The sequence below is a fragment of the Paenibacillus rhizolycopersici genome, assembly GCF_014947195.2.
Classification (GTDB): domain Bacteria; phylum Bacillota; class Bacilli; order Paenibacillales; family Paenibacillaceae; genus Fontibacillus; species Fontibacillus rhizolycopersici.
This window is the reverse complement of the sequence record NZ_JADCNN020000004.1, coordinates 113,695-171,365: the sequence shown is the minus strand read 5'-3', so window position 1 is coordinate 171,365 and position 57,671 is coordinate 113,695. Positions and strand designations below refer to the sequence as shown.

Below are 57,671 nucleotides of genomic sequence, written 5' to 3'. Positions count from 1 at the left end.
CAGAGGGGTTTCCGGAAACAAGGGAAACGGTTGCCGCGGTCGCCCAAGCGCTTATTGGCGCCAGGGTACCGAAATTCGTAGCGTTGTCGTCCGTCGGAGCACATCGCCCGAACGGGCTCGGCATTATCGAATCGCTGCATATTCTGGAGCAGGAGTTGTCCGGCTTGCCGATGCCTTCGGCTTTCCTTCGGGCCGCTTGGTTCCAGGACAACTCCATCTGGGATGTCGAGTCCGCTAGAGATAAAGGGCAGGTTGTTGGATTCCTTCAGCCACTTGATCGCAAAATCCCGATGATTGCCACGGTGGATATTGGGCAAATTGCTGCGAAAACGCTGCGGCAGAGCTGGGAAGGGGTCCGTTACTTGGAGCTGCAAGGACCGGAGCCTTATTCTCCGAATGACATTGCTGAAATTTGGGGGAAATTACTGAATCGTGAGGTTCAAGCTATTGCGCTGCCGCGTGACGAATGGGCAGAAGTTTTCGTCCACCAAGGTGGCCCTGCCGATCGTGTGCATGGCCGGATGGCTATGCTGGACGGTTTCAATACGGGATGGATTGATTTCGAGCGTGAAGGCACTGAGCACATTACTGCGAATATGACGTTGGAAGACACGTTGGAGCAATGGATTAAACAACGCAATGCTTAATGGTTACTAAAATGAAAGCCCCGCCAACTTATCCGCAGATTGCGGAGTTGGCGGGGTTTTTATGATGTGGGGTGATTGATTAACGCCAAAAAACATGCTATATTTATATAGCATGTGTCGAAGGTAACCATTATGAGTATAGCTTTCCTAATTTTATTGTACACAAAAAATCAATTCGCGTCAACCCCCATTTTTATGAAAAGGAGTGCTGATTATGGATCAGGAGCTGAAGCGGGAACAGGAACGGTTGGACCGTGTGATGGAGGTCCTCGCGGAGAGCGTCGGCGAACTGGAGGAGGACACCTCGCGGCGAAGAAATGAAGTCGTCGAGTTCCGCAAGCATTTCTGGGAAGATGTTACGGTCAATCTGGATAACTTCGACGACTTTCTGGAAACGGTCATCAGCCTGCGGCAGCAGGCCGAGGTGTTGTCGTTAAGCCAAAGCAGCCATCGCCAAGCTGCTAAACGCCGGGCCGCGCTGTTACGGATGCAGGAGAATCCTTACTTCGGGCGAATCGATTTCGCCGAAGAAGGCGAGCCGGGGATGGAGCGGGTCTATATCGGTGTCTCGTCCTTGATGGATCCCAGCGGGGAGAGGTTCCTGATTTACGATTGGCGGGCTCCAATCTCCAGCGTCTACTACGATTACGCCCCGGGGCCTGCCGAGTACTCCACGCCAAGCGGGACGATTCATGGGGAGTTGAAGCGGAAATGGCAATATCTGATTCGCCGGGGGCAGATCGAATCGATGTTCGATACTTCACTGACGATCGGGGACGAGGTGCTGCAGGAGGTGCTTGGTCAAACGGCCAATTCGCAGATGCGCAGCATTGTGGCGACGATCCAGCAGGAGCAGAACCGGATCATTCGGCACGACCGCGCCCGGCTGCTCATCGTCCAAGGCGCTGCCGGCAGCGGAAAGACATCGGCTGCTTTACAGCGGATCGCCTATTTGCTGTACAAATACCGCGAACGGATGACGGCGGATCAGATCATCTTATTTTCGCCTAATGTGATGTTTCAGACTTATGTATCAGGCGTGCTCCCCGAGCTTGGAGAGGAGAACATGCAACAGGTGACGTTCCAGGAATACCTCGATCATCGACTTAGCGGTCTTTTCGAGATCGAGGATGCCTACGCGCAGTTGGAATATGCACTGACGGCGAACGATAATCCGGATTATCCGGCGCGTATGGCCGCGATTCGATTAAAGGCGTCTGTGCCATTTTTGGAGGCGATCCAAGCTTATCGTTCTTCCTTGGAGCAAGGCGGCATGCGGTTCCTGCCTTTGCAGTTTCGCGGGGGCACGTTGATTACGGCTGAAGAAATGGCGGAGCAATTTTACGGTGGAGACGAACACTTACGTTTGTCCGGGCGAATCGATCGCCTGACGACATGGTTGAAGGAGCGGATTGGCGAAATCGAGAAGCTGGAACGCCGCAAGCCGTGGGTGCAGGAGGCAATTGAGTTACTGAGCAACGAGCAATATGAACGGGCTTATGAACAGATTCGCAAAAAGCATGGCCTAAACGAAGATTCGGACGAGGAGATCGAGGGCGAACGCTTGGCGAGAGAGCTAGCACGAATGGTAGTGCGCAGGAAGCTGAAGCCGGTGCGGGAACAGATCCGCGAGCTGCGGTTTATCGATCTTGCCGGTATCTATAAACAGCTCTTTGAGACGCCAACCCTCGGTACCGGCTCCTGGTTGGAAGTAGAGGCGCCAGAATTACGGGAAGCTTGGCCGGATATTTGCCGCATCACGATTCAGAACCTGAAGGATGGCAAGTTGTACTATGAGGATGCAACGCCATTTCTGCTGCTGAACGAGCTGATTCTGGGGTTCCAGGCGAACGTGTCCATCCGTCATGTTTTGATCGATGAGGCGCAGGATTACTCTCCGCTTCAGTTCGAGTTTATCAAAAGACTGTTTCCCGCAGCGAAACTGACGGTACTAGGCGACTTCCATCAGGCGATCTTCGCTCACGCTGCCGGTACGGCGGATTTCCAGGGGCTGACTCGCCTTTATGGGCCAGAGGCTACCGAAACGATTTTACTACGCCGCAGTTATCGGTCGACCCGACCGATCGTTGAGTTTACGCGGAGTCTGATCCCTGGCGGCGAAAATATCGAACCGTTCGAGCGTAAAGGGGAGAAGCCAAAGTTAACGCAGGTGGCCGATCTTTCGGAGCTGCACCGCTGCCTTGAACGCAGGGTCGCCGAATTGAAAGCGCGTGGGGCGGATACGATCGCCATCGTATGTCGGTCGGCGGCAGAAAGCGCAGCCGCTTATGCCGCTTTGGGGGGAGAACGAATCCGCGAGCTTAAGCTGGTGACCCGCGATTCGATTGAATACAAGCAGGGCGTGGTGGTCATTCCGGCTTATTTGGCCAAAGGTATCGAGTTTGACGCGGTGATCATTTACGATGCCTCGGTGCGGTCTTATGGAGAAGAGAGCTTGCGACGGTTGTTCTACACGGCCTGCACGCGCGCGATGCATCATTTACAGCTGTTTAGCGTTGGGACGGCGAGTCCGTTTATGGAGCCGGCAATCTCCAAAGGGCTGGTGCTGGTCGAGGTGTAAGGGGGCTAGATCCCGATTTCGAGCAAGTGCGGAATCCCAATTGACAAAACATCCCAAAAGGAATATGGTGTAAATAGTAAGTGGTAAGTAGTAAGTAGTAAGTAATTTTTGACGAAGAAGAAGGTCACTCGATTCCAGACCGATGGGGGAGTTTGGCGATGGCAGAGATAACGGAGTTTACCTTGGCCCAGCGTTTTTCGATGATCGCGCTGAATGCGCAGCGAAGTAACATGATAACGACCGTCAAGAAGATATCGCTTCGCGCGATGGCGGCTGCCGTTGTTCTGGAGGTCTATCTGGACGGCGGGTTAACCGGAACAAATGGCAAGATCCAGCCTGTAACGAGGACGGGGGAGAATGCACCAATCAAGGTATCGGCATACCGAGAGCTGATTCTGAACGGGGTTAGTTCGAAAGCTCGCGGCCGTCAACATGACTTGTCCTGGTGGTTGAAGCATGCTTCTTCGTTGTCCAAAAGGAAGCTGGCCCGTTTTGAGCTCGTTATGGCGAAGACGCTGTCGGATCTCGGGGGCTTGGAGGAGATCCCGAATTTACTCGGGTGCGATATGTATTACGAATCGGCTGGCGTATCGATCAAAGAGTACCGCTGCCCCATCGATGAATATACGCGGATAACGGAGGGATTCCGGGCGGAGATTCTAGAGGATGGACCGGTCAGCGACGATACGGTTTGTCTCTTGTGGTTGCTGCGGGAAAGCGGCTGTTTGCCGGATCTCTTTTCACGAAATGAACTGGACCTTGTGGCGGCTCGCATGATCGGGCTGGACTCCAGCAATCCATTGGCTCATACGATCTTTACTATTGAAATCTATCGGGGATGGGAATTCGCGATCAAGCATGTTTTACGGATGAAAAAAACGTTCGTGCGCACTTCGGTCGGCACCGGTATGCTCTTCCTGTTTCCCTTGCTGGATCGCACGCAGGCGGTTTTTATTGAGACGGAGGCTTGGTTCTCTAACTCCAAGCAACGTCTGGAGGCCGTCAAAGAGCGGCTTGAGGCCCAAGGCCATGTATTTACCGTGTTGAAGGACGGGGAGATCCCCACGATCAAAATCGACAATCAAGTTTATGAAGCGGTTCCTCATTTTGTCACGGTGCGCATCCCGATCCAAGGGGTACGGCTGCTTCCGAAACGCCCGATCTAAAGGAGTCCTGCCCCTATGTCCAGACAACGTACCATGGAAGCCATTCTGGCCTCGGAGTTCGTGACGATCGGCGAACTGGCGCGGCTGACGGCGACCCGCTACAGCACCTTGAAGTTCTACACGGAGGAAGGCATGCTGCCGTTCGAGCAGGCTGAAGAGAATCTGACGCGCCGGTACCGACGGGAAGAAACGGTGGAAAGAATCTCGCGGATCAAGCAACTGCGTTCCGAGGGGATGTCGGTCCCGGAGATCAAATCGAAGCTGATGGAAGAATAATAGACTCCTTAGGATAAGACCTCTGCGTTGACGGGGGTCTTCTTTTTTTATAACAGAATCGTAGCTTCCGCCCCCTAATGATCAGAAGTATAATTATGGAAGGGTACAACCTAAACATGAAAGTGGGTTCGAGGATGAATAGGATTACCGTTTATCATTACGATGCGTTTTCAACCAAACCGAACTACGGAAATCCGGCCGGCGTCGTTCTCCATGCGGATTCCTTAAGTGATGCGGACATGCAGCTGATCGCTGACGTCGTGGGATTTAACGAGACCGTATTTGTGCTCAGGTCCAGCGTAGCCGATCTGCGATTGAGGTATTTTACTCCCGGGCACGAGATCAATTTATGCGGCCATGCCACCATAGCCTCGATCCATTGTTTGAAGGAAAAAGGGGTTTTGCAGAATAAAACCTCCCTTACGATTGAAACCCGTGCCGGTCTTTTGCCGGTTTCTTTGAAGACTTCGGATCCTACGCTGGAGATTGAAATGAGGCAAGATCGCCCACAATTCATCTCATATCACGGAGACGTTGATCAGTTAGCGGGATCCCTGGGTTTGACTGGCAGCGAAATCGACATCTCCCTCCCCATCGTCTATGGAAGTACAGGAACCTGGACCTTGTTAGTTCCCATTCGAAGGTTATCCTCATTTATGAAAATGGCCCCCAAGAATCGCATATTTCCTGACATCTTGAAAGAAAACCCAAGAGCTTCTATCCATCCTTTTTGTATGGAAACGCACGACCCGGGTGCATTTATGCATGCACGACATTTCTCGTCTCCGTATTCAGGAACCCTAGAGGATCCGGTTACCGGAACGGCCTCAGGTGTTATGGGAGCGTATTATTTAACCTATATGAATCAAGTAGTGAGGAAGGTTGAATTTCTAGTAGAGCAAGGGATGGAAATCGGGAGAAATGGAAGAGTGTTCGTGCAAGCCACAAGAGGAGAACAAGATCAGGATTTGGAGATATCCATTAGAGGAACCGCGGTATTCGTAAAGGAAATGAAGATCGAATACGAATAAAAGATAGGTAAGCGTAAAAACCAAGGAGGGAAGTCCCATGCTTAGATTATGTACGGATCAAGATAGGGAGGACATTTATCTGATCATTAACGATGCGGCGCAAGCTTATAAGGGGATCATCCCTGAGGACAGGTATCATGAACCGTATATGACATGGGATGAATTATTAGATGAAATCAACCAAGGCGTCGTATTTTGGGGATATGAAGAAGATAACCAATCGCTAGGAGTTATGGGGATTCAGGATAAAAGGGAGGTTTCTTTAATTCGTCATGCTTATGTTCGTACTCTGCAACGGAAGAGCGGAATTGGCTCGAAGCTTCTCACGCATCTCATGGCTTTGACCAATAAACCGATCTTGATCGGAACGTGGGCATCGGCGGATTGGGCCATCCGCTTCTATGTCAAGAATGGCTTTCATTTGGTGTCGCCCGAAGAGAAGAATCAATTGCTTCGTACCTATTGGAATGTGCCTGCAAGGCAGATCGAGACCTCGGTCGTGTTGAGTAGCGGAGGTGTTGGAATTTGAAACAAGGTCTTCGGGTGAACGTTTTGTAAGTGGATTCGTGGGAGGTTTGTTCTTTGCGGAGAAGAATAGACGAATAAGGTGGTCTATGGGCTGCTAAAAGAGGATTGGGAAACAAGCGTATGATTAGCTAGTTAAGCGTAATTCGAGGAATGAGGAAGTGTTAGCGGAATGAATGTTTTTGAGCGTGTGTATGAAATCATGTCGGCATCCTTTCCCGAGATCGAATACCGAACCCAATTCGGGCAAAAAGAGCTGTTGCGGCATCCTGAATATCGGCTGATCACCGAGTCGGATGAGAAGGGACAGATTATCGCTTTTTTGGCGGTTTGGGAATTTCCGATATTCCGTTTTATTGAGCATTTTGCTGTAGATGCATCTATGAGAGGAGGCGGAATCGGGAATCGGTTGATGAGTCATTATTTGGGCGAGTCGGACCAATTGACTGTTCTCGAGGTGGAACTGCCGGAAGAACTCATCTCATGTCGCCGAATTCGGTTTTACGAGAGACTTGGATTCCACCTTAATGAGTATCCCTATGTTCAACCGCCGTTGAGGGTCGGGGGACAAGATCTACCACTGAAAATCATGAGCTACCCCAAGCCACTCACAGAGCAGGAGTTCCTGGCATGTAAGTCGCTTCTATACGATAAAGTGTATCGCATACCTAATATTTGACAAGAGAGCGAGGAAGATTTTTGAGGCATAAATTTACGATATGGAGTATGGTCACGATGCTACTCTTAGGATCTTGTTCCTTGATTAAGCAAGGAGATGAAGATGAACTCTACCTAATCCAAGAAACTATCCATGGGAAATTCTACTCACCGAGTCAAGATGATGATGTTCAACAAGTTATTCAAGAGCTTGCCCTAAATTACGAATCCAATTATGAGCGATTAACGACCATGTTCCAATTTAGTCCATCTAAGAAAACGAGGGTTCATGTGTATACGGATCGCGAGCAATTTTACAAAATCATAGGTCGTCAAACCGAAGGTACATACGATGCCAAAGATAACATTATTAAGGTATTTACCCCGCCGCAAATACGATTTGTTCCTTCTTTACATTCCGAATATACGGATCAATTAGTTCATGAGTTTATTCATGCCATAATCCAACAAATCCATCCGGCGGTTGGAAGTGTGAAGTGGCTGGATGAAGGCACGGCATTTTACGCTGCATTGCAGCTTGAGGACGCACTGAATCAGAAACATCATTTTCGCGAGATTCCAACACTAGAACAGCTAAATAGTCCCACCTTCTTTGATGATTACGGAAGTTCAGCTTATTTCTATAGCGGCTTAATGATCCAGTTCATTGTCGATGAATATGGACTTGAATCGTTAAATGAAATCATTAGAGAACCTCTAGCCTTGGAGACAATCCTGGATACGACCATGGATCAACTATATTTACACTGGAAAGCATACCTGCAATAAAGAGATTCTCTCATTGTAGAATGAAATGAAACAGGAGAAATGTTATCCTTACCAATCCAATCCTAAGTAAGGGGGGATATCTTTGAAGCGGATATATCTAATCAGACATTGTAAGGCTAATGGTCAAGAAGCCTCGGCGAAGTTAACGCAGGAAGGAGAAGTTCAGGCGGGGCAACTGGCGGATTTTTTACATGATAGATTCATAGATTGGATGGTGAGCAGCCCCTATCAAAGAGCGGTCTCAACGGTCCAACCGTTATCCCAACGTTTAGGTTTACCTATACATATGGATCATCGTCTTCGTGAGAGAGTCCTGTCGTCAGAGGGGATGCCAGATTGGATGGACAAACTGAGGAAGTCGTTTGATGATCTCGATTTGAAGTTACCGGGTGGTGAATCCTCACGTGAGGCGATGACCCGGGGAGTTGCTGCCATCCAAGACCTCATCCAACGGCCGGAAAGGAATATCGCTGTGGTGACGCACGGAAATCTAATGGCTCTTATCTTGAAACACTTTGATGATTCATTTGGGTTTGAGGCATGGAGTCGGCTTACGAATCCGGATGTGTATGAGCTGGCGGTTACTAGGGATAAGACAATTGATGTAAAGTGTCTTTGGAAGTAGTTTGGTTTGGTTTTTCTAATCAGACTTGTAGGAGGGCGTACGGTGAGACGCTTGATACTCTTTGTTCTATTCCTCATGATTTATACTCTTGTACCGCTATCGATCATTCATTTGATTGAGTTCCTGAATCCAAGAATTGATGAGTTCCTTCAGGTAGATACCTACACCCTGGGCAGTAAAATGACATGGCTTATTAGTTATTACGTTGTGGGGATGTTAAATTTAATTTATTTTAGTTCCCAAACAAAGATACTAGGATTTATTTTCATTTGGATCCTCGGATTAGAAGGGATTGGAGTAGCTTTGGTTTTAAGTGCATTTAATAGTTCAAATCATGAAATAGTGGGTTTCCCTATTTTTTCATGGGATTTCGGTATTTGGCTGTATGCGGTGTCGTTTAGTTTGCTCTATAATCTCATTTTATTTCTAGTTACCCATGGACATATCTATAAAAGAAATCTGAAGCAGCGGCAAAAGCTGTAGATGCGATGAACGTGAATGTGGCGGAGGCTGTGAAAACGGCGGATGAGGTGAGCAACACGGTGGCGAGGTGGCCTTCCTTGTATCGCTTTTTCCTTGAACCACTCGTTTTTTTTGGTGTGGATGCGCCCCCTTCCCCTCTTCCGCGCCAAATGTATGCGAAAAATCGAATACAGTTATGCGTTTTCGTCGGTTTTATCGCAATGTATATGAAAATTCATATAGATATGCACACTTTCAAGTGTTTTGGCCTAAATCTATATGAAAAACCGAATACAATTCGGATTTTTCGTTGCCAGCGCCAATTTAGATATGAAATTTCGAATACAATTCCAAGAAACCATGAACCGAATTAGAACCATCGACGGGAGGTTTACATTTTGTCCGAACACGAAGAAATCCTGCATGGCGGTAATATCAATCAGGTCGTGAGAGTCGGGGGAACTGTACGAAGGAAGGCGAAGCCCAATCCTTATGTGTATGATTTGCTTAAGCATCTTGAAAGCCAGGGATTCGCCTACTCTCCGCGATATTTAGGGCAAGATGAACAGGGGAGAGAAATCCTAACTTATCTTGAAGGCGACGTACCGGGGAACAACTATCCCGAAATTGATCAATATATGTGGTCGGACAGCGCGCTTACCGAGTTGGCTAAGCTCTTGAGAAGTTATCATGATGCCACTGTAGGATTTGTAACCACCCAGGAATCGATTAATAGTTATCCCGATGAAGCATTGCATGAAGTGGTCTGTCATAACGACGCAGCTTTATATAATGTTGTGTTTGATCACAATCGGCCAGTAGGGATCATTGACTTCGATATGGCCGGCCCCGGTCCGCGGTTGTGGGATATCGCTTACACCTTGTATACTTCCGTTCCGCTTGCTGCTTTTTCACCGGGAGAAGTGGATCACGAGGTTGTTCCTTATGACCGGGAGAAGCATGCTTTTCGGCGAAAAAATAGGATTGAGCTGTTCTTCCAATCTTATGGGATGGAGGTCCCGGGTGACCTCAAGAATTGGGTCATTTCTCGAATCCAAACCATGTGCACTACCTTATCCGAGCGTGCCGCATCCGGAGACCCGGCATTTATCAAGCTTGTTGACGAAGGCCATTTAGCTCACTACGAGAAGGAAATTAGATTTCTTGAGGAGCATTTTGAGGATTGGACAGAACAACTTTTTCGAAGGCGGTATAACATGAATTATCCGAACATGGAAACTGAAAGACTATTCATGAGAGAATTGACTTTGGCAGATGCAGCCGCCGTATTGAGGCATTTTTCGGTACCGGAGGTCACGAAATTTATGGATATTGAGGTTTGTAAAGATCTTCAGGAGGCCGAAGAGATCATCGCCTTCCATATCCAGGACACGGGATGCCGATACGGATTATTCAGCAAAGAAACCCAGGAGCTCATCGGGACCTGCGGTTACCATTGCTGGTACACCGAAGGGAATCCGGGAACTAAAGCAGAAATCGGGTTTGATTTAGCACCAGGTTATTGGGGTAAGGGACTCATGCAGGAGGCCATGAAACCATTAATCCGTATCGGGTTTGAGCTTATGGGGCTGGACTATATTGAGGCGACGACGGAAGTCGATAACCTCCAATCTCAGAGACTGCTTCAGAAGTTGGGGTTTCACCAAGAAAGTGAGTTAAAAGAAGGACTACTCTATTTTACGTTGAGGAGAAAATAAGTTGAGCGCAAAATACACCGTAATTCATAGAGTACCTACGTTGGAGGAATATACTAAACTTTGCACCGTCGTAGGTTGGAAAGAGTTTATGAACTTTGAGGTCGCCGACCTATCCTTAAGCCAATCGATATTCAGCGTTGTTGTGGAGCAGAAGGGTGAAGTGGTCGGGATGGGGCGGATCGTAGGGGATGGTCAGATTTATTTTTACATACAGGATGTTGCTGTGGATCCCGATCATCAAGGACAGGGCGTGGGACGACAGATCATGGAGGCTTTGGTGAATTACCTAAAAGAAAATGCACCGGAAAAAGCTTTCGTAGGCTTGTTTGCGTCCCAGGGAAAGGAAGCGTTCTATCGTCAATATGGGCTTAACGATCACGAAGGAATGACTGGGATGTTTGGGGTTGTGATGGGACGAAAAATTCTTTGAGTACGCTTAGAGGGAGAACGAATGATGATTGAACATGCCAATCCAACCAATCTGGATGATGTAACTCGTTTGGCGTTGAAGCTTTGGCCGGATCATGAATGGTCGGAACTACGAGGTGAGTTCGAAGATTTACTAGCATCCGAGAAAGATAAGGTTTTTCTGGCTGCCATTGATAGTAACTATATCGGATTCTTGCATATGTCCCTTCGATTTGACTATGTAGAAGGCTCCAGTTCAAGTCCGGTCGGGTATGTAGAAGGAATTTACGTAGACGAAAATCATCGAAATCAAGGAATCTCGAGGCAATTGGTGGCGGCGGGGGAAGTTTGGGCGAAATCTCTGGGATGTAAAGAGTTGGGGTCGGATACAGGATGGGATAACCATGTAAGCCAAGCGTTTCACCAAAAGATTGGATTTAGGGAAGCCGGTAGAATCGTAGCGTTTATGAAGGAGATTGGCTAAATGGAAGATATGCCAAGGGGCCGCTTTGTAATTATGACGGTAGGAATGACACATAGCGGAAAAACGACATTTGCCACAGAGCTGGAAAAAGTCTTGCAGCAAGATGCGGTGGTCATTGATCAGGACAATCATGCTGCGTTCATTAACGCGCATTATATGAAATTGCGCCCCTCGGAAGGGCCAAATACGTTAAAGTTCTCCATCACCAATACCATTGTGGCGTATGCGGTAGAACACAGTCACATGCACATCATTCTGAGTAATTCAAATTTGCATGAACCCTCGCGAAGGAATGTGCTTCGCTATTTTCAGGAGAAGGGATTTAAGCGAATTCTGGTTTACTTTGATTTGCCCTTCCATTTGCTAGAGGAACGCGTGGAAAAGACGCAGAGAAAAAATAAGATCTTTCGAAATGCGTCTAGTTTTTCGGAAGTTTTGGATCGACAAAGAGATTCGAAACAGGATCAACCGGGACTAGAAGAAGCGGACTATTTATTTGTCATTAAGGATCCGCGCGACTTCCCTGTAATCCTTGGGCAGATCCGGGATCTCTGCATGGATAACGAACGGGGGGAGCAATAGTGAACATTGAGTTCGCCACCGAAGCAGACATCGATTATATCAGCGAAAGGGACAAACATCTCGCAAGGACGCTAATTCCAACCAAGATTATGGCGGGGGAAATCTACATCCTTCGGGATTCCAACCAAGCCATCGGCTGGATGAGGTTCAATTATTTTTGGGACAACACGCCGTTTATGAATCTCATATGGATTGACGAACCTTATCGGGGGCAGGGACTTGGCAAGGATGTTGTCCTTCACTGGGAAGAGCAAATGAAAGAGCGGGGCTTTCAAGTCGTAATGACCTCGACGCAATCCAACGAGGAGGCGCAGCATTTCTACCGGAAGCTTGGATATGTCGACGTCGGGTGTTTGCTGCAGGAGAAGGATCCTCTTGAAATTCTCTTGTCCAAAAAGTTATAGCATAGATTTATAGGAGGGAATCGGCGGCGGCCGGTTCCCTCCTGCTTTGTTTTTAGGACGATATAAGGTCGTTGTCTGGAATTCCTGACGCTTCTACCATAAAGGGGAAAACCAGATGAGGTGATGAGAGATGAAAACGATTCTTGAGCTGGAACAGCGTTTGAGCGAGCCCTCAGACCGGCTGGTTCGGGATCTTGCAGGGCTGGACGGCGATGTTCTGATTCTGGGTGTCGGCGGGAAAATGGGCCCCAGCTTGGCCAAACTGCTTGCCCGGGGCTTGGCCGCCGCAGGGAAGAACGCCAGGGTCACCGGCGTCTCCCGGTTCTCCTCGGGGACGCTGAGGGAGGAGCTGGAGGCAGCGGGCATCCGCACCGTTTCGGCGGATTTACTGGAAGAAGCCGCGTTGTCGCGTCTGCCGGAGGCACGGAATGTCATCTACATGGCCGGCCACAAATTCGGGACGACCGGACGCGAGTATTATACCTGGGCAATGAATGCCTATCTCCCGGGGCGGGTGGCGGAGAAATTTAAAGCCTCGCGGATCGTGGCTTTCTCGTCTGGCAATATTTACCCGCTGACGGCGGTTACCCAGGGCGGGGCTTCGGAGGAAACCGCCCCCGCGCCAATCGGCGAATATGCACAATCTTGCTTGGGGCGGGAGCGGGTATTTGAATATTTTTCCTGTAAAAACGGTACCCCGCTTGTCAACTTTCGACTGAATTATGCGATTGATCTGCGGTATGGTATTTTGCTGGAGGTAGCCAAGGCGGTGAAGGAACGGGAGCCCATCGACCTGAACATGGGCCTGGTAAACGTCATTTGGCAGGGGGACGCCAATGAGATGGCAATCCGTTCGCTGTTGCATTGCGATTCGCCGCCGAAGACGTTCAATATCACTGGGCCGGAGACGGTATCGATCCGTTGGCTGGCCGAACGGTTTGGCGAAGCCTTCGGAATCCGGCCGGTATTCACCGGGGAGGAACAGGCGACGGCGTTATTAAGCAATGCTTCCGCATCGCATGCTTTATTGGGGTATCCACGGGTTTCACTCCGAGAAATGATGTGTTGGACCGCGGATTGGGTCGAGATTGGCGGAAATACGTTAGGGAAACCTACCCATTTTCAGGAAAGGGGAGGGGTGTTCTGATGGGCAATCAACCGCAGTTGAAACCCGAGCTGCACAAGCTGCTGCACCGGGGAACGGTGATCCCCGCGCACCCGCTGGCGCTGGACGCGACGCGCCGGTTGGATGAGCGCAGACAACGCGCGTTAACGCGTTATTATATCGCCGCTGGGAGCGGCGGGATCGCGGTAGGGGTTCACTCAACGCAATTTCAGATCCGCGACCCTGAAATTGGTTTGTTTGAGCCGGTACTCCGCCTGGCCGCCGAGGAGGTGGAAGCCGCCGGGCTACAGCGCCCGTTCCTGAAGGTGGCAGGCATCTGCGGCCCAACCGAGCAGGCGGTTCGCGAAGCCGAGCTGGCCGCCGGGCTCGGGTATGACCTGGGCCTGGTCAGCAACGGCGGGCTGGCGGATGACAGCGAGGCGGAGCTGATCCGCCGCACGGAAGCGATCGCCGCGGTGATCCCCGTCTGCGGGTTTTATTTGCAGCCGGCGGTGGGCGGGAAGCGGCTTAGCTACGCGTTTTGGCGGGATCTGGCCGAGCTGCCGGGGGTCAAGGCGATCAAAATTGCCCCCTTTAACCGCTATCAGACGCTGGACGTGGTGCGGGCCGTATGCGAATCCAGTCGCCGGGACGAGATTGCGCTTTATACCGGAAACGACGATAACATCGTCGCGGATTTGCTCACCGTATTCAGCTACCGCACAACCTCGAGGGAAACGGTGGAGAAGCGGATCGTCGGCGGACTGCTGGGCCACTGGGCGGTATGGACGTCCCAAGCGGTGGAGCTGCTGGAGGAGATCATTGCTCTCCGCGAGAGCGGCGCCCCCATCCCTGCGGAGTTGCTAACGCGCGGCATGCGAATCACCGATGCGAACGCAGCCCTTTTTGATGCGGCTAACGGGTTTCAAGGTTGTCTTCCGGGCATCCATGAAGTGTTGCGCCGCCAAGGCTTGTTGGCCGGACGTTGGTGCCTCGATCCCGAAGAAGAGCTGTCGCCCGGACAAATTGCAGAAATTGAACGCGTTTATCGCGCATATCCTGATCTTAACGATGATCGGTTTGTCCAAGAAGGGTTGGAAGAGTGGCTGGGGCTTTAACTGAAGACGACATGGGAAATCAAATGCCTTGTGGACCGATGGATGAGTCATGAAGGAGGCTAGCAAAGCAAATGGCGTTAGGAGAGGATGATAACCCGGTAACCCGGCGTTTTTACTGGATTGAGGAGGAACGACCCTTTATTGTGGATGCCTGCCGCAAGCATTGGCCCGAAGAAGTGAAGCAGGTGCTCCACCGGGCTGATTTGGCCGCGCGAAACACGTTTATTTTCACCCATCGTTGGGATATGGAGCGCTGCGAAGAGGAGGTGGCTTTCCCGAACGGCATTGATTGGTATTACCGGCATAACGGGGATCTGGAATGGCTCGTCATGCTGAACCGGGCGAGATACATGGGCGAGTTGGGGCAAGCCTATTGGTTAACCGGCCAAGAATCGTATGCGCTGGCGTATATCCGGCTGCTGAAGGATTGGATGAGACAAAACCCGCTGACCGAAGCGGAAGTGTTGGGGAGCGCTGATCGCAGCTTCAATGTCAAGGATACTTGGCGCAAGCTGGACAGCGGCATCCGAATCACCCATTGGCTTAAAGGCTATTATTGCGTGCGCGGCTCGAAGCATTGGGGGACGGAGGAAGAGACGGTATTCCTCGAAGCGGTCCGACGGCATGGGATGTACCTGAGCGTCGCCTATACGTCGCATGACCGGCAAAGCAACTGGGGATTTCTCGAAACGAATGGCCTGTTTCAATTGGCACTGCTATTTCCCGATCTGGAGGAAGCGGAAAAATGGCGGCAAACCGCGGTCCAGCGCTTGGTGGAGATGTGCCCGTTACAGGTTTTTGAGGACGGCTTGCAAAATGAACAAAGCAGCATGTACCACCATGAGGTGCTGCATTGCCTGTTCGAATCGGTTTGGCTTGCGGAGCTTAACGGCATCGCGTTGCCGCCCACCCTCCATGATACTCTAAACCGAATGTACACCGCCTCGCTGGCGATCATCCAACCGGACGGACGCCAGCCGAATTTTAGCGACAGCGACAGTACGGATATCCGGGACGTGCTCGCGAGAGGGGCCGTGCTGTATCGGAGAGGCGATCTGAAATCGCAAGCCTGTGGATCGCTGGATTACGAAGGAATCTGGTATTACGGACAAAGAGGGTTCGAACTCTACGAGAAACTCGAAGCAACGGTGCCGGAGTTCGTCTCCAAGGAGCTGGCGCAAGGCGGGTATGCCTTTATGCGCAGCGATTGGGAGCCTACGGCTCGTTATCTCTGGTTCGATAACGGGCATATGGACGTGATTCGGGCCCACGGACATGACGATGCCCTGCATATCAGTTTGTTTGCTTACGGCCGCGAGTTTCTGGTCGATCCGGGACGGTGCACCTACATGGAAACCCGTGATCGCCAGTATTTCAAGGAATCACTCCAACACAATACGATTTCCGTCGACGGACAGACGATATCGGACTACGTGGATTCCTGGAAGTGGAGGAACGTGGCTCGTTCGTTCGGTCGCGTGTGGCAGACCGCCCCGGGCTACGACTATGCCCAAGGGGGACATGACGGCTATTGGCGGTTGCACCATCCGGTTCAGGTGATGCGCCAAATCCTGTTCGTGAAGCCGGATTATTGGGTTGTCGTCGATACCTGTCGGTCCCACGGCGACGAGGAACACGCCTACGCGCTGCCGTTTCATCTAGCCGAGGGGCTGGAGGTGCGGTTTCAGGCCGAGAATCGCCTCGTGATCGGAGACGCCGGTAACAGCGGGAGCGGAGGGCCGGTGCTTCGGGTCCTTCCGCTTCATCCTGTGAAAATCGACGTCGAACCGAGCTGGGTCTCGCGCAACTATAACGAGAAGACGCCCGCCTGCAAAGTCGTCCTTCGGCAATCCGGGCAAGGGTTTACGAAGTTTGTCACGGTGTTGGTTCCAGCCCGGCGGCAGAGCGAGGCGCCGCCGGCCATCCGCCAACTGGACGTGCTGGACAGCTACGGCCGCCCGGTTCCAAGGGAGCTGGCGACGGCACTGTCGGTCACACATGAGAGCGGGGAGGATGCGGTGTTATTTTCACACCAAGGGCCTCGGGGGTACCAGTTTGCCAACGTGCACCTTAGCGGGGATGTGCTGCTGGTTCGCCGAGCTCACGCCGCAGCGCCTTTCGCTCAAACGTATATTGTGAATGTTTAGCGTGCGCGCGATTTTGGGGCGATTTAAGGACGTTGAACTCTAATTCGGGGTCCTTTACTTTGAAGATAATCACAGCACCACTCCCATCGACCTTCTTGAAATAGCTTACATGGGGTGGGGAATAAGCAAGGGGGATGGAAATGGGACGTCAGGGCATGAAACGGAAAGGGATCGGAGCAATCGTCATTTTGACGTTTGTGTTGTTGATTTCGGCATGTTCCGGGGGAGAGAACGGGACTCCGTCCACGAATGGCGGCGGGACCGGAGGGAACGGAGGTACGGCGGAAGGGCAGCAGCAAAATCAACCGCAAGAAACGGCCGACAAGCCGGTGGAGTTGAGACTAGGCTATTATTCCTCGGCACAAACCGATGCGAAGATGCAGGAGCTGATCGCCAAGTTTCAGGAGAAGCATCCGAATATCACGATCAAGACGGAATCCTCGCCTTACAATCAGTTCTTCCAAAAGCTCGACACGCAGATTGCCGCGGAAAGCGCGCCTGACCTCTGGCTGTCCGACGGCGTGCTTGTCCCCAAATACGCGGAACGCGGCGTCTTAAAGGATTTGACTGAATGGATCGATCGGGACTTGAAGAAGGACGACTATTACGGCCTCGATTTCAACAAAGACGCGAACGGGAAATACTGGGGCGTCCCGCAGGGGATTCAAATCGCCGTCCTCTACTATAACAAGGACATGTTCGACGAGGCTAAGGTCGCGTATCCGACAGAAGAATGGACCTGGGACGATCTCAAGGCAGCGGCGGAGAAGCTGACCAAGGACTCGAACGGAGCGTATGCGACGGATGCCGCTTTTGATAAAAACAAAGTCGCGCAATACGGCCTGACGTTCTTTAGCATTACCGAAGGCTGGATGACGGTGCTGAAATCGTACGGCGGCGGCGTCCTGGACGAAACGCTGACGAAGTCGATCATCCATACGCCAGAGAACAAGCAAGCGATGGAATGGATCGTAGACGGTATGCAGCGCGAACTGTTAACAACCCCTTCTGATTTGAAAAGCTTCCAAAGCAACATGGCGCCATTTCCTAGCAAAGCCGCAGCCATGCGCATCGGGATCTATGCCCGCACAATCGATGCGAATGCAGCGGGGTTGAATTATGACGTGACCCTGCTGCCCAAGGGGCCGGACGGCAAACGGTTCTCCCCGGTCATCGCGAACTCCTGGGTCATCAACAAGAAGGCGGAAGGGGCGAAAGGCGACGCGGCTTGGGAATGGGTGAAATACTGGGCGACCGAAGACGAAGCGCAAAATGAATGGGCGGCCCTGGGAGAAGCGGTGCCGGTCAAAAAATCGGTGGCGAACTCCGAGCAATTCTTAAGCGGCAACCCGGAGAACAAGAAGGCATTCCTTGATAGTTTTGAATTCGCCGGCACGCTAGACGTCAACGCGGTTTGGAGCGAATGGGTCGGGAAGTTTGGGGACAACATCAACCGGGCTTTTGAAGGCGAGATTAGCGTCGACGAGGCCTTAACCCAAGCAGATAAAGAGGTACAGCAGGTGCTGGATGAATTTTATAAGAAATAGAGGCGGATGACCAAATCGATAAGAAAGCGTGATGAACATGGTGGGGAAAACGGCAGATCTACGGACAGGAGACCTGGCTCATACCGGGTCTTCCCCGATCCGCAAAAAACGAAGTCGGTTGCATCACGATGGCAAATGGGGGCTCCTGATGGTGACCCCTTATCTCGTTCATTTTCTCGTATTTGTACTCGGGTCGCTCTTGGCCTCCTTATATTTCAGCTTCTCTGAATATGATATCTTGAACCCGCCTAAATGGACCGGTATGGACAATTACGTCAAGCTGCTGAGCGAGCCGGTCTTCTGGAAGGCGCTGGGGAACACCGTTTATTTCACGATCTTGTTCGTGCCGCTGCAGACCTTCTTTGCCCTCGTACTCGCGGTGGCGCTAAACCAGAAGCTGCGGGCGCTGAAAATGTTCCGTCTCGCGCATTTCTTGCCGGTCATCTCCTCCTGGACGGTCATCATGTACGTGTCGGACGCGGTGTTTAACCCGAGGTTTGGCTTTGCCAACTCGCTCTTGCAGGCGTTAGGCCTGGATCCTCAGAAGTGGCTGCAGGATGAGCATCTCGTCATCCCGTTGCTCGTGCTGATTGCAGTATGGAAGGGCATCGGGTACATTATGGTGATTTATTTGGCTGGACTGCAAAATGTCCCGTCCGAGGTGTACGAAGCGGCCGAAATCGACGGCGCGGGCACGCTTCAGAAGTTCCGCCGCATCACCGTGCCGCTGATCTCGGGCACCACGTTCCTCGTGCTGATCATGAGCACGATATCGACGTTCCAGGCGTTTGAGCAAATCTACGTCATGACCGGCGGGGCGATGGACGCTTCGTCCGCAGGAGGGCCAAACAAAGCAAGCCTTGTGCTGATGATTTACTTGTATCAGGAGGGATTTTCGTTCTTGCGTATGGGGTATGCCTCCGCGATCGCCTGGGTGCTGTTCGTGATCCTGTTCTTGCTGACGGTCGTCCAAATGACGTTGCAGAAGAAGTGGGTGCATTACGAATGAGAAAGAAAAAAATCGCCGGTTATACGGTCATTATTTGCAGCTCGCTGATCATGCTGCTGCCTTTTCTTACGACGGTGTTTAATTCCTTGAAAAGCTACGCTCAATACACCAAAGTTCCTCCAGAGTGGTTTCCTTCTCCCGTGCAGTGGAGCAATTACGTTGAGGTCTGGAAGCTTGGGGCGTTTGGCCAGTATACGATGAACAGCGTCATCATCACCGTGCTGTCGGTCATCGGTGCGCTGATCTCGTGCTCCATGGTCGCTTTCGCGTTTGCCAGGCTGAAGTTTCCGTTCAAAAATACGCTGTTCCTCGTCGTTCTCGGCACGATGATGATTCCGCCGGTCGTCCTGATCATTCCGCAGTTCGTAATCTTTAAGTCGTTGCATCTGCTCGACACGCTGACTCCGCTTTGGATCATCGAATGGTTGGCCCAGCCGTTTGGCATTTTTCTCATGCGGCAAGCCTTTCTGGGCATCCCGCGAGATTATGAGGAATCAGCCCGGTTAGACGGCTGTAATCCGATGCAAATCTATTGGCGGATCTTTATGCCGATGTGCAAGCCGACCTTCGCAACGCTGGCGGTGTTCACGTTCATGACGAAATGGAACGAGATTTTGTCTCCGGCCATCTTCCTAACGTCGAAGGAGAACTTTACGCTGCCGATCGGCATCTTGTCCATGGCCGGACAATGGTCGGGCAATGAGCAGTATATGGTGGCCGCCGCGCTGATGAGCTTGATTCCGATCCTGCTCGTGTTCCTGTTCGCGGAGAAATACTTTGTGCAAGGCAGCAATTCCGCCGGCATTAAGTAGAGACGGTGGGATTGTGCCAAGGCAGCAATTCCGCCGGCATTAAGTAGAGGCGGTAAAGGAGGAAGATCATGAGTTATCGGGTTGTAATGATCGGGGCCGGCGGCATTTCGCGTAACCACCTGGACGCGATTCGGCAACTGGGGCCGGAGCGGTTGACCGCGGTGGCGGTCGCGGATCCCGATGGCGTTAGAGGGCGGGATGTCGCGGCCCAATATGGCCTCGCCTATTATCCCAGCTACCAGGAAATGATCGTTCAGGAAAAGCCGGACATCGCCATCATCGCGCTGCCGCATCATCTGCACGAGGAATGCGCCGTATTCTGCGCAGCGAAGGGCTGCCATCTGCTGTTGGAGAAGCCGATGGCGAACAGCTCGGCGTCCTGCGACGCGATTCTGGCCGCGGTAAGGGAAGCCGGGGTAGCGCTGATGGTCGGGCATACGCAGCATTATTTGCCGGCGAACCGGCAAGCGAAGGCTTTGATCGAAAGCGGCAGGCTGGGCAAGCTAGTGGCGATTCATGACACTCGGCACAAAGCCTATTTCGAAGAAGAACGTCCGCGCTGGTTCCTCGAGAAGGAGAAGGCCGGAGGCGGCATCCTGATGAATTTGGGCGCTCATTCGATCGACAAGATCCAATGGTTGACCGGTCGCCGGGTGACGAAGGTCAAGGCGGTGTTGAGTTATGAAGCGCCGATCGGCAATGTGGAGGGCAGCGGCGTCGTACTGGCGGAGACGGAGGGCGGCATCGGTGCGGTGATCGTCCAGTCCGGCTATGCGGGCGTGGCAAAGGACGAAACGGAGCTGATTTTTACCGGCGGAATGGCCAGGCTGGTATCCCGCCAAGGCCTATGGATCAGCAGCGGCGGGGAGTACGAACCGGTGGAAGGTGATGATGCCCAAGGCGCCGAATCTCCGTTTGCCTCGCAGCTATATGATCTGCTGGATGCCATCGAGCATCGCTCGGAGCCGGAATGCTCCGGCGAATACGCCAAGTCGGTGATCGCCGTACTAGAGGCGGTGTACCGTTCACAGGCTACGGGGGTGGAACAGGTTGTCGACTGAGCCGAAAACCCTCGCGATGAAATTCAGTATCTGCTCCACCGGACTCAAAGGGATGATCCTCAAGGAAGTGCTGGAGGCAGCTAACCGGTTACAGCTTGATGGGGTTGAGCTATGGGACGGCCACATCACGGAGTATTTAGATGGCGGCGGCACGACTCACGACCTTCGACGGTTATTATCCGAACAACGTCTCAGTGTCCCGGCAATCAGTACGTACACCTCCTTTTCCCAAAACGAAGCAGCCGAACTCCAGCAGGTCCAGAGGGCAGCCCGTTGGGCTAAGGAACTGGGTTGCCCGAGGATACGTACATTCGCAGGGCATCTATCGTCCCGTGAGGCGCCCCCCTCTTTATGGGATAGCGTAGTATCCGGTCTATCGGCTGCATCCGCAGCTTGTGAGCAGGATGGAGTTCGACTGGTCATCGAAATGCATAACAATACGTTGGCCGATACCACAGACGACATTGCTGAGCTGCTGAATCGAGTTGGCCCGGAGTTGGAATTGATCTTCGACGGGTTTAATTTTTTCGTTGATCACCAAGATCCCTTGCCTGCCCTAGATCGGTTCTATCGCCGGATACCCCACGTTCATTTCAAGAACTATCAATGGAACCACCAGGACTGGGCCCAAAGCGTTCCCGTTCCCGTGCTGCAAGGGGACAGTGACCATCGCGCAATCCTGCGAAATCTGGCGGAGCTGGAGTATGACGGATTTCTCTCGTTTGAATATTTCGGCGATCGGGTCCTGGAGTTAACGCAACTTTCCCTCATCGAAGTGACCCAGGAATTGTCCGGTGGAGGTGACGATCGTCCTTGAACCTCAATGTGGCGGTAATCGGTCCAAGCGACTTGGTCGATAAGGTGGTGGAAGTCGGCAGCGTGTTTCAGGAGCTCCATATGATCCCGGCCCCCTATCCACATGAGCAGGATACGCTCGAAGTCGTGGCCCGCGTTCGGGAGCAGGCGGACATCCTGTTGTTTACGGGTCCGATTCCCTATCAGCTCGCACTCGATAGCGAGCCCGGCCTACCGATGGTGCATGTACAATATTCCGGGACTACGTTGTATAAGGTGTTGTTTGATTTCTACCGCACCCAGCTGCTAGAGATGGATGGGGAAATCCGTATCAGCGTGGACGTGCTCCTGCGGCATGAACTGGAGGAGCAGTTAGACGAGCTTGGCCTGGTGCGCCGGCAAATTTACGTCAAACCGTACAGCGCCGGTACGCGCCACGAAGATCTGGTCGCCTTTCACTACGAGTTGTGGAGCCAGGGGCTCGTCGCGGCCACCGTCACTTGTGTCACTTCGGTGTATCAGCAGCTCGTTGAGCTGGGCGTTCCCGCTTTTCGCGTCGTGCCTACGCAATCGTCCATTCGGGACGTGCTGAACCGTGCGCTCCTCGAGGGGAAGAGCCTTCGTTTATCCAGCACGCAAATGGCGATCGGCATTCTGAATATCGATCATTTCGAACGGGTTGTGAAGGAGGCGGCTTCCGACTACGAGGTTCAGCGCAAAAAAATCATCCTTCAGCAAATCCTGATCGATTTCGGGGAGGAGACGCAGTCTTTGATCAACTGGACGGATTCGGGCGAGGTCTCCTTCATCACCACGCGGGGGATCATTGAACAGGCGACTCGCAAATTCGAGCAAGCCCCGCTGCTGCTGGAGGTGATGGAGCGGCTGCAGTGGAAGGCGAGTATCGGAATCGGCCTCGGTCGAACGGCGAACGAGGCGGAAGGAAAAGCGCGGGAAGCGTTGCTAAAAGCCAAAGCGGGCGGGGGCGGCAACTGTTTTCTCATGATGCAGGACGGGCAGGTTTACGGGCCGATGGGATCAGAGCTGACTTTGAAATATTCGGCACGCAGCGAAGACCCGGAGCTGATCTCCATGGCCAAAAAAGCCGGCCTCAGCGTCGGAACGCTGAACAGGTTGATCTCTCTATGTCGCAGGCTGGACACCAGGGCCTTAACCGCAGCGCAGCTAGCGGAAGGATTCGGGATCACCCTGCGCAGCGCTCGGCGAATCATGGCCGCGTTGGAGAAATACGAATTAGCCACCATCGTGGGGGAGGAGCAGCCGGTGGGCCGCGGTCGACCCCGACAAATTTACGCACTGCACATCGACGGTTTCTTTTGATCGGGGAAAAATAGGCGTTTCGGAGGACAAAACGGGGGCAGATTCGGCATACAAATCAGGATATAGCGTTATTCAAAAGGGGATGAAGCCAATGAACCGCCTGATACTGCCCGCCGTTCCCAGCCACCGCCATACGGATGGGGTCCGGATTCGCCGCGACTACGAACGGTTCCGACATACGGGTCTTCCGAAGCGGCTTGAGATTTATTTGATGGAGGCGTATGGCATCGACGTCGCTTCCAGGTACGGACTTACTCCGATCAAGAACCCGTTTGGCAAAGCCGCGGGCCAGCTGTCGCTGAATGAAGCTCAAGTCCGTACGGATGCGCAGGCCGGCCTGGGATTTGTCGTCCTAAAAACCGTGATCGCGGAAAACGGACAAGGCCATCGCGGGATGGAGGCTTGGGCCGTCAAGGATACGCGGATGAAGGTGGAGCCTATCACCGGGAAGGAAACAGGCGACAGGGGGTGGAACGTTACTTGGCATGGACGGGGGTGGCATGGTTCGTTTGCGGAATACCTGGGCTTATTCGCAGCCTCACTGCGCCATGGGTCCGAATGGGGGACCGTCGTCGTGCCTTCCTGCAAATATCACTTGCCGGCGGGGGACGACGATTTTGCGCTGGACGAATATAGGCATACAACACAAAGTTTAGCTCAGGTTTGGAGGCAATTCACGGGAAGCGGTCCTCTGCAAATGGAAAAAGACTTTAGCCCGACCCTGGCCGGATCGGATCGAGCGAAGCAGCAGGAGGCCATCCTGCGATGGTATCGAGAGGTGCCCAAGTTGATCCAATCGGCCTTGCCGCCGGACGAGCTTCAACTGGGAATTAAACTGATGAATACGGTGTTTGATGATGACTTTCAATTGCGGACGATTAGAACGTTGATCGAAGAAGGTGAGGTTCGGCCGGATTATCTCGTCTACGCGAATCGGCTTTATGAACGGACGAGTCAAGATGGCGAGAAGCGCGGGGCCGCCTATGGCGGGCCGGACCTGAGTCGCCGTAATCTGCGGCTGCTCTCCAGGCTGCGCCGATTGGAGCTTGAGGGAGAGCTGACGGTGCCTGTTCCCGGCATTTCGGGGACAGGAGATGTGCACTCCGGTAAGATGGCGCTGGAATACGCATTGCGCGGCGCCGAAAGCTTGCAGATGCACACCTTGTTTCAGCTGCCCTCCAGCGCGTATGGCATGACCATTGGCAGCAAAACGGAGCGGGCTTTGCATGAGTTGTATTTTCATCCGGAGAACGGATTGGTCACCTGGATGCTTCACTTAAGGGAAACTGGGGAAATCGGACATCGGGAGGGGATCGCTTCGTTCCGCGAGGTGACCACTTGGTATCGGGAGCGGGGACGCGATATTTTCGTAAAGGGGGATCACGAATGATTATTACCGAGGTGAGACAAGCCTTGGCATGGGGACTCGTCCCGGCCGTTCCGGTCCCACGCGACCTTACGGGCCAGATCCATGAGCAAGCGCAGGAAGCTTATGCTCGGTATCTTGCGTCACAATCCATCGCCGGGGCGGCCGTTTGGGCACATACAGGACGGGGATTACATATGGACCGTTCGGAGCGAATTTCGGTTCTAGAGACGTGGAGAGCGGCGCTTGGAGAATCCAAGCTGTTGGTAGCGGGCGTTGGAGCGATCCCGGACTTCCGTTTGCTGGGTGCGGCCAAGATAGATCGATGGAAGCAGGACAGCTTGTCCATGGCTGCCGATGCGGTTCAGGGGGGAGCGGACGCTCTGCTCGTATTTCCGCCTGTGATTCTCCATGAGCTCCCGGAAACGGAACGGAATCAAGCCATTGTGGACTATCATCAAGCGTTAGGGCAATTGGGGAAACCTCTCATTTTGTTTTATTTATATGCCGAGGCCGGGGGAATCGCCTACTCCACTGAAGTGCTAAGAGCCTTGTTGTCCCTTGAGATGTCAGTAGGGATCAAAATGGCGACGCTCGACAGCGTGATGACGCTGCAGGACGTGTCCACGCTCATGTCCGAAGAATTCCCGGAGCAGCTGCTCATTACCGGAGAGGACCGGATGTTCGGATATTCGCTGATGCGCGGGGCTCGCGGCGCCTTGGTTGGACTAGGCGCCGCGTTCCCGAACATTCAGCATGACCTGATGCAGGCGTATGCCGATGGAGACTACGCAATGTTCATGGCGTTATCCGCCCGGGTGGACGGCTATGCCGAGAGTACATTTATCCGCCCGATGGATCAATATATATTGCGTATGCTTGGGTGCCTTGCGCTGTCCGGCGTGATTCCGGAGGAAGCCGCGAATGATCTCGCCCACTACAGAATGACCCGGCAGGAGATCGCTTCTCTTCGCCGGGCCATTGAACGGTATCGGTTGTATTAGCCCGCGCCAGGGATTAACGCTGCGGCCAGATGGCGGTGATGTTCCGGTTCAGGTCATAGGCCGACGCCCAATAGTATCCGGTAGCCACGATCCGCTGGGGCAAGAAGCCAACTTCGCCGGAAGGGGAGGTTAACGCCTCGGACGAACCGCTGGTGTACCCATTCGCATCGGTGGACATTTCGATGTAACGCCCTCCGCTCTGGGTAAATCGCCCATACACAGCGGCGGGCACGCCTTGGCCGGTTTCAAGATCGATGATTTCCAAGCGGACTTCGGCGCGTGTCCCGTTGAAGGTAATCTCCATATTTCCGACGATCATCGGTTTCAGGTACGTGGAGGAGGTCGCCGTCGTCGCGGATGCCTCCGGAGAGGTCGCCGGCCCGATATTGCCGCTGATGTCCATGGCTGCGACCTTATAGTAATAGGTCGTATTCGAGAGTAATCCCGTGTCCATATACGTCAAATTTCTGGAGGTCCCGGCTAAATGAGCGTCATCCGGCGAAAAATCGGGTTCCGTACCGCGATAGATCAGATAATGCTCGATGTCGGAATTGTCCGTGGCTCGCCCGTAGCTTAGCTGCACCGACTGAAAACCGGCTGCCGAGGCCAGCGGCGGATCCGGCAAGGCGGAAGGCGGCTCCGTATCAGCGGGATCGACGCGCCAGAGATGGCCGTCCGGTCCCCAGGTGGAGGGCAGCCAGCGGATCGAGTCGTAATGATGCATGGCGATGCCGGCGAAGGCCGGATCGGATTGGAACGCCGCATACACTTTATCCAGCTCAGCTTCCATATACGTGCGCCCTTCTTCACGGAACGTGATCGTTTCCGGATCGCCGCTGCTTGCGATATCCAGCGTTTCAACGCCGATCACGACGGAATTCGGCTTTCCGATCACATTGGCGTAGCTCAGTTCGCCTTGCGCTTGGGCGATAATGCCGACGCCCCCATCCGCCACGTCGCGATAATCCATGATTGAGATGTAATCGCTGAGATCTTGAACATGCTCGGAGAGCCATTTGGTTTCCCCGTTCCACGTAATCTCTTTGGCGCCTTCGCTGCTGTCGAACCAGCGCGGAATGGCCGGTCCGAAGGGCAAGTCAATGCCGGCGGCGTTCCGGCGATCGATCATTTTCTGCAGCACATCGAGGTATTGCAGTTGAACCGTAGGCTTCTCCGCGTTAAACTCCGGCAGGATATACGGTTCGATATCCACGTTCACGCCATCGAATCGTTCGGCTGGAGTCGCCGCGATATTATAGTTGATGACCTTCTCGATTTCCCGGACGGCATACTCATGATAAGGGGCTAGCGCTCCCATATAGGGCGGCGTTGTCCCACCGGCAATGCAGGCCTGAACCTGGTAGCCGTTGTCATGCGCCCAGCTCACAAAATCGCGTACCTTGTCGGGATACTCTTCGAGAATATCGACTCCGCCGTAAGGGAACACGCCGATGTAGAAGGTTGTGATTGGATCCGAATCAAAGGTGGTCGTGTCCTCGGCAAAAGCTTTTAGAGCGGATTTGGATCCGGGGTTCAGGAACAGATTGTAGGCAGCTTTTTCCCATATCCACATGGCACGGTCCTGCCTCTCAACCGTCACGGGTTCGTGGGTTCCTCCTCCCGTGGAAGCATATACGGTCATACTGCGGCCGATATTCCCAAATTCATCGATCGCTCTGGCTTCCAGACTGGAGGTCTTATCGCCAAGGTCTTTGGTATTCCGGGTATATTTGTAAAGCTTTCCGGACTTAACGGCCTTCTGCCAGGCCCCACCGTTGATTCGAACTTCCACTGACTGAATGCGACTCCTGGAGTTTACGGAAATGTGAATCGAGGTGGTTTTCCCTCTAAGCTGCGCCCCATCCAGCGGATTCGTAATGGAAACGGCGGGTTTCGTCACCTGGGGGTTATCCACACGGATCGTAATCGGTTGACTCGATACACCGTATCGGGTCGTGCTTTGCGTTCCTTTGGCAAGCAGGGTGATCTCACCGTCATATCGGCTGGTGTCCAGCTCGGCACTCCAAACGCCCGAGGCTTCGCCGTTTTCGCCGTCCGTCCGGGTCGGCAGTTGCTCCGTGCCATTGACGATCAGGACGACGTTGTACGCCTCCGTGTACTGGCCTGATACGGTAAGCATTCCTACCTCCACTTCATCACCGTGGGCAGGGGTGTCAATCGTTACGAGGGAAGCGGCTGAGACCATTGGGAGGGGGCCAAGCGGGAGAAGCGGAAGAAGAGAAGCGATGCATAGGGCGGCGAGCTGTTTGAAGAACCTATCTTTTCGCTTAGCAAGGAACACAAACATCTGAATCTCCTCACTTCCTTTTTAAAATAGAGAAACATTTTCCACCATTGTAAGCGCTTTAGGATTAAGTGAATACTTCCGTATATCGTCCGAAAAAAACGGCATGTCTATTCCGAATCCATTTGTTCCATCGGAAGGGAAAATTGCCTATTGCGTCTAATTATTTGGATGTGGAACACGGTTGTGACTCAGAGATTTTGAAGGAGGATCAGGGATGTTGAAATTATTCGAGTATAACTGGCAAGTCCGCCGCGATTGGTTTGACTGGTGCGAGACGGTAAGCGAGGAAGAATTGATGAAGAAACGCACCGGAGGACTCGGACGCATCCTTCCTACGTTGTATCATATTGTGGCCGTCGAATATGGGTGGATCGTTGGTGGCATCCAAGAGAGAACGGTCAATCTCCCTCCTTTCGAGGAAGTGGCCAGCTTAGCTGAGGTCAAGGCTTTTTCCGACCGCTGTCACGGGGAGCTTGCACCATTTATTTATGATTGGAAAGATAGTTTGGAAGATCGCGTGATGATCGATATCACAGATGAGGGAGAGCGGGAAGCCCATACTTACGGTGAAGTCTTGCGGCACGTGATCGCCCACGAGATCCACCATATCGGCCAATTATCCGTATGGTCACGAGAAATCGGTAAGAAGCCGGTAACGGCCAATTTGATAGGCAGGGGGTTATTCCCCGGATGAGTAAAACCTATAAATTTTCGCGGATTGGTTATGTGTATGTACCGACATCCCGTATCGACGCGTCCATTCAGTGGTATACGGACAATCTAGAGTTTACATTGATAAACAAATTCGAAGACCGCGGATCTAATCTAGCCGTGTTACATCACCCGCATCAACATTCGATTGCGTTATTGCTGATTGAGACGGAAAGTCCCAATCGACTAGAAATCCTGCGCAACGGAAATCCGTTTCCGATCATGGCGATCAACTGTCCTAATATCGAATACACGCATGAGATGTTACGGAATAAAGGGGTTGAAGTAGAAGACTTGATGACCTTGGGAAACGGGGAAGCAAAGTATTTCTATTTCCGTGATCCGGAGGGGAACCTCCTTGAAGGAGCCTGGTCCAAATGGGACCCGGTCGATGAATATAAGGATGAGTTTGGAAGATGACGGGATCAGATCAGTCCCAATCCGGCCTTGGATTCATTTTCAACGGCCGGGTTGGGACTGATCTTGTTTTATTCAAACCCGGGTCTCCCTATTAGTTTTAGTTTTTTTTCTAGATGACCGCTATCAACGTTCGACAAATTCTCTAGGCGTCGCTATGTATAATTTGGTTTATAGGAGAGGGATAAACGGGTCTGATCGGATATGCAAGCTAGATTGAGGGGAGTAGGAGGGACATGGACACAATGAGAATACGATCTATTCTGCTCCGGAGGAACGAGCGGTTGCTGCTATTATTGACGTTGATCATGGGAATTGCCACGGAGCTCACGGGATGCAGCCTACCCGGACAAGCCGAGGACCTGCCTACTGGAGGCGATCAGCGTTCTCGTCCTCAGGTCAGCATCGTCATCTCCGATCTGGGTATGACTTTTCCCGAGGGCATGGATGAGAACGACAACCGTTATTTGAATTATATTGAAGAGCAGACCGGCCTGGACATTCAGGTCAATACGCCCCCAACCGAGGTCTACGATGAAAAACTGGACGTCATTATGTCTTCCGGGAACCTCCCCGACATGCTGCATGCCTATGAGCCCGTATGGTTTGACAATTATGTCAAACAGGGGGCACTGTTACCCTTGGATGATCTGATCGACCGGTACGGCCCTCACCTGAAAGAGAAAATTCCTCCGGAAGTATGGGATAGAGTCAAATACGGCGGCAAAATTTATGCCGTGCCTAGCTTAAACGAAGTGACCGGCATCGAGTTGATGTATGCGCGAAAAGATTGGCTGGACCGGCTGGGTCTAGACCCTCCGGAAACGCTGGACGATTATTACAAAGTCATTCAAGCCTTCACCCGGGATGACCCGGACGGCAATGGCTTGCAGGACACCGTGGGTTTGACGTTCACGGCCGAGCTTGGACGCTCCTCTCCGTTCTTCGGCGCCTACGGTACGCAACTGGACACCTGGTTTGAACGTGACGGTCATTTGGTTTACGGAAATATTCTGCCAGAAACGAAAGAAGCGCTTGGCTTTCTAGCCCGGTTGTACCAAGAAGGGCTGCTGGAACGAGAGTTTCCGTTAAACCTTCAGACAAACTTGTTCGAGAAGGTCGAGAACGGGAAAGTGGGGTTATTCTCAGCAACCTGGTACGATACGCGTGGACCGATCGCTGCCAATATGAAACGGGACCCGGACGCTCGTTGGATTCCATTGGGATATCCTACGGGACCCAAAGGGGACAAAGGCGTAAACGGCATTGATCTCATTCGCGGCTATAACGTGATCCCGGCGAATTCCCCGCATGCAGTTGAAGTGATTCAATTGCTGGATTTTATCGCGAGTGACTATAAGACATTGAAGCTCGGTTTTGAAAATGAAATTTGGCGGCGGGAAGGAGATCGGATCGTTACGGATTTCGCCTTGCATGACGAGAGCCTGTACCGGGGGATTTATCAGTCCTTGGTGGACGTTCCCGACGAAACGTTATTTAAGCAGCGCCTCGACTCGCTTGGCGATTTTAACCTATATAACAATATCCAAACCGTTCACCGCAATATTATGTCTAACGCATTTTACGGGATTCCGACGCCGGCGATGGGGAAATACAGCAAGAACCTGACTCGATTGGAGGATGTATTTGTCAAAATTATTTTAGGGATCGAACCCCTGGATGCGTTCGATCAATATGTCGAGCGATGGAAAGCGGATGGAGGGAGTGAAATAACGAAAGAAGTCAATCGCTGGTACAAAAGCAGGAAGTAATAGCGGGGCCACACGTCTTGGAGGAGGAATACCGTGATTCGATGGATCATGAACCGATTTTCGCACCATATTCAATTCCGGCTGACCGGATATTTTATACTCATCTTGCTTCCGTTGGTCCTGATTAGTCTGTTTGCGGTGGAGAGATCGCGGGATATCCTTTATAACCAGGCGGTGCATCGGACCGAAACGGCCCTTTCCTCGGCGATGAACCACTTGGACCTGGTCTTCCAGAACGTTGAGGAGATTTCGACGCTGATCGCCGGAGACCCCGCCATGAATGCACTGCTGAACGAGAACGGCAGCGATTTCTCGCCGCAATCGATCCTGGCTTTCTCTTATATTTTGGAACAACTGTCGAACTCAGTTTCGGTTAACCGATATATCTCACAAATTTCCGTCTATCATCCCGCCTCAGGGATGCTGATTTCCACCCATTACGGAGGCAAACAACTGGCAGGGGACGCCCAGAAGGAATGGTTCGTGGAGACCGCCCGCCATAACGGGACAGGCATCTCTTATGTGAAGTCGGACTATGCGGTTACGGACGGGGTGACTTTTGGGCAATTGACGAACACCGACAGCATCTCGCTTCTGCGGGCGATGGATTTGTACAACAGCGATCGGCAAGCGAATCTGCTCGTCGTGTCGTTCAGTAAGAATAAATTGTTGAATATTATCAAAACCTTGCTGCCTTCGGAAAACAGCCGAATCGCATTATCAAATGAACAGGGGGAAGTGCTGCTTGAGGTTGGCAAACCATCGCCCCCCCATCTTCCGGATCAGGATATGACCGTCACGATGGATTCCTCCTATTCGACCTGGCGACTGACCATGGTCCAGCCCAAAAGCGAGCTGTATCAAGAGACCGATCAATTGCGCCTGTTTACCTTTGCGATTATCGGGCTGAGCCTGATTCTTGCCTTCACCGTATCCTGGGTCGTGTATAGCGGAATCGCTTCTCCCGTACTGAAATTGGCCAAGGGGATGAGACGACTCGGCAACGGGGAACTGGGGATCCATGTCACTACGAATCGGAAGGACGAGTTTGGATTTTTGATCCAATCCTTTAATCGCATGGCCATGGTGCAGAAACACCTGATCGAGGATCATTATGAGCAGCAGTTGCGCCTGAAAACGACGGAGCTCCGCTTTCTGCAATCCCAGATCAACCCGCATTTTTTGTATAACACGCTGGATTCGATCTACTGGATGGCCAAAAATTACGATGCAGAGGAAATCAGCGAGATGGTGATGAACCTCTCCAGCTTCTTCCGGCTCAGCCTAAACAAGGGTCGGCAGGTGTTCACAATCGAAGAGAGCATCGTCCACTTGAATTATTATTTGCGTATCCAGCAGCTTCGTTTCATGGACAATTTCCGTGTGGAGTATCGGATATCGGAGCGGAGCAAGCGGATTCCGTTGTTAAAGCTGCTGCTTCAGCCGATCGTGGAGAATGCGATTATCCATGGCATGGAGGGGAAAGAATCGGACGGTTGTCTGGTCATCTCCAGTTGGGTTGAACAGGAGCGGACGTTGTTTATCCGCGTGGAGGACAACGGCCCGGGAATGGAGGAAGAGCGGCTCCATTATATCCAGCAGGAGCTGGACCATATGGATCCCCGCATGGTTTCCGCCTATTTGCAGGAAGAAGAGCAGGCGAAGGATTTGTTTGGCCTGCGCAATGTGCTGAGCAGAATGAAATTGTATTACGGACCGGAAGCGAGGTTGACGGTTCAGAGCGTATGGGGAGAAGGAACAGCTGTTTTGTTATCCATTCCATGGGAGGGGGAACGGGATGAATCTGATGATTGTGGAAGATGAGCCCCGGCTGCGCCAGGCGCTTGCCTATAATATCTTGTGGGAGTCACACGGAATCGATATGATCGGCACGGCGGCAAACGGACTGGATGCGTTGAAGCTCATGGAACGGAAGAAGCCGGATCTGATGCTGATCGACGTACAAATGCCGGGGATGGACGGACTGACTCTGCTGCGCGAGCTTAAAGAGCGTGGATTGCTCACGAAGTTGATGAAAATCATTATTTTGAGCGGACACGACAATTTCGAATTTGCCCAAACTGCGCTGAAGCATGGGGTTTCACGATATTTGCTGAAGCCCGCGGGCGAGGAAGAAATTTTGGAAGCCGTGCTGGAAGCCCGGCGACAGCTGCAGCACGAGTTAGAACAATGGCGGCACCAGGCGGCGTTAGAGAAGCAGTGGTTGTCCAACCTGCCACATTTGCAAAATCTGTTCTTCCTTCAGTGGGCCGGCGGCAAGGTTGGACGCGGGGAGATCCTGAGCAAATGCATGGATTTGCAAATCCCGCTGCGGCAAGAGGATCGTATCGCGGTTGCCGTGATGGAACTGGACCCATCTCCAGAGGAGGGGGAGAAGGCGGAGATTCAGAAGTTTACGTTGCAAATTCTGGCCAAAGAACTGTTACCCCCTCCGACCTGGTGGATCGCGACCGACTCGGACATGAATCTGATGATGGTGTTCGTGGTTGGGCCAGAGACAGAGGTGAGCGAGGCGATGCTACGGATGAATGCGGACTTGTCTCAGCTGCTCTCCCGGATTAAAGAAGTGCTGCATCGAACTGCCAGTGCTGGCATTAGCGCAGGGGCGGGTCCACTAGAGCACCTGGTTTCGTTATACCGGCAGGCTAGCCATGCCCTGCAGGAGCGGGTCGTGTACGGGCATGATCTTATCATCCCGTATCGGGAAACAGCTAGGGAGTACGCTCGGCCCTTCGCGATCCAACCCAATCTGGAGAAGGAGTTAGAGATTGCGATGGAGACCGCGGACGAGGCCAAAGCCATGGAAGCCCTGCAAGGGATATGGGATGAACAGGTTACCAAGATGGAGACTTCGGACGAGTTTCATGAGTCGGTGTTCTTTGTGCATGGTCTGTTTACCCGAATGATTCAAAAGCGGGGCTGGACGATCAAACAGGTGCTTGGTGATGATGCGAGGTATATCCAGAACATGAGCTTACTGAGCACTCAAACGCAGACCTGGGCGCATATGACGAGAATCGTTAACCGGATTGTGGTCTACGTGAAGGAGCAACGCAAAGCGAACAGCCATCAGGTGGTGAAGGAGATTTTGCGGTTGTTGAATGAGGAAATGGATCAGGAATTAAACCTGCACACGGTGGCAGACCGCATGTATATCAATTCCTCTTACTTAAGCCGGTTGTTCAAGCAGGAGATGGGGGTCGCCTTCTCGGATTACGTGCTCGAACGCAAAATGGAGCGGGCTAAATCACTGCTGCAGGAAGGACATAAAGTGTACGACGCTGCTCGTTCGGTGGGTTACCGGGATGTGAGTTACTTTACCAAGGTTTTCCGCAAGTATTGGGGGGTAAATCCTGGGGAGTGTAAGGGTTAGCGAACTTTAACGCTTGTGAGCAACGCTATTTGGGTCTTTATGGCGTGGTTGTCAATCTAACGCTGATTAGAAAGCTTATTTGTCGGTTTTCTGCGGAAAAGGAGCTGTTTTCCCACGTATAAGCTCTCTGGCAAGCGTTAGAATGGGAAATCTCTCTATTTTCTCGAAATAAGCATCAGGGCAAGCGTTAACGAGATTTGAGCTCGGAGCCTACAGGGCACATTCATGCTTAACCTTCATCGTACTCCCCATGTCGCTTGATCGGATCATAACTCCACATCAATAGAAGCCGCAAGGCTTCTTTTTTTACCCCTTCATTAGGTTGATAAACCATCATATTACCACAAATAGTAATTGCTCTCGCCTACTCAGCCCACCCGTTCCAAATTTACAATGTTATCACAAGTGGACGAATACAGGGGAAGGGGGCAAGCGGATGCAATTGAATATCGGGCCCGGGCCCGAATCGGCCAGGACGATCAAGCCCAAACGCGGCTATTGGGGCCGGCTGGGGCGCGACATTTGGAAGGAATGGGATCTCTATTTGCTGCTCGTGCCGGGGATATTGTTTGTTTTGCTGTTCAAGTATACGCCGATGTACGGAATAAGTATTGCCTTCAAGGATTTCAACATTTTCAGCGGGTTTGCGGACAGCCCTTGGGTCGGCTGGAAGCATTTCGAGAAGCTGTTTACGTCGCCGGACTTTGCCCAAGTGTTCAAAAATACGGTCATTATTAGTTTTCTTAAAATTGTAATTCTGTTTCCTTTACCCATCGTCATTGCTCTCATGTTAAATGAGATGCGAAACATGATCTTTAAGCGGACGGTGCAAACGGTAATTTATCTCCCGCATTTCCTGTCATGGGTCATCGTTGGCGGATTATTTATGGATCTCTTGTCGACGAACGGTGGGATGGTCAATAAGGCACTGGCCTCGATGGGGATGGAGCCGATTGCTTTCTTTCTCGATAATAGCGTATTTCGAAGCGTGCTGATCACTTCGGCGGGTTGGAAGGAGACCGGCTGGAGCACCATTGTCTACCTGGCTGCGTTCACCACGATTGATCCGATGCTCTATGAAGCGGCGAAAATGGATGGAGCCGGCCGATGGAAGCAGCTCTGGCATATTACTTTGCCGGGGATCGCGCCGATTATCGTCCTGATGTTTATTTTGCGGCTCGGCAGCGTACTGGAAGCCGGAACCGAACAAATTCTGGTAATGTACAATCCTGTGGTCTATCAGGTTTCCGATGTCATCGGCACGTATGTGTACCGCAGAGGGCTTGGCAGTCAGGATTACAGTTTCTCAACGGCGGTAGGGCTCTTTGAGGCGGTCATCTCCTTTACGCTGGTGATTGCCGGGAACGCAGCCAGCCGCAAATATTTGCAGCGCGGGATTTGGTAAGGAAGGGGGAAGGGAAGGCATGGAACCGAAACAGGCTTTGGAAGGATTACCAGCGCCACGGGGGACGATGAGAACCTCGTTCTCCGAGAAATGCTTTACGGTTCTCAATTACATCTTCTTTATCTTGTTGGGGCTGACGACGCTGCTGCCTTTCGTCAATTTGCTCGCCAAGTCCTTAAGCAGCGAGAGCGCCGTGATCTCAGGAAGGGTGGGTTTGCTTCCGGTTGGCCTTCAACTCGAGACTTATCAATATGTGCTCCAAGACTCCATGTTCCTGAATTCGCTCAAAGTCTCCATCGCCCTCACCGTGGTTGGGACAGTTTGTAGTCTGTTCCTGACGACACTGACGGCTTATCCGTTGTCAAAGGTTCGGCTGCGCGGCAGGAAGGGACTTCTGTTGATCTTCGTATTTACCATGTTGTTCAGCGGCGGGTTAATTCCCACTTACCTTCTGATGCAGAACCTGAATCTGGTTAATTCCTTTCCGGTCCTCTTCCTCCCTGCGATGGTGAACGTGTACAACATGCTGATTATCAAAAATTACTTCGAAGGCCTTCCAGAGGAGCTGGAGGAATCAGCCAAGCTGGATGGCGCGGGGAATATCCGGATCCTGGCGTCGGTGATGCTCCCTTTATCGTTGCCGGTGCTAGCCACCATTGGATTATTTTTTGCCGTGGCGTTCTGGAACGATTATTTCTCTGCCATGATCTACATTAGCGACCCGGCCATCAAGCCGATGCAGCTTTACTTGAAGGAGCTTCTCGTGTCATCCAGCGGCGATTTCCTCAAGGATAACGTCGATGCCGCGATTAACACAACACCTCAGTCGATTCAAGCCTCTTCGATTCTTCTTGCAACTATTCCGATTCTGCTCGTGTATCCATTCCTGCAAAAATACTTCGTCAAAGGCGTGCTGGTCGGTTCGATTAAAGGTTGAGTCGGTCGGCTCAGGTCGGCTCAATGAGAACAGCTCCTGAAGGAGGTGATGCGCGCGCTCTACTTGCAGTGCTACCCCAATAACAAAATGCTTATTAAGGAGGTTATTCATGATTTTCAAGATGAAAACATCGGCGGTACTTACCGCCATTCTAAGTTTCGCGTTGGTGTTATCCGGATGCGGCGGAGGAGGCGGAACGTCGGAACCTAATGCGGTTGAGCCTTCGGGCAATACAACCAATGCAACCTCGGAAGGAGCAAATGGCGGGGGTAATTCGGGTAAACCGGACCTGCGGATGATCATGCAATACGGGCTGTTTGATCCGAAAACCGAATATGTGGCGAAATACATTGAGGAAAGAACCGGATTCCATGTGGATTATGAATTGCTTCCTGCGGAGAATGCGGATGAGAAACTGAACTTAATGGTGTCCAGTAAAGAGAATTATGATATCGCCAAGTTGAATGCGGCCCAGTTCTATAATCTGGCTTCGGCGGGAGCGCTCGAACCGATGGATGAGCTACTGGAGGCCCATGGCAACTATATCAAACAGTCGATCAAGCCGGAGTCTTTCGCCAGCGCAACGATCGACGGGAAGATCTACGGCATTCCCGAGACCGGGGCAGGCGTGAGCATCGGCGAGGAGCTTGTGGTCCGGCAGGATTGGCTAGATGAGTTAGGCCTGTCCATCCCAACGAATCGAGACGAGTTGTACACCGTGCTGAAAACGATCAAAGAGAAGAAGAATGTCATCCCGCTGACGATGAGCAAGGATTCTATCTACGGAGACATCGCTACGACCTTTGGCGTGTACACGGATTGGAAGGAAGTGGACGGCAAGCTGGTGCATCGGGCGGAGCAACCGGAGATGAAAGAGTACATTGCCTACATGAGCAAATTGTATAAGGAAGGCCTGCTGGATACGGAAACCCCGCTGAACACCGCCCAGGAATCGATCGAGAAGTTCTCCGGCGGCAATGCGGCCATGTATAAGCTGGCCTGGTGGAACGCGGGATCAACGATCGCTGCGCTCCAGAAAAACTTCCCCGAAGCCAAAACGTCCATTATCCCTTATCTGAAGGGACCGGATGGGAAAGCGGTTGTTGGCGCAAAGGCGAACACGACCTGGTATATCGGCATTCTGAAATCCTCCAAGAATAAAGAAGCGGCGATGGATTTTCTGAACGCAAAGCTGGAGCCGGAGACCTTCAAAGGCATCGCCCTCGGCCAGGAAGGCGTTCATTATGAAGTGAAGGACGACAAATATTATCCGATTCTCCCGATCTTTAACGATCAGTTAAACAATGCCAGCAGCTTCATGACCGGCGTTGACGAAGAGAAGTACCCGATCTATTGGCAGGCACGCGTACGGAAGGATCCGGTGCTTCAAGCTCATTTCGAAGCATTCCAGAAAAACGCGGAAGGCTTGATCGTCGTGGATCCGATGTCGACGGCTCCACCGATCGAAGCCGTGTCCAAAAATCTCCTCAAGCTGACGACGTTGTTGGATGATAACGTACTGCAATTCATTTCAGGGGCGAAGCCAAACGAGCAATACGATCAATTCCTGGCGCAATGGAGAGCGGAAGGCGGAGCCGACATGGTTGCTGCGGCGAACGAGTGGTTCCAGTCAACGAAGTAAAGACTCTCTTTGAATGGAAAGGGGGATTCGGATGAAGCGTAAGTTGCAGAGACGGATGGCCGGGCTCATGTGTCTCTCTTTGATCGCGGCGTTATTCTGGCCCGGCGCGCCGATGATCTCCTCGGCCGCCGGGATGGAGGACCTATCGAGCGTTGAAGAGGTTGAAAGGGAACCGGTGCAGTTTGTCACCGAGGACGGTAGTACCTCACTTGAATTCACGGATATGAATGTGACGGAAGCTTTGCTCGAGGAAAAGGTCGATTATCTCGCCTTATACACAAGCGGAGCCACTGTAACCGACGCTGTGTATACCACCCTGGAAGTTCGAGTTCCGGAACGGCATGTTGCGGTCGCTGTGGATGCAGCGGGTCTTGTGCAGGAGGTCGTTGGCCCACTAGACGATCCCCCGACAACCTGGGATGAGGAGCAGATGCTCCTAATTCCGGATGGAGGGTATATCGTACTGGCTGGAGGGAGCAGCACTTGGGAGGAGTCGAGTTATCGGCAGACGCTTTTCGGGCGATATCATACCGGGGATCGCGTGAAGCTGATGCGAGCGGGAGTAGAAGTGACGGCGGCGGATTTTCTTCCCCCATCGCCAGATCCGGAACCGGAACCCACGCCTGAGCCTCCACCTGCCCCCGAACCCGAACCTGATCCTGACCCGGAGCCACAGCTTCCAGAGCTCATGATGATTACGGAGGACCAGACCATCGTGGACATCCCTGTCATCGAAGTGGCTGGATTTGTGGCGAATTATGACGAGAAGCTGGATCTTGCCATTACGGTGAACGGGGACACGGCCGAGCTATCGGCGGAAGGCGTTTTTCGCGAGAATGTGTACTTAAGTTCTGGAGCAAACGCGATTACGATCAGGCTGCTCCAGACTGGGGAGGAGATCGCAACGAACACGCTGACGATTACGTATGAACCTTCGGAGAATCAGGACTATATCGAAGTCGAGGCGGCACCGAAAGACATCTCGATTGACATCGATGGACCGCGAATCAAGATCGACGATGTCGATAAAGACGTCACGGGCGTGCCGAATATCGTAGCTTTATTTACGAGAGATTACGGTGCCTCCCTCGTGATTCCACAGACGAATGTCGCGGTCCAGGTTGATGCCAACAATCGGGTCTTGCAGGTGGTCAATCCTTCCATCAATGGCCAGCCTCCGGTATGGTCCGGGCCCACAGCTCTTGACATCCCAGAGGAAGGTTACGTATTGATGGCGCAGGACAACAGTTATGCCGGCAATTACATCAAGCGTTTCCTGGCGGAAAATTTCAAGGTTGGAGATGTCATCAAGCTTCGCAAGAATGGGGAAGTCGTATCCGTTCGGGATCTGATGAGCGGAAACGGTCTGATCCCTCGGCTTCAACTGAACAATCAGCGGATGTACACGGTGACGGAGAACAGCACGGTCATCTCGGGGACGATCGAGAACATCGACAATCCGGCGGCGATCCAACTGCTGGTAAATGAGAGTGCTATCCCTTTGGATCCGGGTGGTGTGTTCAGTTATACCTACGCTTTAGCCAAAGGCACCAATTATATCGAAATCAAAGTGCTGAAGAACGGAATCGAGCAGGATCGACGAGACCTTGCGGTGTTTGCCCGGGACAATTTATCCGAGGAGAAACAAGTCATTCTTTGGGTAGATCAGGCCTCGAATGCGAAAAAGTTCCAAACCGGCGAGCAGGTGCGCGCTTTTCTTCAAAAGGCCAAGGACAGTGGGGTTACTTCCATCGCTTTTGATGTGAAAGGTGTTGAAGGGTATGTCTCGTACAAGAAGAACGACTTGACCGGCAGACCTTACGTCAGCGAGATCCAAGCTCCCGAGAAGGCTGGAGCCAGCCCCAACCTAGATTTGCTGCAGGAGTTCATCGATCATGGCCACGCTTTGGGGCTGGAGATTCATGCGGCCATCAACGTGTTTGCCGAAGGATCGATTGCCTATAACGAGTTCGCCGTACTGAATGATCACCTGGATTGGGAGGAGCGCGTGCACTACGCGGAGAACAACGGCGAGATCAAACGGCTGCGGGAAAGCGCGAAGCAGGGGTTGGTGGCCTTCGTCAATCCAGCGAACGATGAGGTGCGCGAGTACCAGCTCAAGACGTTTGAGGAGATCATCAAAAATTATGACGTAGACGGCGTGGTTCACGACCGCGGGCGGTATGACAACGAAGGCGCGGATTTCAGCGAGGAGACCAGGGTCAAGTTCGAGCAGTTTTTGCTCCAGCGCGGCAAGCAGCTGAACCATTGGCCGAATGATATTTTCTATTACGAAAATAACGCCAGAGTGGATGGCCCGCTCATTCAGGACTGGTGGGAGTTCCGTTCGGGCATCATCCAGAGCTTCTTCGGCGAAGTCAAATCGCTAGTGGATTCCTACGAAGCTCAAACGGGAAGAACCATTCAGGTATCTTCCTATGTGGGTTCTTGGTATGAGACGTATTATCTCAACGGAGTGAACTGGGGGAGCAAGAATTTCCGCGTCCACCCTTCTCTGGGCTTTCCGATGGAGTCCGTCTATACACCGGAGTATTACGATACTGGATATATCGAATACTTGGATTTTCTGATGATCGGCGCTTATCAGACGACCAGTCAGGAGATCCAGAAGTATATTACGCTCGGGAACATCGTCACGAATGGAGAAATTCCGCTGTATGCGGGAATTGCGTTAAATAATGTGCAGCTCCCTGCCGTTCAGCGTGAGGTGTTCCAGGCCGGCTTGAAAACGACCAACGGGCTGATGTTGTTTGATGCTTCCCAGATCAACTGGGCGATCGCCAAGGCGGCACTCCAGGACCGCGAATGGGTGAAGGATTATCAGCTTGGCATGAGCTTGCCAGACAGTGCCGACACGTTCCTGGAAGGTCATTACTACAATGTGAACCGGGTAGAGGGCAACATTAACGTGATGACGGATGCCTACGGAACGACGACCGGCACGAATCATTTCGGCGTAGAGGTGGTCGTGGACCATACGGGAATCGTCACTCGTGTCGCAAACCGGAAACAGGCGATCAATTGGAGCTGGGGGGCGCCGGAAGAGAACAATAGCGTCATTCCGTCCGGCGGCTTCGTCATCTCGACCATCGATCCTTCGGGAACGAGAACGAACCGCCAGCTCGTAGCGAATGCTTACGAGGTGGGCGATCAGGTTCGAGCGGCCGTATTAAGCGGTCTGATGGACGACGAGCTGCGGGAAACAAGGGACAGCCGATATCTGCTGGAAGGAACCATCGAAGTGCTTGGACCTGGGACGCCTTCCGTCAAGGTGAACGGAGAGGCGGCTTCCATATCACAGACTGGTACTTTTACCGTAAGCGTACCTTTAACGACGGGAATCAATTTCGTACAAGTGGAGGTGTATGTGGATGATCTGAAGACCAATAGCGATTCAGTGCAAATCATTCGTACCTCCACCGGAGACGGCGGCTCGAATCCCGGCCAACCCGGTTCATCCGGCGGCAGCAGCAGCGGTTCGCCGTCCATGTCCACCAGGCCCGCGAAGCCGGAACGGTTGAGCATCCAGAAGAAAACAACGGAGAACGGGCAACACCTCGTTGACGTCAAAGCGGATCTGACGCGGATGCTCGAAGAGGTGAAGAGCCTTCGCGAGAAGCCGATCCCATCGCAGCAGTTGCAATACAGCTTCGATGAAACCGCAGATGTCATCGCCTTGCACCTGCCCATTGACGGAGTGGAGACGGTGGTGAAGGAGTTACCGGAAGGCGTCATCCTTCTGGAGTCTTCGTTAGGAAGGCTGGAATTGCCTGTTAAGGCGTTAAGCGATTCCTTGAACTTACGAGGGACGGCGGATCGCTTGCTCATTCGCATGGGGATTCCCGAGAAAGAGCAAGAGACTCGGCTAAACGGTTTGTTGCCGCAGCAGGCTAGCCTGCTCGGGCCTAAGCTGGAGGTCGCCTTCTTCTGGGGGCAGGGGAACGCTTTGACTTCCTTGCCGGTCTTTAAGGGAACGGATGCCAAGCTGACGACAACATCGCTGGTAGGAACCGTTGATGCCGATACAACGACCGTTCTGCTTCTGGAACCTTCATTGAACCGTTATGCGTTCGTACCTGCAGTCTTCAATGAAGAGGGTGGTAAGTCCCGGATCACCTTCCGGTTGAAGGAAAGCGGCACGTATGCGGCGATCTCGCACCGGAAGACCTTTACGGACATGAACGCGCACTGGGCAGCGGACGAGGTTGCGATGTTAGCTTCCAAAACGGTCATCCAGGGCACCTCTAACACCGATTTCAGTCCAAATGATCCCATCACGAGAGCTCAATTTACCGCCATGCTCGTCCGTGCCCTCGGATTAACGGGGCAGGGACAGGGTCCGCGATCAGACTTTACGGATGTGAACACCAGTGCGTGGTATGCAGATGCCGTGTCGGCGGCGGTGGAACACGGGTTGATTGAGGGCTTTACAGGCGGGGAGTTCCGTCCGAATGTGCAAATTACCCGGGAACAGATGAGCGTGCTGCTGGTTCGAGCCTTGAAGCTGGCGGGTGCAGAGGTTACTCCTGGAAATCCGAATTCCATGCTGTCCGGTTTCGAGGATCGCAGCCAAATTGGAGCGTGGGCCGAAGAAGCCGTTGCAACCGCGGTGGGTTCGGGCTTGATGAAGGGGCGCAAGAACGGCGTATTTGCTCCCGAAGCCTCCTCAACCCGTGCGGAGGCGGCGACGGTTCTCGCCCGAATGCTGCGGATGGCGGGGCTAATCAATCCGTAAACGAGCTAGAAAGTAAAATGCCAGCCTGTGGATGAAGTCATCCGCAGGCTGGCATGATCTTTTTTCGGATTAGACCGGACGCAGCTTTGGCCACTGCAATTCAACCCCTTGATCGAGGAGGCGCTGCTGAAAATCGGATAAAGTCTCTTCATGATTGCGAACATCTGTAGGAAAGAGGTTGCGGTCCAAACAGAAGCTGGCGCAAGTTCCTGCCGCTTCGCCGATGTTCCATTCTACAGGATGAAGCCGATAGCAGCCGTTCGTGATATGGGTGACTCCGATATTTTTGCCTGCCGCTAGCACGTTTTTGACCCGTTTGGGGATCAAGCTGCCCAGCGGGATTTGAAAGGGCAGGGAGGAAATGTCGATATACGGCCGGTTGCCTGTACTCGGATGCAAATCGATGCGGTAACAGCCGACTCCGACGGTATCCGGGAACGCTTCGGCTACACCGTCCGGACGGGAAGCTGTAGCAACATGCTGTTCCAGCACCGTAAACTCCGCTTGAATTCGTCTCGACTCGCGGATATAGGGAGCCATGGCGAGTCCGTCCTCCGTTCCGACGACGTCGCGGCGCAGGCGTAAACCCGGGTAACCTTGCCCGCCGTCCGGCCGGGGAGCTTCGGTCTGCAGCCAATACAATAGCGACAGGCTCAACTGTTTGGCCTGGTGCAAATGGCGCGCGGCTTCCTCTTCCGGGACGTCGATGATGGAGCCCAGCCAATAGTCATTCTGCGGCCAGTTGACCAGAGAAAGCGGACGAAAACCGAAGCGGTTGTCAAAATGAGTGGGGTCAAGGATTTGCCGGTATTGAAACAGCGGAAATTTGCCTCCGTGACCCGGGAAAATTTCATACTCGACCGGCTTGTTCGTGGAGGGCCTCACGCCGGTTAAGCTTAACAGTTGATCCGGCCAGAAATCCGCTCGATATTGCCGCCAGAAATCGTACATCTTGGGCTTGTCGATGAGATGTTCTTCTCCCTCCGCGTAATCCACAGCGAAGCAATAAGTAAAGCCCTGAATGTTCTGTGGCTCCGGTTCGCCGTCGACGGCATGAGGTTCCCCGGTCTGCGCTTTGGATTCCGCGCCGGTCACGTATTCGATGCCAGCCAGCGGTAGCAAATCGCCAAGCTCGGTGGCATCGATAAAAAACGGAGCCTGAAGCACGAGCTCATCCCGGGTGCCGAGATGACGTACCGTAACGCTGTTCACCACGTCCCCGGTGGTCTCGGCATGTCGTACTCGGTAATTGTGCAGTAGGGTTAACCTTCCGCTATGAATGTACGGAGCTAGCATTTGCTGCAGCACGGCTAAGCCGACACGCGGATCGTGACTGATCCGGCTGACGATGCCGCCGCCAGGATTGAGCTCGGGCAGGTTCCTTGCCGCCGACGTCATCGGAAAATGCTCCCGATAATATTGGCGGACGCCTTCGCGGAAGTTCCGGTACGTTCTCGTACAACCAAAATACTCGATCCACGGGTGCTCGTCGGGCGGAACGGCCTGGCTGGTCAACTGTCCGCCGATCCAGAGGGTCTCTTCCGTCATGATGACGGTTTTGCCCGAAGCCGCGGCAGCCAGGGCCGCCGCAGTTCCACCGGTCCCGCCCCCGAGAATCACGATATCGGCCTGCATTTCGCGTTTCATCGCATGTATTCTCCTTTGACTTGGTTTTAAGAGCTAAGCGTCAGAATGTCCATGATTGCATTCATTGTAGATGGATCAGCACGAGAACGGTACGGGAGGCGGGTGACCTTTTATGGTAATCTGATGTGCATTCGCTCTCGACCTCATCTCAATTCGCGATGGATCTGGTATGCTAGGAATCATCATAGACTTTCTTGAAGCGACTATTTCACGTTGTAGGAGGTAAGCCGATGAACCAAGTAACCATTGCCGTGATTGGCTGCGGCACGATTGCGAACCACGCCCATATCCCGTCCTACTTAGCTCACAAGCAGGTGAAAATCAAGTATTTTTGCGACATTCTGATGGATCGGGCGGAAGCCGCTGTTACCAAATACGAATGCGGCGAAGCCATCACGGATTACCGGCAGATCGTAGAAGATCCGGAGGTCGATGCGGTATCCATCTGTACGCCGAATGCTTCACACGCCTCCATCGCCATGGAATGCCTGCGGGCAGGCAAGCATGTCCTGTGCGAAAAACCGGCAGCCCGCACTTACGCAGAAGCCCTGGAGATGCAGCAGGTTCAGCATGAGACGGACAAAATTCTGAATATCGGGGTAGTCAACCGGTATAACGAAAGCGTGAACCGCATCAAAAAAATGATTCAAAACGGCGAGCTCGGCGAGTTGTATCATGTCTATGCCAGCTTCCGTTCACATCGATCGATTCCAGGCTTGGGCGGCGCTTTTACCACGAAGGCCATTGCTGGCGGCGGCGCGTTAATCGATTGGGGCGTTCATTTCCTCGACATCGTCATGTATTGCGCGGGCGATCCGAAACCCCAAACCGTCACCGGGCAGGCTTACTCCAAGCTGGGGAAAGAGATGGCGAACTATACTTACCTCAAAATGTGGGCTGGACCGCCGGATTATAACGGCACCTATGATGTCGACGATTTCGTGACCGCGCTGATCCGCACCGAAGGTCCCACGATCTCCTTGAACGGAGCTTGGGCCCAGAACATTGGGGTCGAGGAGATGTTTATCGACTTTTTGGGCGATAAGGGCGGCATTCGACTGAACTACGGAGGGGATTTTACCTTCTATACGGCAACAGACGGCGCTTTGACCGAAACAACGCCGAAATTCACCTCGGGCAATATGTATCAGCAGGAAATCGATAGCTTTCTGGAATGTATCCAAACGGGGGAGAAGCAGCCCTCGCATATTGATACCGTTATTCTGTCTTCCCGGATTATCCAGGCTATCTATGATTCATCCGACAAAGGGGAGGAAATCGCCATCCCATGAAAAAAATCGGATTTATCGACCTTCACCTCGACCAGTTCCACGCCAGCAAATATCCCGGGTGGATCGAGCAGGCTACAGATGGCGCTATGAAGGTGACGTATGCGTATGGGAAAAGAGACAAGGAGAACGGACGCACGAACGAAGCCTGGTGTAAGGAGAACGGGATCGAATTGCTGACGACTATCCAAGACGTCGTCGAGCGAAGCGATTACTTGATCGTGTTGTCTCCCGATAACCCGGAATTTCATGAAGAACTGTCCCAGCTGCCGCTCCAGTCAGGCAAGCCGACTTACATCGACAAGACGTTTGCTCCGGATCGGGAGACAGCGGTTCGCTTATTCGAGCTGGCCGCACATCACGATACACCGATGTATTCAACGTCTGCGCTCCGCTTTGCCAGCGAATATGCGGAGATCGACCCGGCCGGAATCCAAACGATCAGCAGCTGGGGGCCGGGCGCATTTGACAACTATTCGATCCATCAAATTGAGCCCATCGTTCGATTGATGGGAGCCGATCCGCAGCGGGTCATGTATACTGGAACGGCAGATTCTCCCGCGCTTCTCATCGATTTCGGGGAAGGTCGCCGTGCCACGATCCACCATTTAGGGGACAATTGCCCATTTACGCTGGGTATCAAATACGGCAACGGAACCTTTACGCAAGCCTCCGCGATCTCAAATTTCTTCGAGCCGTTCATCATGAATATGGTGACGTTCTTCGAAACCGGCCAGCCTATGGTCGACCCTGCCGAAACCGTCGCCGTGATCGCCGTGATCGAGTATGGGATGAAAGCGGCGGAAACGCCCGGGGTTTGGGTGGAGTTGCCGTCTTTCTAATCATCTTGTTTTAACTCGACCCACCTTCGCAGGAAGGTGGGTCGAGTGTTAACGGAACTGAGGGACGCTATTTGGCTGCAAACACGAGACTGTGAACTCTAACGGAACGTGAAGACCTTATTGGGTCGAAATAGGCCCCGTCAGCTCCATCTTTAGCCGAATAGCGGCCTATGGCTCCGTTAGCATGGGAAATAACCGGGAAATGTTCGAACAGCGGCCCTACGTTCCGTTATAATGAAGCAAGAGATCATTTTCTGGAGGATCTATGAAAAAGCTAACTATTCTTGCATTGATTTTAGGTGCGTTGGGGTTCGGCTATATCTACGTCAGTAACCATTTTTTTTCGTCTACTCCGATTGAGGCGGTCGAAAAGGTTAGGTATGAGATGAAGGGGCATCTCTTATACGAGGCCGAGACGGATCGAGGCAAAATTCTGTTCATTCTTCGTGATCTTCAAAACGGGCAAACGATGAATGCAGAATACGTCCAAAAAACGCCGTTACTTGGGTGGAAATGGGGATATGGAGGGGGTCATACTTTGCCTTCAATCCATGACAAAGATCCCGACAGTGACTGGACGGTTCAATATTTTCCATCTCCGATTCTATTTGGTGTGATTCGAAACCCGCAAATCGATTCGATCCAGGTTTATAGCTATGCGACAAAGGAGAGCTTTACTGCGTCTATTAAGGCAACGGGGGATCGGAATGTCCGGTTCTGGTATCAACTTCTTCCTGAAGAGCAGGGAACAAAGTTTAAGTTGACAGCAGAAGCGGATCATCAGATCATCAGTACCAAGATATCGGAATAAAGGATAGATGCACAACGAAAAGGCGGTGGAACTATGATTATTCGAGAGACGGAGTGGGAATTTGTGATGATCACCCAGCATGACCATGCGCGCTTGGCGGGTGAAATCGCCAGCCGTTTGGAGAAGGAGTTATTTCTGAATGACGAGTTTCTATCAAGTGCTTTGCTAGCCATAGATCAGCATGACCGAGGCTGGATCCCGCTTGATGCCTCGCCAATTTGGAATACGGAGAGCCGGGCGCCGTATTCCTTCATGGACTATCCGCTAACCCCGAAAATTGAAAAATATCAGCAAGGCATCGACGAAGTGGAGAACATGAATGAATACGCGGCTTTGTTGTGCAGTTTCCACTATGCTTCTTTTATGCATATCAGGGATTCACTAGACGAGGCGTGCGCTCGATTCTACCAACATGAGCTAGAAAGGCAGCAACGGATCACCGACAAACTAAGCGTTCCTCAAGAGGTCATCCAACGGCATTTCATGCTGTTGCAACTATGTGACGACATCTCGCTTTACGTTTGCCTGAATGAACCCGGCGTTTCCAAAGAAGAGGAACATCCTTGGTTTAGGGAAGGCTTTGAAGCTACGTTACTAGGGGAGCGATGTGAAGCCAGGTGGATCAATGCTAGAGAAATCCGGTTAACCCCGTCTCTTTTGGCCAATGAACTAATGACAACCCTGGAACAGAGATATGTCTTGAAGCAAAAGATCGAAACCCTAGGATTCAGCGAAGCGTATAAAGCCAGCGTCAGGGTAAAGCAAGATATTCACTTCTCTAAGGCAACGATATAATATCGAGTTCCAAATTAAGAATGACGACTAACGAATAGAGAGAGGTTACCCATGAAAAACAAAATCACTACGAAACGCATGACGCTCCAAATGATCGATGATACCTATGCGGATCAGGTCTTAGCGTTTGCCGTTCGGAATAAAACCTATCTTGAGGAGTGGGAACCGCTAAGAACGGAGGACTTCTACACTTCCTCGGTTCAACAGGAATTGCTGCGGGACGAGGCGGCTAAGAACCACGAAGGATCGCTCTGTAAATTTTGGTTATTCCTTGATGGTAGAATCATTGGGGCGGTAGCTATGAGCAATATCGTTAGAGGCGTGTTCCAATCCTGCCATCTGGGCTATAAGATCGATGAGCAGGAACAAGGAAAAGGATTGATGACCGAAGCCGTCGAAGCGGTGGTAAACCATGCGTTTCACGAAATGCGCTTGCATCGGATTGAAGCGAACATCATGCCGAGAAATCTGGCCTCGCTTCGCGTGGTCCAGAAGCTGGGTTTTCAGAATGAGGGGACATCCAGAAGGTATTTGAAGATCAACGGGCAGTGGGAAGATCATATCCATATGGTTCTATTGAATGAGGAGATGGAGTAAACTAACCCCTATGCCCCCGCGAAAAAAGTCCTGCCCCGAGCGATTCATCGCCTGGACAAGACTTTTACGTAAGCAGCCTCTTCATTTATCGTGCATATTGCGTTTGCAGGTAATCCAGTGCTCGCGCCATTTTGTCCAGATAAGCCGGGTTTTCGTCCGAGCATCTGAACTCGATATGTCCCGTATACCCCTGAGTGGAGAGGGTCGAACCGCCGATCAGAGAGCACAACCGCTCTACCGTGCCGTGACTGCCGTCAATCAGCTCGATATGAGGCGGCAAAATTTGCTGCAGAATCGTCTTGTAATAAGGAAAATGCGTGCAGCCGAGTACGATGGTGCTGTATTGCCCAAGATCAATGCCGGACAGCTTGCGGCTGAAATAACGCTCGATCTCTTCCCGATCGAACTGCAGCTGTTCGCAATATTGCACCAACTCCGGCAGAGGCATGGAATCCACCACCTTGTGGTCGTCCACCCGAGCTACCAGGTCGGTATATTTAGATAGGCTTAACGTCAAAGAGGTCGCAAACACCAGCACTCGTTTGCCGGCAGCTTGACTTCGCTTGACGGCCGGTTTGACGGCCGGCTCCATGCCAATGATCGGAATAGGGTACATGCGCCGAAGTTCTTCAATGGCGGCACTGGTTGCTGTATTGCAGGCTACGACCAAAGCCTTAATGTCATTTCGCATGATGACACTAACCGATTCCTGAACGTATCGCTTCACTTCGGGCAGCGTTTTGGTCCCGTAAGGCACGTGGAGCGTATCGGCAAAATAAAGAAAATCTTCCTTCGGCAACTTCTTCATGGCCTCCGTTAACACGGTTAAGCCGCCGATGCCTGAATCAAAAAATGCGATTCTCACTCATATCACCTGAATTTGTTGTGGTTTGTTCGTCCTGATGTTCATCGGTGGCATCCCATTCCCGGTAAAACTGCTCCAAAAAACGCAGCATATATTCATGCCGCGATTCGGCCAGCTTTTGGGCATGCCGGGTATTCATCAAATCTTTCAGTTTGAGCAGCTTTTCGTAGAAATGATAGATCGTCGTTTTTCCGCGGCTGCGATAGTCATGATCCGAGAAATCTTGGCCTGGTTCATGCATGGATCTGCCTCTGGATCCGCCAAAAGCAAACGTTCGGGCTATCCCGATCGCCCCGATGGCGTCAAGCCGATCCGCATCCTGAACGATTTGTCCGGCGAGCGTAGACATCGGAGGATTTTTGCCGCCATTATAAGACATCGTGGAGATGATCTCCATGACTTCTCGGGTAACGGACAAATCGCTCACATGTTCATCCAGCCAGCTGCGGACACGCAGTATCCCGGCTTCCTTGGACGGATTCAGCTTTTCGTCCGCCACGTCGTGCAGCAAAGCCGCAAGCTCGCAAACAAATACATCCGCCTGCTCCTTGCGAGCGATGGCAAGAGCCGTATTCCGAACGCGGTGGATATGCCACCAGTCGTGTCCGCTCCCATCACCGCTGTGCACTTCTTGCACGAATTGTTCGGCTTGTTTAATGATTTGCTGCTGCCGGTCCATCGCACCGTTCCTTTCCAATCCCTAGTTCATAGAAACATCGAATACCATCTTACCTCAAAATCGACATTCTTTAAACTTGTTTTGTTATATCCAGTCGCATTATATGAACAAAAGTTTCAGATGGAAGCGGCGCATCTTGCAAATATTTTCCTTTATCATTCGGACGGGTTCAGGGATAATAGGGTTGAAAACAGCTGGATATAAGGAGGTTCCCCTATGGCAACGGGCAAGGAGATCCCCGAGCTTTATTTTGACGGTCAAACGATCGATGTGTTGTGGGATAATCATGATCAGGTCGTGGAGTGGTTCGAGAAGTATTTCGGGTGGAAGGTGCTTCGGCAAGAAAATGGGAAGGTCGATCCCCGTTGTTCAGAGGGCAAAATGACTCAAATGGACTTTGGGACCTGGCTGGTTACTTATCTTACGGGAACCCGGCTCCCCCATCATTATGCCGAACGCGGGACCGTGGACCCCGATCTTCGATTGTGTTTTCGGACCCGGGAATTGGATCGCTTGCGGCGCGCTTTTGTGACCGATGGAGTGCGGGTATCCACCGTGTATTCGGGCCCCAAAACCAAGTATTTCGATGTTTGGGCTACCGCCGAAGGGATCCGGTTAACGCTCCAAGAGGATCGATCGCTGCCTTCCTCCGATTTGGTGCCCTCCTGGGTCAGACTGGGGGTCAGCCGGTTAAACGAGTCGATTCAATGGTACGGGCAGCATTTGGGAATGAAGTGCGTTGAGCATCATCCAGCCGGCGGCTATGCGGTGATGGAGCTAAAGCTAAATCATTCGGAGAACAAGTCGCTCTGGGTGCTCGAACAAAAAAACAAAGAGGCTTATGTGGGGAAAGTGGACGGTCAAGTCCAGCCGGTATGTTGGATTCAAGAACGTCAGGACTTGTTCAAATATCATCAATATTTAAAACAACGCGGGATCGAAACCTCCGGCATAGGCGGTTTTCTGACTCAAGGGTTGGTCAGTTTTCATTTCTATGATCCGGACGGGAATCGTTTCAACATCAGCAGTATGTGAGGTGCATAATGAAAAAATTCATCATCTACCCCATCACGGCCTGTGTTCTACTTGCCTTCCTGGTCCTCGCGGGTTGCGAAGGGAAACGTTCGGAGATGGTCAACTTAGATAATCATTTACCGAAGCAGGAGATCGACGGCATTTCCATTCAAACCTTGCCGATGGAGGACGAGGAATATGCTGTTCTCAAAGCGGCGGGTGCCGGCAATTCCATGGTATTTGAGGTGAACCTAGGAGAGATCCAAGCTGATCGGGTGCATGTTTGGATCGATCAATACGTGAACGGTGAGAGCAAAGGATCCATACTTGGGCTGGAAACGTTACTTGATCAGGCCCAGGATAACCCATTCAGGCTTTATTTAACAACCCCTGGCATGAATGAGGAGGACAAGGTATGGACGCTTGCTTACAGGCAGAGAGGAAATGTAACCAGCTCCAAATTCGAAATCCCCAAAGGTGATTTTGATAGTATGATGATCCACACCATGCAGCCTACCACCGTAAACCCTAATGAAACGACTGTTTTGGGTGTAATCGTGAGAAATAAAGGGAAGGACCACGTGGAATCCAGCGACGATGTCGATGCACTGATTCGTGAGAATCAGGAAGTCCATGTGCTGAGATGTACGATTGTGAAGGACAAATGAGGCCGATTTCAAGGGCTTAGCGAGCTCGATCCGCTCATTCTTTTCTTCTCCCGACTCCGTTTGCGGTCATTCCAATACAATTGCAAGGCGGACAAGGCGCAAATCAATGAGATAGCTAGAAATATCAACGACCAGACCAGAGGGGGAACTCCCGTAAGCTGGGCCAGATTGGTCGCGTCACCCGCTTGGCTAGGAGAAACGATGGAATTCAACAGCAGCGTGACGGGCCCCATCACCGACTCCTCCAGGCATAAGAAAGCCAGCAGCAAGTAATAGAAATTGCGTATTCGCCCCCCTAGTAGAAAGAACGCCCCATTGATCAGCACAAACAGGATCAACCACCCCCGGCCGTATCCCGATCGTACGAACAACAGCAACGATGCCAAAGCCAAGATACTGATGAGGACAAGGCCGGCGGCTTGATTTTGCCGATAATAACCGAAGAACATCGCTACCGCAAACAGCGAAGCTGAGAAATAACCGGCCAAGGATACCGCCAATTGGCTCCAGCCTGAAGCCAGTACCGAATAGGTAACGCCGCTGTGATCAGGATGCAATTCGATACGGAGCACCTGTCCGGACGCAAACAATGTGACGATGGCATGGCCTAACTCATGAACCATCGTATCTAGCATGCGGAACCAATCGGAGAATGGAATCAACCGGGTCAAAACGGCCGCCCCGATCAAAAATAATAAGGCCTTCAGCCATTTATTCATCAAACTTTCGCCCTCCCTGGCAACTTGCTGTTGCTTTTCATTATAAGGGAGGGCAAAATAGTATTCAAAAGGCGAACAAATTTTCGGTTCGATGATAGACTGGTCGTGACGGAGGTTTTGGAACGATGAAGGATGGAACGGACGAAAAACACGGCTTTTTCGGCCTACAAGTACATAGAGATCGAGAGCGGCGGTCAGGAACGGAACCTCGATGGACGTTCGCCGAATTGGATGTGGATGACGCCACGAAGCAGGCGAACGGCAAGGCGGAGCCCGTGAGCCGAGTTGTAGCGCCGGATCTGTGGGAGCGCGATATGGATTGGCACCAGGATTTTCGTTATGTTTCGCGGGAGCAGCTGTTCGTCCAGAAAGCGAAGGAACTGGAGACGGCTGTAGCGGAAACGGCGGAGTTTGTCCCTTTTCAGACGTATTGGCCGACTTATGAAGAAATGCAGCCAAGGCAGCTGAAATGGTATTTGTACTGGCGGAATGAAGTTCGCTCCGGACGTTATCCGGACACCGACCTATCGTACCTATTCATCTACCTGTACGAGCTGATCCATGGGGTCGGCTGGTCGGAACCCGCCGAGGGATACACGTTAATGGAACGGGTCTGGCAAGGGTATCGACAGCGTTATCCCAAGCTGGATCTTTATGTTCGGGAATGGTTGTATGATCTGGCTTTGGTGTTCGATTTAGAGATGCCGCCTGCGGAGCCGATGGCCAAGCTCCCGCGCAATTTGTCGATGGAGCTGAAGGAGCTGGAATGGCGCAGAAGGTTCACCGCGGATCCGCTGGATGTGAGCTGGGAGCTGCTTCTCACGTTGATTGATTATGACGTGGAGAAGAGCCGCTTTTATTTGGAGCAGGGACGTAAGGAACTGCGAAACTATGTGCCGAAGGTGGTTTCATTGGTGGACGGCTATCTCTTAAAGAGCAAGGGAAGCCGTATTCTGGAGCTGCATAAGCCGATGGAACAGAAAGTATCCCGTTTCCTGTTCCGCAGCGCCGTGTACGACCATGATCTATACGGTCGAACCAAGCCGGTCTCCATTCTGCCTTACAGCGGGCATCCGCCGCTGCGCGCATTCTTGACCCAACTCGTTCGTCTGACGGAGAACAAGCTGCGAGAGCAGTTGGGTTATAAGGGGAAGCTTCGAGGAATCGACGTGGGGCCAGAGATTGAACAGTTGGTCGACCGATTCCTGAGCAAGGAGTTCGATCGTCGCAAGGCGGAAGAAGCGAAGGCCCGGATCCCTAAGGTGAAAATCAACGCGACCAAATTGCGCAAGCTTCAGCAGGAATCCGACGAAGTGAGGGACATGCTGCTGAGCGAAGAGCAGACGCTGGCGTTTGCGCCGGAAGCACCGGGTCTGCCGCCAGAGAAGGTCGCAAGTTCTCCGAAGATATCTGTCGCCGAACCGCTGCAGCCGACCTTTGATTTTGAGCGGGGGTATGAGCAGGTGCCGGAAGAGGTACTTCTGCCGCCGATCGAGGAACGGCGCGAGACCCTAGAGACCAAAGGAGAGGCGTCTGTAACCCTGTCGGAGGAATGGCAGGAGCTGTTCGCGAGTCTCACCGCGCCTCAGGCGCAAATGCTGGCCGCTTTGTTCCAGGGGCAGAGCGCTGCGGAACGCCAAATGATCGCCGAGCAAATCGGTTCTATGCCTGAGCTGCTGGTCGATGAAATCAACGAACTCGCGATGGAGCGGATCGGGGATCTCTTGGTCGATGGGGACGAAATCTTGGAGGATTACCGTGTGGAGCTTGGCAAGTGGCTGATAACAGGGCGTTAATCCAGCGCTGATCACATAGAGGATAAGTTTTGAACGATGAGGTGATGGTGGATGAAACAGATGCAAATTCCGAAGCGGTTGACCACGGCGCTCGTCAATTCCTTGACGGCCGGGGTCGTGCCGCGGGTGGGACTGGAGCATATTGCGGTCGGGCGTAAACCGGAGGTAGCGTCGATTCTGCAGGATATGGACAATATTGCGGAGGGCGGAGCGGCTTTTCGCCTCATTTCCGGACGTTATGGGAGCGGCAAGAGCTTCCTGCTCCAGATGATTCGCAATTATGCCATGGACCGCGACTTCGTGGTGGCCGACGCCGATCTGTCTCCGGAACGCCGGCTGGTTGGAACGAAAGGGCAGGGCCTGGCGACTTACAGGGAACTGATGATGCATTTGTCGACCCGAACGCGGCCGGACGGCGGCGCACTGGAGACGATGCTGCAGAAGTGGATCGCCGCCCTCCAGCAGGAGCTAATGCAGGCCACCGGCCTGCGTCCCGGCGATCCGCAGTTGCATGATGCAGTAGAACTGCGGATATATGCGGTGACGAACGAGATGCAAAGTCTGGTGCATGGATTCGACTTCGCCAAAGTCCTGGCCGCCTACTGGTCGGGGTATAAGCTTGGCGATGATGATCGGAAAGCAGCCGCCCTGCGTTGGCTGCGGGGAGAGGTCCCAACCAAGACGGAGGCACGCCAAGAGTTGGGCGTCGGCGTCATCATCGATGACGACAATTGGTACGACTATATGAAATTATGGGCGGAGTTTGCGGTGCGCATCGGGTATCGCGGGCTGCTGCTCTTTATCGACGAAGGCGTAAACCTGTACAAAATCACGAACAGCGTCTCCCGTCAAAGCAATTACGAGAAGCTTCTGACGATGTTTAACGACACGATGCAAGGGAAGGCACAGTACCTGGGCATCTACTTAGGCGGGACACCGCAGTTCGTCGAGGACGAACGCCGCGGGTTGTTTAGCTACGATGCACTTCGCACGCGGCTGATGGACGGGCGTTACAGCAGCGGGACGCGCCGTTCGTATACCTCGCCCATTCTGAAGCTGGACATGCTGTCTCATGAAGAGATCCTGCTTTTGCTGCAGAAGCTGCGGGAGATTCACGCGCTGCATTTCGGTTATGAAATGCGTTTGGCCGATGAACAGTTGATCGCCTTCATGCAGGCGGCGATGAATCGGCTTGGGGCCGAGGAGCTGCTGACGACACGCGAGGTTGTGCGCGATTTCATGGATGTGCTGCACCTGCTGCATCAGCAGCCGTTATTGTCTTTCGAGGAGCTGATGGGCGAACGGGAGCAGGAGTATGCGGCATCCGGGAACCAGGGTTTCAAGAACAAGGGCGGCACCGACGAGTTGGACGATTTCTTGGCGGAGTTTGAGCTATGAGCGGGGGGAATCCGTTTGCTAGGCTGGCTCCGTTCATTCAGGAATACATTTACCGCAAACATTGGGATTCGCTGCGCGATGCTCAAGTAGAAGCCTGCCGGGTGTTGTTCGACACGCCTAATCATCTCCTGATCGCGTCGGGGACCGCGTCGGGGAAGACGGAAGCGGCCTTTTTCCCTGCGCTTACAGAGCTCTATCATCGGCCTTCGGAATCCGTCGGCATTCTATACATCGGACCGTTGAAGGCGCTGATCAACGATCAGTTCGAGCGGATCAAGGAACTGCTGCGGGACGGGGAGGTCCCCGTCTGGCATTGGCACGGCGATGTGGCGCAAGCGGAGAAAACCAAGCTGATGCAGCGCCCTTGCGGCGTGCTGCAAATTACTCCTGAATCGCTGGAAGGGCTGCTGATGAACCGCCCGAATGCGATCCCGGCATTGTTCCATGATTTGCGGTATATCATGATCGACGAGGTGCACGCTTTTATGGGGGCCGACCGGGGGATTCAGGTGATCAGCCAGTTGACCCGATTAGAGCGAATGGCTTCCTGCTCGCCAAGGCGAATCGGCTTGTCGGCTACGCTTGGGGATTACGATATCGCCGCTCGTTGGCTTGGGGCGGGTACGCCGCAGCCGGTAGAAGTCGTCTCTCCGCAGGGCGGTCGGAAGCTGAAGCTGTCGGTCGAGCACTTCTCCTTCCCGGATGCCCGGGACGAACGGGAAGCGGAGCATTTGGAGCTGGCCAAGCAGAACTATTACAACTTCATCTATGACAACACCCATCGCAAAAAAGCGCTCGTCTTTACCAATAGCCGCACTGACGCCGAGCTGACCACACTGGAGCTGCGCCGGATTGCGGCGAAGCGGGAGGAGCGCGACGTGTTTCATATCCACCACGGCAGCATCTCCGCGATGCTGCGGGAGGAGACCGAGGCCGCGCTTCGCTCCGGTCCCGGCCCGGCGGTCGCCGCGGCGACGGTGACGCTGGAACTCGGCATCGACCTCGGTGAGCTCGAGCGGGTTATCCAACTGGGCGCGCCATATAGCTGCTCCAGCTTCGTGCAGCGGCTGGGCCGCTCCGGTCGGCGCGGAGATCAGGCGTCGGAGATGATGTTCCTCTGTGCGGAGGAAGAGGACGAGGACGCCCAATTGCCTGCCCGGATGCCATGGATGCTGCTGCGGGCCATCGCCGTCATCGAGCTTTACGTCCGTGAGCGCTGGGTAGAACCCGTAGCTCTGCGAAAGAAGCCGATAGGCGTGTTATACCATCAGACGATGAGCACGCTGAAGAGCATCGGTGAAGCGGAACCGGCCGATTTGGCCCGGGCCGTGCTGACGTTGCCGGCGTTTCGCGGCGTCGAGCCAGAGGAGTACAAAGGGATGCTGCAGTATTTGCTGCAGACCGACCACATCCAGCAGACCGAAGAAGGTACGTTGATCATCGGACTTGGCGGGGAGAAGGTCGTGAACAACTTCCGCTTCTATGCCGTCTTTAAGGACGATGAGGAGCATGTCGTCTACAACGGCTCCGAGGAAATCGGCAGCATCAC

General features: G+C 52.7%; 50 protein-coding genes (2 of these 50 only partly in view). 45 read left to right on the top strand and 5 right to left on the bottom strand.

Translation table 11 applies throughout. The annotated features are described in order from the left end of the window. The 26 genes from IM700_RS06225 to IM700_RS06095 form a co-directional block, all read left to right on the top strand. Positions 1–647, top strand: partial view of an NmrA family NAD(P)-binding protein gene (locus IM700_RS06225; RefSeq protein WP_193415076.1) — the 3' portion only. The gene continues 232 nt to the left of window position 1, outside the view; 647 of the gene's 879 nt are visible here — the last part of the coding sequence; its start codon lies beyond the left edge, outside the window; it ends in the stop codon at positions 645–647. A gap of 214 nt (positions 648–861) precedes the next feature. After that, positions 862–3,228: an RNA polymerase recycling motor HelD gene (gene helD / locus IM700_RS06220; protein ID WP_193415077.1), complete on the top strand. Its 2,367-nt coding sequence runs from the start codon at positions 862–864 to the stop codon at positions 3,226–3,228. 158 nt (positions 3,229–3,386) lie between these two features. Next, complete coding sequence (locus IM700_RS06215) at positions 3,387–4,394, top strand: GOLPH3/VPS74 family protein (protein ID WP_193415078.1); 1,008 nt, start codon at positions 3,387–3,389, stop codon at positions 4,392–4,394. Positions 4,395–4,409: 15 nt separating this feature from the next. Then, positions 4,410–4,670: a helix-turn-helix domain-containing protein gene (locus tag IM700_RS06210; RefSeq protein ID WP_193415079.1), complete on the top strand. Its 261-nt coding sequence runs from the start codon at positions 4,410–4,412 to the stop codon at positions 4,668–4,670. 134 nt (positions 4,671–4,804) lie between these two features. Then, on the top strand, positions 4,805–5,701 hold the full coding sequence (locus IM700_RS06205) for a PhzF family phenazine biosynthesis protein (protein ID WP_193415080.1): 897 nt from the start codon (positions 4,805–4,807) through the stop codon (positions 5,699–5,701). A gap of 37 nt (positions 5,702–5,738) precedes the next feature. Beyond that, positions 5,739–6,230 (top strand): GNAT family N-acetyltransferase, encoded by a 492-nt coding sequence (locus tag IM700_RS06200; RefSeq protein WP_193415081.1) that lies wholly within the window; start codon positions 5,739–5,741, stop codon positions 6,228–6,230. A 168-nt stretch (positions 6,231–6,398) separates the two neighbouring features. Continuing rightward, complete coding sequence (locus IM700_RS06195) at positions 6,399–6,905, top strand: GNAT family N-acetyltransferase (protein ID WP_193415082.1); 507 nt, start codon at positions 6,399–6,401, stop codon at positions 6,903–6,905. 80 nt (positions 6,906–6,985) lie between these two features. After that, on the top strand, positions 6,986–7,672 hold the full coding sequence (locus IM700_RS06190; protein WP_193415083.1) for a gluzincin family metallopeptidase: 687 nt from the start codon (positions 6,986–6,988) through the stop codon (positions 7,670–7,672). Between the two features lie 82 nt (positions 7,673–7,754). Then, positions 7,755–8,297 (top strand): histidine phosphatase family protein, encoded by a 543-nt coding sequence (locus IM700_RS06185; RefSeq protein WP_193415084.1) that lies wholly within the window; start codon positions 7,755–7,757, stop codon positions 8,295–8,297. A 42-nt stretch (positions 8,298–8,339) separates the two neighbouring features. After that, positions 8,340–8,780, top strand: coding sequence for a hypothetical protein (locus tag IM700_RS06180; protein ID WP_193415085.1), 441 nt, complete (start codon positions 8,340–8,342; stop codon positions 8,778–8,780). A 377-nt stretch (positions 8,781–9,157) separates the two neighbouring features. Continuing rightward, the gene (locus tag IM700_RS23435; protein ID WP_336244884.1) at positions 9,158–10,477 is read left to right on the top strand and encodes a GNAT family N-acetyltransferase; all 1,320 of its coding nucleotides are present in this window, start codon (positions 9,158–9,160) and stop codon (positions 10,475–10,477) included. A gap of 1 nt (position 10,478) precedes the next feature. Next, a complete protein-coding gene (locus IM700_RS06165; protein WP_239483659.1) occupies positions 10,479–10,907 on the top strand; it encodes a GNAT family N-acetyltransferase in 429 nt (142 codons plus the stop codon). Positions 10,908–10,931: 24 nt separating this feature from the next. Beyond that, entirely contained in the window at positions 10,932–11,369 is a 438-nt protein-coding gene (aac(6'), locus tag IM700_RS06160; protein WP_239483658.1) for an aminoglycoside 6'-N-acetyltransferase, read from the top strand. Further along, positions 11,370–11,951 carry an ATP-binding protein gene (locus tag IM700_RS06155; RefSeq protein ID WP_239483657.1) on the top strand — a complete coding sequence of 194 codons (582 nt, stop codon included), beginning with the start codon at positions 11,370–11,372 and terminating at the stop codon, positions 11,949–11,951. Then, positions 11,951–12,355, top strand: a complete 405-nt coding sequence (locus tag IM700_RS06150; protein ID WP_193415087.1) for a GNAT family N-acetyltransferase — start codon at positions 11,951–11,953, stop codon at positions 12,353–12,355. Before IM700_RS06155 ends, IM700_RS06150 begins: the two co-directional genes overlap by 1 nt. 130 nt (positions 12,356–12,485) lie before the next feature. Beyond that, positions 12,486–13,502: an NAD-dependent epimerase/dehydratase family protein gene (locus tag IM700_RS06145; RefSeq protein WP_193415088.1), complete on the top strand. Its 1,017-nt coding sequence runs from the start codon at positions 12,486–12,488 to the stop codon at positions 13,500–13,502. After that, positions 13,502–14,578, top strand: a complete 1,077-nt coding sequence (locus IM700_RS06140; protein WP_193415089.1) for a dihydrodipicolinate synthase family protein — start codon at positions 13,502–13,504, stop codon at positions 14,576–14,578. The genes IM700_RS06145 and IM700_RS06140 overlap by 1 nt, the downstream gene beginning before the upstream one ends. 71 nt (positions 14,579–14,649) lie before the next feature. Continuing rightward, on the top strand, positions 14,650–16,725 hold the full coding sequence (locus IM700_RS06135) for an alginate lyase family protein (protein WP_193415090.1): 2,076 nt from the start codon (positions 14,650–14,652) through the stop codon (positions 16,723–16,725). 140 nt (positions 16,726–16,865) lie between these two features. Beyond that, entirely contained in the window at positions 16,866–18,272 is a 1,407-nt protein-coding gene (locus IM700_RS06130) for an ABC transporter substrate-binding protein (RefSeq protein WP_239483656.1), read from the top strand. Between the two features lie 37 nt (positions 18,273–18,309). Continuing rightward, the gene (locus tag IM700_RS06125) at positions 18,310–19,281 is read left to right on the top strand and encodes a carbohydrate ABC transporter permease (RefSeq protein WP_155605164.1); all 972 of its coding nucleotides are present in this window, start codon (positions 18,310–18,312) and stop codon (positions 19,279–19,281) included. Then, positions 19,278–20,093 (top strand): carbohydrate ABC transporter permease, encoded by an 816-nt coding sequence (locus IM700_RS06120; RefSeq protein ID WP_193415091.1) that lies wholly within the window; start codon positions 19,278–19,280, stop codon positions 20,091–20,093. Before IM700_RS06125 ends, IM700_RS06120 begins: the two co-directional genes overlap by 4 nt. A gap of 68 nt (positions 20,094–20,161) precedes the next feature. Beyond that, the gene (locus IM700_RS06115) at positions 20,162–21,154 is read left to right on the top strand and encodes a Gfo/Idh/MocA family protein (RefSeq protein ID WP_193415092.1); all 993 of its coding nucleotides are present in this window, start codon (positions 20,162–20,164) and stop codon (positions 21,152–21,154) included. Further along, on the top strand, positions 21,144–21,971 hold the full coding sequence (locus tag IM700_RS06110) for a sugar phosphate isomerase/epimerase family protein (RefSeq protein WP_193415093.1): 828 nt from the start codon (positions 21,144–21,146) through the stop codon (positions 21,969–21,971). The genes IM700_RS06115 and IM700_RS06110 overlap by 11 nt, the downstream gene beginning before the upstream one ends. Then, positions 21,968–23,290, top strand: a complete 1,323-nt coding sequence (locus tag IM700_RS06105) for a helix-turn-helix domain-containing protein (protein WP_155605168.1) — start codon at positions 21,968–21,970, stop codon at positions 23,288–23,290. Before IM700_RS06110 ends, IM700_RS06105 begins: the two co-directional genes overlap by 4 nt. 91 nt (positions 23,291–23,381) lie before the next feature. Next, complete coding sequence (locus IM700_RS06100) at positions 23,382–24,680, top strand: hypothetical protein (protein ID WP_193415094.1); 1,299 nt, start codon at positions 23,382–23,384, stop codon at positions 24,678–24,680. Further along, positions 24,677–25,660, top strand: a complete 984-nt coding sequence (locus IM700_RS06095; RefSeq protein WP_193415095.1) for a dihydrodipicolinate synthase family protein — start codon at positions 24,677–24,679, stop codon at positions 25,658–25,660. Before IM700_RS06100 ends, IM700_RS06095 begins: the two co-directional genes overlap by 4 nt. Positions 25,661–25,673: 13 nt before the next feature. On the opposite strand, the gene IM700_RS06090 is transcribed toward IM700_RS06095, so the two are convergent. Then, positions 25,674–27,800, bottom strand: coding sequence for an Ig-like domain-containing protein (locus IM700_RS06090; protein ID WP_239483655.1), 2,127 nt, complete (start codon positions 27,798–27,800; stop codon positions 25,674–25,676). A 382-nt stretch (positions 27,801–28,182) separates the two neighbouring features. On the opposite strand from IM700_RS06090, the gene IM700_RS06085 reads away from it, so the two are divergent. The 9 genes from IM700_RS06085 to IM700_RS06045 all read left to right on the top strand — a co-directional run bounded on the left by IM700_RS06085 (position 28,183) and on the right by IM700_RS06045 (position 43,002). Continuing rightward, positions 28,183–28,662 (top strand): DinB family protein, encoded by a 480-nt coding sequence (locus tag IM700_RS06085; RefSeq protein ID WP_155605172.1) that lies wholly within the window; start codon positions 28,183–28,185, stop codon positions 28,660–28,662. Further along, positions 28,659–29,099, top strand: a complete 441-nt coding sequence (locus IM700_RS06080) for a VOC family protein (protein WP_193415097.1) — start codon at positions 28,659–28,661, stop codon at positions 29,097–29,099. The genes IM700_RS06085 and IM700_RS06080 overlap by 4 nt, the downstream gene beginning before the upstream one ends. A gap of 242 nt (positions 29,100–29,341) precedes the next feature. After that, positions 29,342–30,868 carry an extracellular solute-binding protein gene (locus tag IM700_RS06075; RefSeq protein WP_193415098.1) on the top strand — a complete coding sequence of 509 codons (1,527 nt, stop codon included), beginning with the start codon at positions 29,342–29,344 and terminating at the stop codon, positions 30,866–30,868. A 33-nt stretch (positions 30,869–30,901) separates the two neighbouring features. Continuing rightward, a complete protein-coding gene (locus IM700_RS06070; RefSeq protein ID WP_193415099.1) occupies positions 30,902–32,692 on the top strand; it encodes a histidine kinase in 1,791 nt (596 codons plus the stop codon). After that, positions 32,667–34,262, top strand: a complete 1,596-nt coding sequence (locus IM700_RS06065) for a response regulator transcription factor (protein ID WP_193415100.1) — start codon at positions 32,667–32,669, stop codon at positions 34,260–34,262. Before IM700_RS06070 ends, IM700_RS06065 begins: the two co-directional genes overlap by 26 nt. 436 nt (positions 34,263–34,698) lie before the next feature. Next, a complete protein-coding gene (locus IM700_RS06060; protein ID WP_193415101.1) occupies positions 34,699–35,667 on the top strand; it encodes an ABC transporter permease in 969 nt (322 codons plus the stop codon). 19 nt (positions 35,668–35,686) lie between these two features. After that, entirely contained in the window at positions 35,687–36,604 is a 918-nt protein-coding gene (locus IM700_RS06055) for a carbohydrate ABC transporter permease (protein WP_193415102.1), read from the top strand. Between the two features lie 109 nt (positions 36,605–36,713). Continuing rightward, positions 36,714–38,246: an extracellular solute-binding protein gene (locus tag IM700_RS06050; RefSeq protein WP_239483654.1), complete on the top strand. Its 1,533-nt coding sequence runs from the start codon at positions 36,714–36,716 to the stop codon at positions 38,244–38,246. Positions 38,247–38,277: 31 nt separating this feature from the next. Beyond that, entirely contained in the window at positions 38,278–43,002 is a 4,725-nt protein-coding gene (locus IM700_RS06045) for an S-layer homology domain-containing protein (protein ID WP_193415103.1), read from the top strand. A gap of 69 nt (positions 43,003–43,071) precedes the next feature. Here IM700_RS06045 and IM700_RS06040 read toward each other — a convergent pair whose 3' ends face one another. Then, positions 43,072–44,649, bottom strand: coding sequence for an FAD-dependent oxidoreductase (locus IM700_RS06040; protein WP_193415104.1), 1,578 nt, complete (start codon positions 44,647–44,649; stop codon positions 43,072–43,074). 230 nt (positions 44,650–44,879) lie between these two features. On the opposite strand from IM700_RS06040, the gene IM700_RS06035 reads away from it, so the two are divergent. The 5 genes from IM700_RS06035 to IM700_RS06015 all read left to right on the top strand — a co-directional run bounded on the left by IM700_RS06035 (position 44,880) and on the right by IM700_RS06015 (position 48,983). Then, positions 44,880–45,941 carry a Gfo/Idh/MocA family protein gene (locus tag IM700_RS06035; protein WP_193415105.1) on the top strand — a complete coding sequence of 354 codons (1,062 nt, stop codon included), beginning with the start codon at positions 44,880–44,882 and terminating at the stop codon, positions 45,939–45,941. Continuing rightward, the gene (locus tag IM700_RS06030) at positions 45,938–46,780 is read left to right on the top strand and encodes a Gfo/Idh/MocA family oxidoreductase (RefSeq protein WP_193415106.1); all 843 of its coding nucleotides are present in this window, start codon (positions 45,938–45,940) and stop codon (positions 46,778–46,780) included. The genes IM700_RS06035 and IM700_RS06030 overlap by 4 nt, the downstream gene beginning before the upstream one ends. 265 nt (positions 46,781–47,045) lie before the next feature. Then, entirely contained in the window at positions 47,046–47,591 is a 546-nt protein-coding gene (locus IM700_RS06025) for a hypothetical protein (RefSeq protein ID WP_193415107.1), read from the top strand. 33 nt (positions 47,592–47,624) lie between these two features. Then, complete coding sequence (locus tag IM700_RS06020; RefSeq protein WP_193415108.1) at positions 47,625–48,386, top strand: DUF3891 family protein; 762 nt, start codon at positions 47,625–47,627, stop codon at positions 48,384–48,386. Between the two features lie 51 nt (positions 48,387–48,437). Continuing rightward, positions 48,438–48,983 (top strand): GNAT family N-acetyltransferase, encoded by a 546-nt coding sequence (locus tag IM700_RS06015; RefSeq protein ID WP_193415109.1) that lies wholly within the window; start codon positions 48,438–48,440, stop codon positions 48,981–48,983. Between the two features lie 85 nt (positions 48,984–49,068). Here the strand turns inward: IM700_RS06015 and murI are convergent, their stop codons facing one another. Continuing rightward, entirely contained in the window at positions 49,069–49,848 is a 780-nt protein-coding gene (gene murI, locus IM700_RS06010; RefSeq protein WP_193415110.1) for a glutamate racemase, read from the bottom strand. Further along, positions 49,829–50,527, bottom strand: a complete 699-nt coding sequence (locus tag IM700_RS06005) for an HD domain-containing protein (protein WP_193415111.1) — start codon at positions 50,525–50,527, stop codon at positions 49,829–49,831. The genes murI and IM700_RS06005 overlap by 20 nt, the downstream gene beginning before the upstream one ends. 216 nt (positions 50,528–50,743) lie before the next feature. Here IM700_RS06005 and IM700_RS06000 point away from each other — a divergent pair, with 216 nt between their 5' ends. Then, on the top strand, positions 50,744–51,562 hold the full coding sequence (locus IM700_RS06000) for a VOC family protein (protein ID WP_193415112.1): 819 nt from the start codon (positions 50,744–50,746) through the stop codon (positions 51,560–51,562). 8 nt (positions 51,563–51,570) lie between these two features. Continuing rightward, positions 51,571–52,209, top strand: a complete 639-nt coding sequence (locus IM700_RS05995; protein ID WP_193415113.1) for a hypothetical protein — start codon at positions 51,571–51,573, stop codon at positions 52,207–52,209. Between the two features lie 8 nt (positions 52,210–52,217). Here IM700_RS05995 and IM700_RS05990 read toward each other — a convergent pair whose 3' ends face one another. Further along, complete coding sequence (locus tag IM700_RS05990; RefSeq protein ID WP_193415114.1) at positions 52,218–52,928, bottom strand: M50 family metallopeptidase; 711 nt, start codon at positions 52,926–52,928, stop codon at positions 52,218–52,220. A 125-nt stretch (positions 52,929–53,053) separates the two neighbouring features. Between IM700_RS05990 and IM700_RS05985 the strand changes: the two genes are divergently transcribed. The 3 genes in view from IM700_RS05985 to IM700_RS05975 are tightly spaced (at most 51 nt apart) and all read left to right on the top strand, a layout consistent with a single transcriptional unit that may run on beyond the window. After that, entirely contained in the window at positions 53,054–54,724 is a 1,671-nt protein-coding gene (locus IM700_RS05985; protein ID WP_193415115.1) for a TerB N-terminal domain-containing protein, read from the top strand. 51 nt (positions 54,725–54,775) lie between these two features. Continuing rightward, entirely contained in the window at positions 54,776–56,122 is a 1,347-nt protein-coding gene (locus IM700_RS05980; RefSeq protein ID WP_193415116.1) for an ATP-binding protein, read from the top strand. After that, positions 56,119–57,671, top strand: the 5' portion of a protein-coding gene (locus IM700_RS05975; RefSeq protein WP_155605190.1) for a DEAD/DEAH box helicase. It continues 652 nt past the right edge of the window; 1,553 of the gene's 2,205 nt are visible here — the first part of the coding sequence; the start codon lies at positions 56,119–56,121; its stop codon lies beyond the right edge, outside the window. The genes IM700_RS05980 and IM700_RS05975 overlap by 4 nt, the downstream gene beginning before the upstream one ends.

Bases quoted from the DNA above. Each gene is read 5' to 3' on its own strand.
- helD (WP_193415077.1), top strand. From the start codon at position 862: ATGGATCAGGAGCTGAAGCGGGAACAGGAACGGTTGGACCGTGTGATG.
- IM700_RS06215 (WP_193415078.1), top strand. From the start codon at position 3,387: ATGGCAGAGATAACGGAGTTTACCTTGGCCCAGCGTTTTTCGATGATC.
- IM700_RS06210 (WP_193415079.1), top strand. From the start codon at position 4,410: ATGTCCAGACAACGTACCATGGAAGCCATTCTGGCCTCGGAGTTCGTG.
- IM700_RS06205 (WP_193415080.1), top strand. From the start codon at position 4,805: ATGAATAGGATTACCGTTTATCATTACGATGCGTTTTCAACCAAACCG.
- IM700_RS06200 (WP_193415081.1), top strand. From the start codon at position 5,739: ATGCTTAGATTATGTACGGATCAAGATAGGGAGGACATTTATCTGATC.
- IM700_RS06195 (WP_193415082.1), top strand. From the start codon at position 6,399: ATGAATGTTTTTGAGCGTGTGTATGAAATCATGTCGGCATCCTTTCCC.
- IM700_RS06155 (WP_239483657.1), top strand. From the start codon at position 11,370: ATGGAAGATATGCCAAGGGGCCGCTTTGTAATTATGACGGTAGGAATG.
- IM700_RS06145 (WP_193415088.1), top strand. From the start codon at position 12,486: ATGAAAACGATTCTTGAGCTGGAACAGCGTTTGAGCGAGCCCTCAGAC.
- IM700_RS06140 (WP_193415089.1), top strand. From the start codon at position 13,502: ATGGGCAATCAACCGCAGTTGAAACCCGAGCTGCACAAGCTGCTGCAC.
- IM700_RS06135 (WP_193415090.1), top strand. From the start codon at position 14,650: ATGGCGTTAGGAGAGGATGATAACCCGGTAACCCGGCGTTTTTACTGG.
- IM700_RS06130 (WP_239483656.1), top strand. From the start codon at position 16,866: ATGGGACGTCAGGGCATGAAACGGAAAGGGATCGGAGCAATCGTCATT.
- IM700_RS06125 (WP_155605164.1), top strand. From the start codon at position 18,310: ATGGTGGGGAAAACGGCAGATCTACGGACAGGAGACCTGGCTCATACC.
- IM700_RS06120 (WP_193415091.1), top strand. From the start codon at position 19,278: ATGAGAAAGAAAAAAATCGCCGGTTATACGGTCATTATTTGCAGCTCG.
- IM700_RS06115 (WP_193415092.1), top strand. From the start codon at position 20,162: ATGAGTTATCGGGTTGTAATGATCGGGGCCGGCGGCATTTCGCGTAAC.
- IM700_RS06100 (WP_193415094.1), top strand. From the start codon at position 23,382: ATGAACCGCCTGATACTGCCCGCCGTTCCCAGCCACCGCCATACGGAT.
- IM700_RS06095 (WP_193415095.1), top strand. From the start codon at position 24,677: ATGATTATTACCGAGGTGAGACAAGCCTTGGCATGGGGACTCGTCCCG.
- IM700_RS06090 (WP_239483655.1), bottom strand. From the start codon at position 27,800: ATGCTTACCGTATCAGGCCAGTACACGGAGGCGTACAACGTCGTCCTG.
- IM700_RS06085 (WP_155605172.1), top strand. From the start codon at position 28,183: ATGTTGAAATTATTCGAGTATAACTGGCAAGTCCGCCGCGATTGGTTT.
- IM700_RS06080 (WP_193415097.1), top strand. From the start codon at position 28,659: ATGAGTAAAACCTATAAATTTTCGCGGATTGGTTATGTGTATGTACCG.
- IM700_RS06075 (WP_193415098.1), top strand. From the start codon at position 29,342: ATGAGAATACGATCTATTCTGCTCCGGAGGAACGAGCGGTTGCTGCTA.
- IM700_RS06065 (WP_193415100.1), top strand. From the start codon at position 32,667: ATGAATCTGATGATTGTGGAAGATGAGCCCCGGCTGCGCCAGGCGCTT.
- IM700_RS06060 (WP_193415101.1), top strand. From the start codon at position 34,699: ATGCAATTGAATATCGGGCCCGGGCCCGAATCGGCCAGGACGATCAAG.
- IM700_RS06055 (WP_193415102.1), top strand. From the start codon at position 35,687: ATGGAACCGAAACAGGCTTTGGAAGGATTACCAGCGCCACGGGGGACG.
- IM700_RS06050 (WP_239483654.1), top strand. From the start codon at position 36,714: ATGATTTTCAAGATGAAAACATCGGCGGTACTTACCGCCATTCTAAGT.
- IM700_RS06045 (WP_193415103.1), top strand. From the start codon at position 38,278: ATGAAGCGTAAGTTGCAGAGACGGATGGCCGGGCTCATGTGTCTCTCT.
- IM700_RS06040 (WP_193415104.1), bottom strand. From the start codon at position 44,649: ATGAAACGCGAAATGCAGGCCGATATCGTGATTCTCGGGGGCGGGACC.
- IM700_RS06035 (WP_193415105.1), top strand. From the start codon at position 44,880: ATGAACCAAGTAACCATTGCCGTGATTGGCTGCGGCACGATTGCGAAC.
- IM700_RS06030 (WP_193415106.1), top strand. From the start codon at position 45,938: ATGAAAAAAATCGGATTTATCGACCTTCACCTCGACCAGTTCCACGCC.
- IM700_RS06025 (WP_193415107.1), top strand. From the start codon at position 47,046: ATGAAAAAGCTAACTATTCTTGCATTGATTTTAGGTGCGTTGGGGTTC.
- IM700_RS06020 (WP_193415108.1), top strand. From the start codon at position 47,625: ATGATTATTCGAGAGACGGAGTGGGAATTTGTGATGATCACCCAGCAT.
- IM700_RS06015 (WP_193415109.1), top strand. From the start codon at position 48,438: ATGAAAAACAAAATCACTACGAAACGCATGACGCTCCAAATGATCGAT.
- IM700_RS06005 (WP_193415111.1), bottom strand. From the start codon at position 50,527: ATGGACCGGCAGCAGCAAATCATTAAACAAGCCGAACAATTCGTGCAA.
- IM700_RS06000 (WP_193415112.1), top strand. From the start codon at position 50,744: ATGGCAACGGGCAAGGAGATCCCCGAGCTTTATTTTGACGGTCAAACG.
- IM700_RS05995 (WP_193415113.1), top strand. From the start codon at position 51,571: ATGAAAAAATTCATCATCTACCCCATCACGGCCTGTGTTCTACTTGCC.
- IM700_RS05990 (WP_193415114.1), bottom strand. From the start codon at position 52,928: ATGAATAAATGGCTGAAGGCCTTATTATTTTTGATCGGGGCGGCCGTT.
- IM700_RS05985 (WP_193415115.1), top strand. From the start codon at position 53,054: ATGAAGGATGGAACGGACGAAAAACACGGCTTTTTCGGCCTACAAGTA.
- IM700_RS05980 (WP_193415116.1), top strand. From the start codon at position 54,776: ATGAAACAGATGCAAATTCCGAAGCGGTTGACCACGGCGCTCGTCAAT.